General features: G+C 63.1%; 52 protein-coding genes and 1 tRNA gene. 34 read left to right on the top strand and 19 right to left on the bottom strand.

Annotated elements, in window-relative coordinates; genetic code table 11:
* Positions 1-207 precede the first annotated feature (207 nt).
* From VNN55_08535 to VNN55_08525, 3 genes are all read left to right on the top strand, one after another.
* Positions 208-1,272, top strand: coding sequence for an efflux RND transporter periplasmic adaptor subunit (locus VNN55_08535; protein ID HWO57599.1), 1,065 nt, complete (start codon positions 208-210; stop codon positions 1,270-1,272).
* Between the two features lie 6 nt (positions 1,273-1,278).
* Positions 1,279-4,383 (top strand): efflux RND transporter permease subunit, encoded by a 3,105-nt coding sequence (locus tag VNN55_08530; GenBank protein HWO57598.1) that lies wholly within the window; start codon positions 1,279-1,281, stop codon positions 4,381-4,383.
* A gap of 159 nt (positions 4,384-4,542) precedes the next feature.
* Positions 4,543-5,772 carry a multiheme c-type cytochrome gene (locus tag VNN55_08525; GenBank protein ID HWO57597.1) on the top strand — a complete coding sequence of 410 codons (1,230 nt, stop codon included), beginning with the start codon at positions 4,543-4,545 and terminating at the stop codon, positions 5,770-5,772.
* A 228-nt stretch (positions 5,773-6,000) separates the two neighbouring features.
* Here the strand turns inward: VNN55_08525 and VNN55_08520 are convergent.
* Both VNN55_08520 and VNN55_08515 read right to left on the bottom strand, forming a co-directional pair.
* A tRNA-Gln gene (locus VNN55_08520) sits at positions 6,001-6,074 on the bottom strand.
* Between the two features lie 88 nt (positions 6,075-6,162).
* Positions 6,163-6,687: a hypothetical protein gene (locus tag VNN55_08515; GenBank protein HWO57596.1), complete on the bottom strand. Its 525-nt coding sequence runs from the start codon at positions 6,685-6,687 to the stop codon at positions 6,163-6,165.
* 213 nt (positions 6,688-6,900) lie between these two features.
* On the opposite strand from VNN55_08515, the gene VNN55_08510 reads away from it, so the two are divergent.
* The 5 genes from VNN55_08510 to VNN55_08490 all read left to right on the top strand — a co-directional run bounded on the left by VNN55_08510 (position 6,901) and on the right by VNN55_08490 (position 11,358).
* Positions 6,901-7,932, top strand: coding sequence for a thiamine pyrophosphate-dependent dehydrogenase E1 component subunit alpha (locus tag VNN55_08510; protein HWO57595.1), 1,032 nt, complete (start codon positions 6,901-6,903; stop codon positions 7,930-7,932).
* Between the two features lie 6 nt (positions 7,933-7,938).
* The gene (locus VNN55_08505; GenBank protein HWO57594.1) at positions 7,939-8,922 is read left to right on the top strand and encodes an alpha-ketoacid dehydrogenase subunit beta; all 984 of its coding nucleotides are present in this window, start codon (positions 7,939-7,941) and stop codon (positions 8,920-8,922) included.
* A gap of 21 nt (positions 8,923-8,943) precedes the next feature.
* The gene (locus VNN55_08500) at positions 8,944-10,248 is read left to right on the top strand and encodes a dihydrolipoamide acetyltransferase family protein (protein ID HWO57593.1); all 1,305 of its coding nucleotides are present in this window, start codon (positions 8,944-8,946) and stop codon (positions 10,246-10,248) included.
* Between the two features lie 122 nt (positions 10,249-10,370).
* A complete protein-coding gene (gene lipB / locus VNN55_08495; protein HWO57592.1) occupies positions 10,371-11,012 on the top strand; it encodes a lipoyl(octanoyl) transferase LipB in 642 nt (213 codons plus the stop codon).
* 145 nt (positions 11,013-11,157) lie between these two features.
* On the top strand, positions 11,158-11,358 hold the full coding sequence (locus VNN55_08490) for a hypothetical protein (protein ID HWO57591.1): 201 nt from the start codon (positions 11,158-11,160) through the stop codon (positions 11,356-11,358).
* Here VNN55_08490 and VNN55_08485 read toward each other — a convergent pair.
* The 4 genes from VNN55_08485 to VNN55_08470 all read right to left on the bottom strand — a co-directional run bounded on the left by VNN55_08485 (position 11,313) and on the right by VNN55_08470 (position 14,474).
* Positions 11,313-11,948 carry a hypothetical protein gene (locus VNN55_08485; protein HWO57590.1) on the bottom strand — a complete coding sequence of 212 codons (636 nt, stop codon included), beginning with the start codon at positions 11,946-11,948 and terminating at the stop codon, positions 11,313-11,315. The genes VNN55_08490 and VNN55_08485 overlap by 46 nt on opposite strands.
* The gene (locus VNN55_08480) at positions 11,948-12,637 is read right to left on the bottom strand and encodes a L,D-transpeptidase (GenBank protein ID HWO57589.1); all 690 of its coding nucleotides are present in this window, start codon (positions 12,635-12,637) and stop codon (positions 11,948-11,950) included. Before VNN55_08480 ends, VNN55_08485 begins: the two co-directional genes overlap by 1 nt.
* The gene (locus VNN55_08475) at positions 12,625-13,698 is read right to left on the bottom strand and encodes a L,D-transpeptidase (protein ID HWO57588.1); all 1,074 of its coding nucleotides are present in this window, start codon (positions 13,696-13,698) and stop codon (positions 12,625-12,627) included. The genes VNN55_08480 and VNN55_08475 overlap by 13 nt, the downstream gene beginning before the upstream one ends.
* Positions 13,699-13,871: 173 nt before the next feature.
* A complete protein-coding gene (locus VNN55_08470) occupies positions 13,872-14,474 on the bottom strand; it encodes a hypothetical protein (protein ID HWO57587.1) in 603 nt (200 codons plus the stop codon).
* A 510-nt stretch (positions 14,475-14,984) separates the two neighbouring features.
* On the opposite strand from VNN55_08470, the gene VNN55_08465 reads away from it, so the two are divergent.
* The 7 genes from VNN55_08465 to VNN55_08435 all read left to right on the top strand — a co-directional run bounded on the left by VNN55_08465 (position 14,985) and on the right by VNN55_08435 (position 21,533).
* Positions 14,985-15,725: an SDR family oxidoreductase gene (locus tag VNN55_08465; GenBank protein HWO57586.1), complete on the top strand. Its 741-nt coding sequence runs from the start codon at positions 14,985-14,987 to the stop codon at positions 15,723-15,725.
* A gap of 282 nt (positions 15,726-16,007) precedes the next feature.
* Positions 16,008-16,877, top strand: a complete 870-nt coding sequence (locus VNN55_08460) for a DMT family transporter (GenBank protein HWO57585.1) — start codon at positions 16,008-16,010, stop codon at positions 16,875-16,877.
* A gap of 101 nt (positions 16,878-16,978) precedes the next feature.
* Positions 16,979-18,343 (top strand): dipeptidase, encoded by a 1,365-nt coding sequence (locus VNN55_08455; GenBank protein ID HWO57584.1) that lies wholly within the window; start codon positions 16,979-16,981, stop codon positions 18,341-18,343.
* 305 nt (positions 18,344-18,648) lie between these two features.
* Positions 18,649-19,197, top strand: a complete 549-nt coding sequence (locus VNN55_08450; protein HWO57583.1) for an outer membrane beta-barrel protein — start codon at positions 18,649-18,651, stop codon at positions 19,195-19,197.
* A 117-nt stretch (positions 19,198-19,314) separates the two neighbouring features.
* Complete coding sequence (locus tag VNN55_08445) at positions 19,315-20,145, top strand: DUF4382 domain-containing protein (GenBank protein ID HWO57582.1); 831 nt, start codon at positions 19,315-19,317, stop codon at positions 20,143-20,145.
* Between the two features lie 125 nt (positions 20,146-20,270).
* Complete coding sequence (locus tag VNN55_08440; GenBank protein HWO57581.1) at positions 20,271-20,753, top strand: hypothetical protein; 483 nt, start codon at positions 20,271-20,273, stop codon at positions 20,751-20,753.
* Between the two features lie 249 nt (positions 20,754-21,002).
* Complete coding sequence (locus VNN55_08435) at positions 21,003-21,533, top strand: outer membrane beta-barrel protein (protein ID HWO57580.1); 531 nt, start codon at positions 21,003-21,005, stop codon at positions 21,531-21,533.
* On the opposite strand, the gene VNN55_08430 is transcribed toward VNN55_08435, so the two are convergent.
* The 3 genes from VNN55_08430 to VNN55_08420 are packed head-to-tail and all read right to left on the bottom strand — an operon-like array spanning position 21,502 to position 24,457.
* Positions 21,502-22,587, bottom strand: coding sequence for an HNH endonuclease (locus tag VNN55_08430; protein HWO57579.1), 1,086 nt, complete (start codon positions 22,585-22,587; stop codon positions 21,502-21,504). The two genes, VNN55_08435 and VNN55_08430, sit on opposite strands and share 32 nt — an antisense overlap.
* Positions 22,588-22,595: 8 nt before the next feature.
* Entirely contained in the window at positions 22,596-23,927 is a 1,332-nt protein-coding gene (locus tag VNN55_08425) for a nucleotide sugar dehydrogenase (protein ID HWO57578.1), read from the bottom strand.
* A gap of 2 nt (positions 23,928-23,929) precedes the next feature.
* Positions 23,930-24,457 carry an OmpH family outer membrane protein gene (locus tag VNN55_08420; protein HWO57577.1) on the bottom strand — a complete coding sequence of 176 codons (528 nt, stop codon included), beginning with the start codon at positions 24,455-24,457 and terminating at the stop codon, positions 23,930-23,932.
* 260 nt (positions 24,458-24,717) lie between these two features.
* Here VNN55_08420 and VNN55_08415 point away from each other — a divergent pair, with 260 nt between their 5' ends.
* The gene (locus VNN55_08415; GenBank protein ID HWO57576.1) at positions 24,718-26,643 is read left to right on the top strand and encodes a tetratricopeptide repeat protein; all 1,926 of its coding nucleotides are present in this window, start codon (positions 24,718-24,720) and stop codon (positions 26,641-26,643) included.
* A 25-nt stretch (positions 26,644-26,668) separates the two neighbouring features.
* Here VNN55_08415 and VNN55_08410 read toward each other — a convergent pair whose 3' ends face one another.
* Together VNN55_08410 and VNN55_08405 are read right to left on the bottom strand one after the other, a co-directional pair.
* Positions 26,669-27,880 (bottom strand): exo-alpha-sialidase, encoded by a 1,212-nt coding sequence (locus VNN55_08410; protein ID HWO57575.1) that lies wholly within the window; start codon positions 27,878-27,880, stop codon positions 26,669-26,671.
* A gap of 104 nt (positions 27,881-27,984) precedes the next feature.
* On the bottom strand, positions 27,985-28,260 hold the full coding sequence (locus tag VNN55_08405) for a hypothetical protein (GenBank protein ID HWO57574.1): 276 nt from the start codon (positions 28,258-28,260) through the stop codon (positions 27,985-27,987).
* A 241-nt stretch (positions 28,261-28,501) separates the two neighbouring features.
* Here VNN55_08405 and VNN55_08400 point away from each other — a divergent pair, with 241 nt between their 5' ends.
* From VNN55_08400 to VNN55_08385, 4 genes are all read left to right on the top strand, one after another.
* Positions 28,502-31,045 carry a DUF2723 domain-containing protein gene (locus VNN55_08400; protein ID HWO57573.1) on the top strand — a complete coding sequence of 848 codons (2,544 nt, stop codon included), beginning with the start codon at positions 28,502-28,504 and terminating at the stop codon, positions 31,043-31,045.
* Between the two features lie 72 nt (positions 31,046-31,117).
* Positions 31,118-31,846: a glycosyltransferase family 2 protein gene (locus VNN55_08395; GenBank protein HWO57572.1), complete on the top strand. Its 729-nt coding sequence runs from the start codon at positions 31,118-31,120 to the stop codon at positions 31,844-31,846.
* Positions 31,847-32,017: 171 nt separating this feature from the next.
* Positions 32,018-32,224 (top strand): hypothetical protein, encoded by a 207-nt coding sequence (locus VNN55_08390; protein ID HWO57571.1) that lies wholly within the window; start codon positions 32,018-32,020, stop codon positions 32,222-32,224.
* Between the two features lie 29 nt (positions 32,225-32,253).
* Positions 32,254-32,604 carry a four helix bundle suffix domain-containing protein gene (locus tag VNN55_08385; GenBank protein HWO57570.1) on the top strand — a complete coding sequence of 117 codons (351 nt, stop codon included), beginning with the start codon at positions 32,254-32,256 and terminating at the stop codon, positions 32,602-32,604.
* Between the two features lie 21 nt (positions 32,605-32,625).
* Here the strand turns inward: VNN55_08385 and VNN55_08380 are convergent, their stop codons facing one another.
* Positions 32,626-33,075, bottom strand: a complete 450-nt coding sequence (locus tag VNN55_08380) for a hypothetical protein (protein HWO57569.1) — start codon at positions 33,073-33,075, stop codon at positions 32,626-32,628.
* A gap of 148 nt (positions 33,076-33,223) precedes the next feature.
* Here VNN55_08380 and VNN55_08375 point away from each other — a divergent pair, with 148 nt between their 5' ends.
* Genes VNN55_08375 through VNN55_08345 form a run of 7 tightly spaced genes read left to right on the top strand, consistent with a single transcriptional unit; the run spans position 33,224 to position 39,691 of the window.
* A complete protein-coding gene (locus VNN55_08375; GenBank protein HWO57568.1) occupies positions 33,224-33,706 on the top strand; it encodes a metal-dependent transcriptional regulator in 483 nt (160 codons plus the stop codon).
* 50 nt (positions 33,707-33,756) lie between these two features.
* A complete protein-coding gene (locus VNN55_08370) occupies positions 33,757-34,707 on the top strand; it encodes a zinc ABC transporter substrate-binding protein (GenBank protein ID HWO57567.1) in 951 nt (316 codons plus the stop codon).
* Positions 34,704-35,492, top strand: coding sequence for a metal ABC transporter ATP-binding protein (locus VNN55_08365; GenBank protein HWO57566.1), 789 nt, complete (start codon positions 34,704-34,706; stop codon positions 35,490-35,492). The genes VNN55_08370 and VNN55_08365 overlap by 4 nt, the downstream gene beginning before the upstream one ends.
* Positions 35,493-35,494: 2 nt before the next feature.
* Entirely contained in the window at positions 35,495-36,646 is a 1,152-nt protein-coding gene (locus VNN55_08360) for a metal ABC transporter permease (protein ID HWO57565.1), read from the top strand.
* Positions 36,627-37,736, top strand: a complete 1,110-nt coding sequence (locus tag VNN55_08355) for a metal ABC transporter permease (GenBank protein HWO57564.1) — start codon at positions 36,627-36,629, stop codon at positions 37,734-37,736. The genes VNN55_08360 and VNN55_08355 overlap by 20 nt, the downstream gene beginning before the upstream one ends.
* Positions 37,737-37,745: 9 nt before the next feature.
* Positions 37,746-38,603: a hypothetical protein gene (locus VNN55_08350; GenBank protein ID HWO57563.1), complete on the top strand. Its 858-nt coding sequence runs from the start codon at positions 37,746-37,748 to the stop codon at positions 38,601-38,603.
* Positions 38,600-39,691, top strand: a complete 1,092-nt coding sequence (locus VNN55_08345; protein HWO57562.1) for a hypothetical protein — start codon at positions 38,600-38,602, stop codon at positions 39,689-39,691. The genes VNN55_08350 and VNN55_08345 overlap by 4 nt, the downstream gene beginning before the upstream one ends.
* 57 nt (positions 39,692-39,748) lie before the next feature.
* Here VNN55_08345 and VNN55_08340 read toward each other — a convergent pair whose 3' ends face one another.
* The 6 genes from VNN55_08340 to VNN55_08315 form a co-directional block, all read right to left on the bottom strand.
* Positions 39,749-41,065, bottom strand: a complete 1,317-nt coding sequence (locus VNN55_08340; GenBank protein ID HWO57561.1) for a vanadium-dependent haloperoxidase — start codon at positions 41,063-41,065, stop codon at positions 39,749-39,751.
* Between the two features lie 82 nt (positions 41,066-41,147).
* Complete coding sequence (locus tag VNN55_08335; GenBank protein ID HWO57560.1) at positions 41,148-41,504, bottom strand: DUF190 domain-containing protein; 357 nt, start codon at positions 41,502-41,504, stop codon at positions 41,148-41,150.
* Position 41,505: 1 nt separating this feature from the next.
* Positions 41,506-41,892, bottom strand: a complete 387-nt coding sequence (gene crcB, locus VNN55_08330) for a fluoride efflux transporter CrcB (GenBank protein ID HWO57559.1) — start codon at positions 41,890-41,892, stop codon at positions 41,506-41,508.
* Between the two features lie 10 nt (positions 41,893-41,902).
* Positions 41,903-45,496, bottom strand: coding sequence for a hypothetical protein (locus VNN55_08325; GenBank protein HWO57558.1), 3,594 nt, complete (start codon positions 45,494-45,496; stop codon positions 41,903-41,905).
* A 191-nt stretch (positions 45,497-45,687) separates the two neighbouring features.
* A complete protein-coding gene (locus tag VNN55_08320) occupies positions 45,688-47,619 on the bottom strand; it encodes a S8 family serine peptidase (GenBank protein ID HWO57557.1) in 1,932 nt (643 codons plus the stop codon).
* Between the two features lie 59 nt (positions 47,620-47,678).
* A complete protein-coding gene (locus VNN55_08315) occupies positions 47,679-49,769 on the bottom strand; it encodes a S8 family serine peptidase (protein HWO57556.1) in 2,091 nt (696 codons plus the stop codon).
* Positions 49,770-50,164: 395 nt separating this feature from the next.
* On the opposite strand from VNN55_08315, the gene VNN55_08310 reads away from it, so the two are divergent.
* From VNN55_08310 to VNN55_08300, 3 genes are all read left to right on the top strand, one after another.
* Entirely contained in the window at positions 50,165-51,280 is a 1,116-nt protein-coding gene (locus VNN55_08310) for an aminotransferase class I/II-fold pyridoxal phosphate-dependent enzyme (protein ID HWO57555.1), read from the top strand.
* 380 nt (positions 51,281-51,660) lie between these two features.
* Positions 51,661-52,281 carry a superoxide dismutase gene (locus tag VNN55_08305; protein ID HWO57554.1) on the top strand — a complete coding sequence of 207 codons (621 nt, stop codon included), beginning with the start codon at positions 51,661-51,663 and terminating at the stop codon, positions 52,279-52,281.
* A gap of 84 nt (positions 52,282-52,365) precedes the next feature.
* Positions 52,366-52,893, top strand: coding sequence for a hypothetical protein (locus VNN55_08300; GenBank protein ID HWO57553.1), 528 nt, complete (start codon positions 52,366-52,368; stop codon positions 52,891-52,893).
* 154 nt (positions 52,894-53,047) lie between these two features.
* On the opposite strand, the gene VNN55_08295 is transcribed toward VNN55_08300, so the two are convergent.
* Entirely contained in the window at positions 53,048-53,524 is a 477-nt protein-coding gene (locus VNN55_08295) for a DUF488 family protein (protein HWO57552.1), read from the bottom strand.
* A gap of 261 nt (positions 53,525-53,785) precedes the next feature.
* On the opposite strand from VNN55_08295, the gene VNN55_08290 reads away from it, so the two are divergent.
* The 4 genes from VNN55_08290 to VNN55_08275 all read left to right on the top strand — a co-directional run.
* Complete coding sequence (locus tag VNN55_08290) at positions 53,786-54,304, top strand: Rrf2 family transcriptional regulator (GenBank protein ID HWO57551.1); 519 nt, start codon at positions 53,786-53,788, stop codon at positions 54,302-54,304.
* A 49-nt stretch (positions 54,305-54,353) separates the two neighbouring features.
* Positions 54,354-55,130, top strand: coding sequence for a Fe-S cluster assembly ATPase SufC (sufC, locus tag VNN55_08285; GenBank protein ID HWO57550.1), 777 nt, complete (start codon positions 54,354-54,356; stop codon positions 55,128-55,130).
* Between the two features lie 111 nt (positions 55,131-55,241).
* Positions 55,242-56,687 carry a Fe-S cluster assembly protein SufB gene (gene sufB, locus VNN55_08280; protein HWO57549.1) on the top strand — a complete coding sequence of 482 codons (1,446 nt, stop codon included), beginning with the start codon at positions 55,242-55,244 and terminating at the stop codon, positions 56,685-56,687.
* Positions 56,687-57,421, top strand: a 735-nt coding sequence (locus VNN55_08275) for a hypothetical protein (GenBank protein ID HWO57548.1), incomplete at its 3' end; no start/stop codon positions are given. The genes sufB and VNN55_08275, both read left to right, overlap by 1 nt.

Here is a 57,421-nt window from a genome sequence, read left to right as displayed (position 1 = left end):
CCTCCCCGTCGCTCGGGCTCATTCACGGTCTCTGACCGCGATGACGCGCTCCCTCACAACCCCCGTTCCGATTCTCGACTCCCCACCGGCCGAGCTCTGGCGCTTCAGCCAGATTCTCCCCCCAATCCCAATGGCATCCCGCCGCCAATAATCCCATATTTGGCAGGAACTTGGCGGGAGGGGCTCAGGTTAAACCGGGATAGTCTTATGAAGCTTCGCGTTGCATCTTACTCAGGTCTCATTCTTGCCTCGCTGCTGGCCTTTGCTGGCGGCGGTTGCGGCGAAGGCGCTTCGAAGCAGACCGGCGCGGGGGGCGGCGCCGGAACGGCGGTCCCCGTTGAAGTTATGGTGCTCCAGCCCGAGCCGTTGGCCCACACCATCAACACCACCGGCACGCTTTTGGCCAATGAGGAAGTCGAACTCCGACCCGAAATCGCCGGACGCATCATCGGCGTACATTTCCAGGAAGGGGGCCGTGTCGCCAAAGGCGCCCTGCTGCTGAAAATCAACGACAGCGACTACAAGGCCCAGTTGCAGCGCAAGGAATCCGAGGAAAAACTGGCCGCCAGCGACGAGGCCCGTAAACGCGCCCTCTTCGAATCCAAGGCGATCAGCCAGGAAGACTACGACAAGAGTCTCAACGCACTGCGCATCGTCCAGGCCGACAAGGCGGTGATCGAGTCGCAGATCGCCAAGACCGAGATCCGCGCGCCCTTCGACGGCGTCATCGGTCTGCGCCATGTCAGCGAGGGCGGCTATGTCTCGCCCAACATGCTGGCGGCGACGATGCAGGACATCGACCCGATGAAGGTCGAATTCTCCGTGCCGGAAAAGTACGTGCACAAACTGCGCGACGGCCTCGAAATCAGCGTGCGCGTGGGGGAGTCGGACACCGAACATCGCGGCGTGATCTACGCGGTCGAATCGAAGATCGATCCGGGCACGCGCACGATCAAGGCCCGCGCCCGTATCCCCAATCCTGACGGCCAACTGATCCCCGGCTCGTTTGCCCGCATCGATATCACCTTGGAGCAGATTCCCGACGCCATCGTCATCCCGACCGGCGCGGTCATTCCCGAGCTGGCCGGGGCCAAGGTGTATGTCTGCGAGAACGGCGCCGCGCGGTCGGTCCCGGTCCAGACCGGCATCCGCACCGATCGCAGCATCCAGATCACCCAGGGGCTCTCCCCCAACGACACCTTGATCGTCACCGGTCTTCTGCAACTGTCCGAAGGACGCAAAGTCGCCATCCGCCAACGCCAGGCCAGCTAGCCGCCGATGAACCTGTCTGCCATCAGCATCCGCCGTCCGGTGTTGGCGATCGTCATGTCGATCGTGATCGTGCTCTTCGGCGGGATCGGCTACTTCTTCCTCGGCGTGCGCGAGTACCCCAGCGTCGATCCGCCGGTGGTCACGGTCACGACCAATTACACCGGGGCGAACGCCGACGTCATCGAGTCGCAGATCACCGAGCCGTTGGAGGAATCGATCAACGGCATCGCCGGGATCCGTTCGCTCACCTCGACGTCCAGCGACGGCCGCAGCAACATCACCGTCGAATTCGAGCTGGGTGTCGACATGGAAGCGGCGGCCAACGATGTCCGTGACCGCGTCTCGCGCGCCATCCGCAATCTGCCGCCGGATGTCGATGCGCCGGTCATCGCGAAGGCCGACGCCGACGCCTCCAACATCGTCTCGATGACCATCCAGAGCGACCGGCGCTCGCTACTGGAGCTGTCCGCCTTCGCCAACGACATCTTCAAGGAGCGGCTGCAGACCATTCCGGGTGTGAGCGAAATCCGCATCTGGGGCGAGAAGAAGTACGCGATGAAGCTGCTCATCGACCCGGCGCGTCTGGCGGCGCACAACCTGACCCCCCTGGATGTCCGCACCGCGCTCAATCGCGAAAATGTCGAGCTGCCGTCGGGGCGGATCGAAGGATACGGCACCGAGCTTTCCATCCGCACCTTCGGGCGGCTGAGCACGCCGGAAGAGTTCAACGATCTGATCATCAAGGAGACCGCCGGCTCGGTGGTGCGCTTGCGCGATGTCGGCGAGGCGGTGCTGGCGCCGGAGAACGAGCGCACGCTCCTGCGCGGCAACGGCGGCGTCCCGATGGTGGCGGTGGCCATCACCCCCCAGCCCGGCTCGAACCATGTCGCCATCGCCGATGAGTTCTACCGTCGCGTCGAGCAGATCAAAAAGGACATGCCCGAGGACCTGCGCTACCAGATCGCGCTGGACACCACGGTCAACATCCGCAAGGCGATCACCGAGGTGCTGGAGACCATCCTGCTGGCGTTCCTGCTGGTGGTGCTGGTCATCTTCGCCTTCCTGCGCCACTGGCGCACCACCGTGATCCCGATGCTGGCGATCCCGATCTCGCTGATTGGCACCTTCTTCATCATGTACGTCGCCGGCTTCTCACTCAACATCCTGACGCTTCTGGGGATCGTGCTGTCCACCGGGATCGTGGTCGACGACGCCATCGTGGTGCTGGAAAACATCTACAGCAAAATTGAGCGGGGTGTGCCGCCGATGCAGGCGGGATTCGAAGGATCCAAGGAAATCTACTTCGCCATCATTTCGACGACGGTGACGCTGGCCGCGGTCTTCCTGCCGATCATTTTTCTGCAGGGGCTGACCGGCCGACTGTTCCGCGAGTTCGGCGTGGTGGTGGCCGGCGCCGTGCTCATTTCGGCGTTTGTCTCGCTCACGCTGACGGCAATGATGAGCGCGCGCCTCCTGCGCAAGTCGACCCATGAGAACAGGGTCTTCGAGTGGAGCGAGCGCCTGTTCGTCCGCATCAGCGAGGGCTACCGGCGCACGTTGCGCGCCTTCGTCGAACGGCGCTGGCTCGCGCCGGTGATCATGGTCGTCTCGATGGCGCTCATTATCGGCGTCAGTCTGGTCCTTCCCTCGGAGCTCGCCCCGTTGGAAGACAAAAGCCGGCTCGTCATCAACGCCACCGCGCCGGAGGGCACCGCCTACGAGGCCATGGCCGAGTACATGGGGCGGCTGATCGAAATGGTCGACACCATGCCCGAACGCCGGGTGATCGTGTGCGTCACCGCGCCCGGATTCGGAGCGACCGCCTCGGTGAACTCCGGATTCGTGCGCATCGATCTGGTTCCCCCCGATGAACGCGAACGTTCGCAGCAGCAGATCGCCGGCGCGCTATCGGCCCGGCTGCGCGAGTACAGCTTCGCGCGCACGTTCGTCACGCAGGAGCAGACGATCGGCGGCGGACGTGGACGCGGGCTGCCGGTGCAGTTTGTCATCCAGGCCCCGGACTTCGAACGGCTCAAGGCGGCGCTGCCGACGTTCATGGACCGCGCCGAGCAAAGCGACGCGTTCCAGACCGTCGACCTCGATCTCAAATTCAACAAGCCCGAGCTGACCATCGAGATCGACCGCGATCGGGCCCGCGCCATGGGCATCACGGTGCGCGACGTCGCCGAAACCCTGCAACTCTATTTCAGCGGCCAGCGCTACGGCTTTTTCATCATGAACGGCAAGCAGTACCAGGTCATTGCCCAGGCCAACCGCGTCAACCGCGATGAGCCGCTCGATCTCAGCTCCATTTATGTGCGCAACAACGCCGGCGAATTGATCCAACTCGACAACGTCGTCACGATGTCCTACCGCAGTACGCCCCCTCAGTTGTACCGCTATAACCGCTATGTCTCGGCGACCGTGTCGGCGGCCCCGGCCGAGGGATTCACGCTCGGTGACGCCATCGACGAAATGGATCGCATTGCCGACGAGGTCTTGGACGAAAGCTTTTCGACCAGCCTGGCCGGCACATCGAAGGAATACGCCGAAAGTTCCAACACCCTGCTTTTTGCCTTCGCGCTGGCGCTGGTGTTGGTCTACCTGATCCTGGCGGCGCAGTTCGAGAGCTTCCGCGATCCGCTCACGATCATGTTCACCGTGCCGCTGGCCTTGTGTGGAGCGATGCTCTCGCTGTGGCTCTTCGGGCAGACGCTCAACATCTTCAGCCAGATCGGCATCATCGCGCTGGTGGGCATCGTCACGAAAAACGGCATCCTGATTGTCGAGTTCGCCAACCAGCGGCGCGAGCAGGGACTCGCGATCAAGGAAGCGGTGATCGACGCCGCCAGCCAGCGGTTCCGTCCGATCCTGATGACCAGTCTGGCCACCGTCTTCGGCGCTATCCCCATCGCGCTGGCGATCGGCGCGGCCTCAAAGAGCCGTTCCCCGATGGGCATCGTCATCATCGGCGGGCTGATCTTCTCGCTGGGGTTGACGCTCTATGTGATTCCGGCGCTCTACACTTACATCGCCGCCTCGAAGCGCGAGGTCCACTCGGAACCTCAGCCGGCGCCGACCGAGTTCCCCCGCCGGCCGGTGGAGGCCTGAGGCAAGCGCCCCAGCGAAACTCGCAATCACCGGATTCTATTACTCTTTCAGTCCGCTCTGTTTGTATCTGTCAATACATTCCGAAAATCATCCCATACTGGTTGACGTCCGACGGCCCGGCCACTTTGTTATTCGCAGCCGCTTAACACGGAGGGGCGTATGAGATCACTCTTTGCTTCCATCACGTTCGCTGCGCTTGCCGCGCTGACCGCCCACGCGGAAACCTGCGTGGAATGCCACCGTCGCATCACGCCGCAGGTTGTCAGCGATTGGGAACTGAGCCGTCACAGCCAAAACGACGTCGATTGCGCCGTCTGCCACGGCGAGGGGCATGTGACAATGACCGATGTCGGCAACGTGAAGCTGCCCAACCCGGAGACATGCCGCCCTTGCCACGAGACGCAGGTGGATCAGTTCTCAAAGGGGAAGCACGCGCATGCCTGGACCTCCATGAAGGCGATGCCGACCGCGCACTGGCAACCGATGGCGCTGATGGAGGGCATGAAGGGATGCGGTGGTTGCCATAAGATCGGCCTGAAGAACGAGGCCGATATCGAGATCGCCAAAGGTGATGGCTCCGGCTTCGGCATGGCCTCCTGCGACGCCTGTCACACCCGGCATGTTTTCTCGGTCAAGGAAGCGCAGCAGCCGCAGGCCTGCCAGACGTGCCACATGGGCTTCGACCACCCGCAGTGGGAGATGTATTCCACCTCGAAGCACGGCGTCCGCTATCTGCTCAAGCAGAACGGCACCCTGCCGGACAGCGCCGCCGCGCCCACGTGCCAGACCTGCCACATGCAGGAGGGGAATCACGAGGTGCGGACCGCCTGGGGGTTTCTGGCCGTGCGCCTGCCATTGCCCGAAGATTCGGCGTGGGCTGCCAACCGCGTCACCATTCTGCAGGCGCTGGGTGTGCTTGATCCGCAGGGACAGCCGACCGCCCGGCTCGACGCCGTCAAGGCCGTCGACCTGGCACGGCTGACGCAGGAAGATTGGCAGCGCGAGCGCGACAAGATGCTGGCCACTTGCGGCGAGTGCCACTCGGAGAATTTCGCTCGGGCCGAGTTGGAGAAGGGCGACGCGATGATTCGCGCCGCCGACAGTCTGATGGCGGAGGCGATTCGCATTGTGGCGTCGCTCTACCAGGAAGGCACGCTCCCAAAGCCGCCGACCTACCAGCATGCCTTCCCCGATTTGCTCACTTTCCACGATGCGCCGACGGTGGTCGAGCAGATTCTCTTTGACATGTACCTCGAACACCGCATGCGCACGTTCCAGGGGACCTTTCATGCCAACCCCGACTACGCGCTCTGGTACGGCTGGAGCGCGATGGTGCGCGATTTGAGCGAAATCCGTGAGAAGGCGGCCGAGATGCGCGCGGCGCACTGAGGCCACAAAGCCACCGGAACGGATACGGGGCGGCCGAAGTGGGCCGCCCCGTTTGTGTGTGGTCGCATGATACGACTTCGGGGCTGCGGCCCCGGCCAGGCAGAGACGGCCACTCGACACAATCCGACTCAGCGCAGTCGGCTGGTGGATGAAGGCTTCACACGCCAAAAGCATCGCCAGAAGTCAAGCGAGTCAAGGCGCTGTCATTGGTTGTGCGATTCCACGGGTTGGCTGGGGGACAGGGATTCGAACCCCGATTCTACGGTCCAGAGCCGCATGTCCTGCCGTTGGACGATCCCCCAGTGGGCAGAAAGGGGCCGCCATACTGACGGCCCCTGTGCATGAAAATAGGAATTCCAGCGGCGGGAGTCAACCCCGCCCGGACGGCTCTCAGCGTTTGCTCTTCTTCTTTGCCGGTTTGGCAGCAGCCTTCTTCTTGGCGGCTGGCTTCGGCTTGGGTTTGGGCTTGGGTTGCGGTTTGGCCTTTGGTTTGGCTTTGGTCGCGGTCTTCTTCACTGCTTTGGCCGTCTTCTTGGCAACCGGCTTGGCCGCCGGCGAAACCCTGGCGACTGTCTTTTCAGCCAGAGGAACCGCCCCGACCGGCGGCGTCGGAGCCTTGGGACGTGGCTGCGGCTCATCGGCATCGATCCCCAGCGGGAAATCCGGCCCCAGATCCGGGGTCTCCTCGATGCTGCCGATGAACTCGTGCACATCGGGGTGATCCTCACCGTGCTCGTGTTCCTCGAGGTCCACTTCGCCGCTTTGCAGATGGGCCAATTCCTTGCGTTTCTTCTTCAGTTTGTCCTGCAACTGATCGGCGCGCTTGCGATCGAAAAGCCCCTCGAAGGGATGCGAGGCGATCTGCTTTTCCAGTTCTTCGATCTCACGTTTGAGTCGTTCAATGTCGTGTGCCATCCTGACCTCCGTCCTCGGCGCATACCAATTAATCGGCGGCATTCTCCGCAAGCACGAAATCGCAAATCGGGCTCATTTCGCGCAATTTCTGTTTTTGGGACATGGGGCCGGTCCGGCTTGGCACTGGGCGGATGCCCTTGACTTTATCGCGTAAGTCCCCTAAAATCTGAGACTTGGAGCGAATTCCGTGGCCGCGTCCCCCTCTTTTTTGTCATGAACACCAACGCGATTACCAGAGAAAAACTGTCCGCCGCCCCCGCCGCAATCCCGGTCGAGGACCAGAAACGGCTCTACTACTTCCTGATCAAGACGCGGATTTTTGACGAGCGCTGCCGGCGGCTGTTCAAACAGGGACGGTTCCCCGGCACCTACTTCTCCGCCGTGGGCCAGGAAGCCGCGGGGGTCGGCTCGGCCTATGGATTGCGCCCCGAGGACATCATTGCTCCCTCGCATCGCGAGTTGGGCGCCTATGTCACCAAGGGCATCCCCCTGGTGCATTTCCTCAAGCAGATCTTTGCGCGCGCCAATTCCTCCGACAAGGGCAAGTCGCATCCCTGTCACTATGGTTCCACCGAGCATGGGCTCTATACGCCCGCCTCGACGATGGCCGGGCAGCTCCCCGTCGGCGCCGGCATGGCGCTGGCGTTTAAGATCCGTCGTGAGCCGCGGGTGGTGATGGCCTATATCGGCGAAGGGGGCACATCGCGCGGCGCCTTCCACGAAGCGTTGAACTTCGCCGGCGTCCATGACTTGCCGATCGTCTTTGTCTGCATGAACAACCTCTGGGCCGAGTCGGTCCCGGCTAGCCTGCAAAGCCGCTTGGAGCGCTACTCCGATCGCGCCAAGGCCTATGGCTTCCCCGGCGTGACCATCGACGGCAACGATCTGCTGTTGGTCTACACCACCGTCAAGGCGGCCATCGACAAGGCGCGTTCCGGCGGCGGACCGACCCTGATCGAATGCCAGACTTATCGCTGGTATGGCCACTCGGAGATCGATCCGGCCAACTACCGCGACGCGAAGGAAGTCGAAGAGTGGAAACGCCGCGATCCGGTCGCCCTCTACGAGCGCTACCTGGAGGCGAATGGCATCATGGGATCCAAAGAGCGGCTGCGCATCCAGCAGGAGATCGAAGCCGAACTCGAGGCCGCCATCGCCGAGGCCGAGGCCGCGCCGCATCCGCGCGCCGAGGAGGCCTACGATGATGTCTACTCCTTTTCACCCCGGACCAACTTCCCCGGATAGACGGCCATGCGCGTAGTCACCTTCATCGAATCGATCACCGAGGCGCTGGCCGAGGAAATGCGCCGCGACGAACGCGTCTTTGTGCTGGGCGAGGATGTTGCCCTCTACGGCGGCGTCTTCAAGGCCACCAAGGGTCTTCTGGACGAGTTCGGACCGCTGCGGGTCATCGACACGCCGATCGCCGAGGAACTGATTGTCGGGGCAGCGGTGGGCGCGGCGGCGGTGGGCATGCGGCCCATTCCCGAACTGCAATTCTCCGACTTCGCCTCCTGCGGCTTTGATCCAATCGTCCAACAGATGGCGCGTTTGCGCTACCGCTCCGGCGGCGCCTGGACCTGCCCGATGGTCTTGCGCGTCTGCTGCGGCGGTGAAATCGGCGGTGGTCTCTATCATTCGCAGACCAATGAGAACTGGTTTTTCGGCACCCCCGGGCTGGTGGTGCTGGCGCCATCAACGCCCTATGACGCCAAGGGGATGCTCAAGTCCGCCATTCGCGGCGATGATCCGGTCATCTTCCTCGAGCACAAACGGCTCTACCGCTGGATCAAGGGCCAGATCCCCGATGGCGACTACACCGTGCCGCTTGGACGCGCCGACATCAAGCGCCCCGGGTCGCGGCTGACCATCATCGCCTATCAACTCATGGTGCACCGCGCGCTCGAGGCGGCGGAGACCCTGGCGAAGGAGGGCATCGACATCGAAGTTGTCGATCTGCGCACCCTCCTGCCTTGGGACCGCGACAGGGTCCTCGAGTCGGTGCGCAAGACAGGGAAGGCGCTCGTGGTGCATGAATCCCCCAGGACCGGCGGCGTGGGCGGCGAAATTGTGGCCACGATCATGGAAGAGGCGTTCGATGACCTCGACGCTCCGGTGTGGCGGTTGACCGGCCCCGATGTGCCGCCGATGCCGTTTGCGCCGGTGATGGAAAAAGAGTACATGCCCGATGCCGACAAGATTGCAGCCAAGGCCCGCGCCCTGGCCGCGTATTAGCATTCATTAGAGGAGACTCCCATGCCAGTTTCGATTGTTGTGCCGCAGATGGGTGAAAGCGTCGTCGAAGGAACCGTGGGCCGCTGGCTCAAGGCCGAGGGCGACCCGGTCCAAAAGGACGAGACTGTGGTCGAGATTATGACCGACAAGGTCAATGTCGAGATTCCCGCCATCAGTTCCGGCACACTGGGCAAGATCCTCGTGCCCGAAGGAACGGTGGTCGGAATCGGCACCGAGATCGGCATCATCCTGGGCGCGGGAGAGTCGTTGTCCGGTGACGTGGCGGCCAAGTCGGCCGCGCCCGCGGCGGTTCAGGCGACGGCCGTCTCCACACCGCAAGCTTCCCCCATGGCGCCGCCCACGGTGACCATCACCCGCCCGGCCGAGGCCGGTGACGAGACCAAGCGCTCCTCGCCGGTGGTGCGTCGTCTGCTGCGTGAGCACAATCTTACACTCGACGAGATCCCCGGCACCGGCGGCGGCGGACGGGTCACTAAGGAAGATGTTCTCAACTATGTCCGCACCCGCCAGTCACAACCGCCGCGTCCGGCGGTGGCCGCCGCCATGCCCGCCGTTGCCCCCGCCGCGACTCCTTCACCCTTGACCATTCCGGTCGTGCGCGGCGCCGAACCCACCGAGCGGATTCCCCTGGCGGGTGTGCGCAAGCTCATTGCCGACCACATGGTGAAGTCCAAGCAGATTTCGCCGCATGTGATGAGCATGGACGAGGTCGATCTGACCGAATTGGTCCGCGTGCGCAACGCGCACAAAGCGGAATGGGCGCAGATGGCCGGCGTCAATGTCACCTACCTTCCGTTTTTCATTAAGGCGGTGGTGGCGGCGTTGCGGGAGTTCCCCTCGGTCAACGCGTCCATCGAAGGCGACACGATTGTCTTCAAGAAGTTCTACCACATGGGGATCGCCGTCGCCCGCGACGAGGGCTTGATTGTGCCGGTGATCAAGTTCGCCGACCAGAAATCGATTCTCCACCTGGCGCGCGAGGCAGCCGATCTGGCCGACCGCGCCCGCCGGAACCAATTGAAGCCCGATGAGGTGGTGGGGTCGACTTTCACGCTCACCAATGCCGGCATGTATGGCGCGTTGGCCTCCACGCCGGTCATCAATCAGCCGGAGTTGGCTATTCTCGGCATGCATCTGATCCAGAAACGCCCGGTTGTGCGCGAGGATCAGATCGTCATCCGCGACATGATGTATCTGACCCTGTCGTTCGACCATCGTCTCATCGACGGCCACACCGCGGTCAAGTTCTTGCGCAATGTCTGCCGCCGGCTGGAGAACCCGTACGAATTGATGATGACGATCTGACACCCGGTCCGGGTGCGCGGAACAAAACCGGGGCCATCAATCCGGGCCCGGTCGGATCAAGTTGCCTGGGAGGATGGGCCTCCCGGCCAGACGCCGCTGCCGACAGATTGCGACCGGCGCTCATGACCAGTACCAACGCCAAGATCGACCTGACCATTGTCGACTGGGGGCACCTCGCCTACCGCGAGGCGCACCGTCGGCAATTGCAGGCGCTATCCCAGCGGATCGCCGGTGCCATCGGCGACACGGTCTTCCTTGTCGAGCATCCGCATGTCTACACCTATGGACGCGGCTCCAATCTGGCCGAACTGCTGCCCGTCACGCCCGTGGATGCCAAATCCCCGGTCGAATTGGTGCCGGTCGAGCGCGGCGGCGGCGTGACCTATCATGGTCCTGGCCAATTGGTGGCCTACCCGATCCTCGATATCCGCGCCCGCACCGGCGACATGCACAAATTCCTCCGCTGGCTGGAGGACGTGATCATCCGCACAATCGCCCCATGGGGACTGGCCGGCGAACATCACCCCACCCACACCGGCGTCTGGGTCCGCGGACGCAAGATCGCCTCGATCGGCGTGGCGGTGCGCCAATGGATCTCCTACCACGGCATCGCGCTCAATGTCACCACCGACCTGCGTTACTTTGGCGCCATCCATCCCTGCGGTCTGTCTCCGGAAGTCATGACTTCGATGGAGCAACTGACCGGGCGAAGCGTCCCGTTGCCGGAAGTTCAGTCGCGATTTGCTGAAGAGATCACCCACTGAGTCGAAGTCCCTCTCCCCGGGCCCTCTCCCCCTGCGGGGGAGAGGGGGTTTTCTCGCATGAATGCACCGTCGTGCCTCGGATATTCGAGCATGCTCCGATGCAATTGTCTTTGTCCCCTCTCCCCTGAAAGAGGAGAGGGTCAGGGTGAGGGGCCAAGGTTTCCACCTGCCCCACGCCTCCATCGTCTGTCAGGCGACCGACCAACTGGCGCCATCCGGATGCCACGAGTCGACAGAAAAGCAAATCGGCCAGGGCGTCGCCCTGGCCGATGCGAAACTCTGTTGCGCGCAAGCGATCGACTACTCGTCGATTAAGACCACCGGCGTGCCCGGTTCCAGCGCGTAATAGAGTGTCTGCGCGTCCTTTTCGGTGACCACCAGATCCAAGTGGGGCTGCCGTTTGAAGGGGATCCAATTCTGCTGGAAGGATTTCCACTTCTCGCCGAAACTGCGCTCTTCGCCGGCGCCTTCGACCGTCATTATCCGGATGACGAATTCGTCGGTCAAGTCCACGACAAACCGGCGCGGCATGACGCGGCTGATCAGGTCGGGATTGACTTTCGAGACCCGCGCCACCACCTCGACCACCGTGTCGGAGACGGCCGGCCTTCCCGACCAGACCTTGCGCGCAATCACGCTTTGCCATCCGCGATCGCGTTTCGCCCGCCAGGCCTCGCGGTAGTCGCGGACATCGCCCTCGTCGAGGACGGTGAACCGGCATTTCAGCATCGGGTATTGCCCGAGGTGGATATGGATGGTCGAATCGCGCGTGTCGATGCGCACATGGTAGATGGTGTCGGCCTTGAACCGCTGCAGCGTGGCCATCATCACCGAGTCGGTGGGGTTCTGCGCGCGTGCGCCCGCCGTTGCCAGGATCGCCAGAGCGAACCCCAGCGCCAGCCGTGCGCTCCATCCGCGGTATGAACGCCGCCGCATCAAAGTATCACCACCGGTGTGCCCATCTTTACCTTGCGGTAGAAGTAATCCAAGTCGGTGGCGGCCAGCCGCACACAGCCATGTGTCGCGGCCACGCCGATCAACCGTTCATACAGCGTGCCATGGATGAAAAACCCGTCGCCGAAACCGATGGCGTAATCACCCATCACTTCCGGATCGAGCCGCTCGCTGGGATCATCCGGAATCGGCTCGCCCTCTTCGATGAAGGCCCAATCGGGCTTGCGCCACCAGGGTTCGGTCGCCCGTGACTCGACCGCAAAAATCCCGCGCGGCGTGTGGAAGCGCCAGACCCGTCCACCCACGGTGTCGACCAGCTCCGAACCGGTCCCGGTCGAGCAGAGCGCCTCGTAGAGGATCGAGTCCTGCGTCCGCCAGTAGATCCGGTTGGTGTGCGTGTCGATGACAATGTACCCGCCCTTGAAATCGGCGGCGTGCTGTTTGCGCTTTTTGCCCTTCTTGGTCAGCTTGCCCGACTTGTCCACCGGCTCATCCTCGGGCGGCGGATTCAATTTCCGCTGCGCCTGGATCGCCAGGGAGTTGTCCGGAATCGGCGGTTCCTTCCAGGAGTAGGCCGGCGGCGAGGTGATGGCCGAGTAGGCGATCCCGGACGCCAGCACCAGCGGCGGCACCAGCCACAGAAGCAGTTTCTTCCAGTTCAATCGGGCCATCCTGTCACCTCGCGCACAATCGTCACGCGGTCACCCACGGACATCTTCGTCATCAGACGGTCCATGTCCTTGTTCGACAGCGCCACGCAACCTTCGGTCCAATCCTCGCCCTTGCCGCCCTCGCCGTGGATTTCGATCAGTCCCCCGATATGGGCGTTGCGGGGAATCTTGCCCGCTTTCTTGTTGAGGGCAAAGCGTTTCTTGTCCTGCTCGTTCGGGTAGTTGATGTTGAGCGCCTTGTAATACTTGGTGTCGCGGTCGCGCCACTTGGTGACATGGTAAACGCCTTCCGGTGTGGCGCCGTCGCCCGAACGCATCTTCTGGGCCCAGGCGCGGTAGCCGAACTCGACAGGGAACTCATCGACGATCCGGCCGCCCTTCAGCAGGTAGGCGCGCCGGTCCATCTTAACCACCACCAGCGCCGTGGCTCCATTCTCCTTTGACCATCGTACCGTTTCCCGCACCATCTTGTTCCAATTGGGCAATTCGGCCGGGTCCACCCAGTCGTGGTCGAGACGCTCCTCGAAATCGCGCAACGAGGCCTGGGCGACGGGGATGAACTCGATCGCCCGGTCGATCTCGCCGCTTTCGTAGGTCTCGCGCAGGGTCGCCAGTTGCAGCTCGGCCTCGGTCATGGCCTTGCGCAGCGGGATGCGCGCGATGTGGCCATTGATCCCCGCCTTGTGGGCGGAGATTGTCTTGCCCAGCGAGTCGATGGCCCGCTCGATTTCCACGCGCTGCTGTTCGCGATTGACGATGCCCGCCTTGATCGCTTCACGCGCGCTCCGTCCGGACCGGATCAGCAACGATTCGGCCGGCTCAAAATCGCGTTCGAAAAACCAGAGGCGGTTTTGTGTTTCGATGATCAACCAAGCGGAATCGTACTGCGCCTGCGCCTGCGCCCAGACCTCCGGGGCGCTTTGGGCGGCGCCTTGACGCTCGCTGTCCTGCAGGGCCTGCCAGGCCACCTGCGACAGCTGGGTCGGCGGATTGTCGCAACCGGCCGTCCCGATGACCAGAATGATTGCCAGGATGGCGGAAAGCCCCCCGCGCCGCACCATCCCCCTCCTCGCCTTCATGTGTTTGCCAACGGAATCGTACCGCACCATACGTCCATCATTCAACAGCGCCGGACCGGCCGAGTTCAACAGTGGACGGCCGTCCCATCAGCATGTACTGACGGACGGCCGTCGTCGTTGTTTGCCGGGAGCGTAACAATGCTCCCTATAATACGTTAGCGCTTCTTGCCGCGCTTGGCCATCGCCGCTTCCAGCGTGGTCTTCATCGTGTTCATGCGGTCGCGGATGGTCGTTGCCTTGCTCTTGGCGCCGTCAAAGTTGTTGCGGCTCCAATCGGCCTGCGCCTCGGAGAGCATCTGCTGCAACGCGGTCAGATCCTGCTTCATGAGCTCGATCTCAGCCTTGGTGTCCTTGCCGACCGGGGCGTTGGCCACCATAGCCGCGGTCGAATCCAGCTCGGTGCGGACCATGTTGAGCATTTCCTCGGTCTCCTTGCGGACCCTCTCCATCTCGGCCTTGGCGTTGGTCGCCGCGGTGTTCATGAGGGCGGTGGCCTTCTCGAACATGGCCTTGGACTTGCCATACGAGCGGAACAGGGCGAACCGGCCGTCCTGCGCCGCTTTCTCTGCCTTGGCGGCCTGCAGGGTGTCATTGGCCATCTGCCAGTCCGCCGGCGCATACTTCGAAGCCTGCGTCGCCTGGGCCGCCTGCATCGCCTGGTCCGCGGCCGCCATCTCCATCTCCGGCGGCTTCGAACAGCCAGCGATCAGGGCCACCAGAATCGGCAGCACCAAGAGCATGCGGAACGTCTTCTTCATATTTCCTCCTCCATCAGGGCTCCGTCGCAACGGGCCCCCCTTCGGTTTACTCTCTCTCTTTGTTACTTCCTACTTACTTCCTGGATTCCTCGCTGTCGACCGCAATCAGGATTGCTCCTTTTACCATCTCCCGGTCGTTTTCCGTGCCTTCCTCCCCCAAAAAAAGAGACCCGCCGTGCAGCGAGCCTGGGCCAAACCTGGGAGTTAGGGGCGGTAAGGTGCTTAGCCGTTCATCGTTTCGGCGTCTCTTCTGCCGTCGCGAGCCATCCAGCACCGCCAACGGGCGAGAAGAACGCCTTATGGACGGCCTTAGATACACCCCCAAAATCCAATTGCAAGGAAAATCTTTCACAAGCGTCCCATTTATGACTGTCACAACCTGCCGCAGCGTCCGTTGTTCTGGAAGTGATTGTCCGGCAGATGGTTACTGAAAAGCAGTTGTAGGCGCCTCCTGGGAGCGTTTCATTGTCGCCCATGACAACCTTGCCTGAGTCCAAAAGTCCACATGATCTGTCCGGAAAGATCGCCGTGGTCACCGGCGGCACCAAGGGGATCGGCCGGTGTGTGGCTCGCAAACTGGCCCAACGGGGCGCCAATGTCGTCGTGAACTACTTCCGCTCCCGGACCGCTGCTGCCGAAACCGTCTCCGAACTGCAGAGCTATGGAGTCCAGGCCCATGCCGTGCGCGGCAACATCGCCAACAAGGAATTCCACCAGAAGCTCTTCGATGAGGTCGCCGAGCGGTTCGGTCGGGTCGATATTCTGATCTCCAACGCTGCGTTGGGCATCTACGCCAATGTCCTGGATGTCGACGAACGTGCCTGGGATCTGTCGTTGCACACCAACGCCGAGGCGCTCTTGTTCTGCGCTCAGCGGGCGGTGCCGATGATGCCCGACGGCGGTAAGATTGTCTCGCTGTCCTCGCTGGGTTCGCACCGCTATATCCCCGGATACTCGGCCATCGGCATCTCAAAGGCCGCCATCGAGGCGCTCACCCGCTATCTGGCGCATGAACTGGCCTCCCGTCGCATCAACGTCAACTGCGTCTCGGGTGGGTTCATCGACACCGACGCGCTCAAGATCTTTCCCAACTACGATGACATGCTCAAGGAAGTCGTGCGGCGCACGCCCTTCGGCCGCGTCGGTACCCCCGACGAAGTCGCCGAGGTGGTGGTCTTTCTCTGCAGCGACGCTGCCCGCTGGATCACCGGGCAGATTCTGATTGTCGACGGTGGCTATTCGATGTCCTAAGCAGGCATCGCCGCGGAAACAGGGATTGCTTCAACGCCCCGATTCGCCTTCGGCGAATCGGGGCGCTTCGCACTGACGGCCCAGCGATGGGAGGCCACCTCACCGTCATCGCGAAGAAGCGTCTGTCGCGCGAAGCAATCCGCAGAATCTCCCACCAACCCGACTCGTGAGTCTACCATGTCAAGACTGTGACGGCATCTCGTTACTTATCCATCAACGATCGACAAACTCGTTGCGTCACCGCTACTTTGCGCCGATATACTCGCATTCGCCGGGGCTGACATGACGCTGGGCTGGGTTTACTTCATTCTGATTGTCGAGCAGGTCCTGGCCTCCGGCACCTTTCTGGCCGCCAAGTGGGCGCTGGTCGAATTCCCACCGTTAACACTCGCTTTTCTGCGCTTTGTCATCGCGTCGGCCGGTCTCTACCTGATCCATCGCCTCTGGCCCGGACGCCGCCCCATCGACCGCGCCGACTGGAAGATGCTTGTCCTCCTCGGCTTTCTCGCCGTGGTCGCCAATCAGGCGTTCTTCCTCTACGGCCTGAAGTTCACCACTCCCACCCATGCCGCGCTGCTCTATGGCGCCACGCCGGTGCTGGTCTTCCTCTTTGCCATCCCCCTGATCGGGGAGAAGGCGACGACACTGAAAAAGCTGGGGGTGCCGATCACCTTCGTCGGTGTGGCCACCGTGATCGTGCACGCCGGCATGGAGTGGTCCTTCAAGGCGTTGTTTGGCGACCTGCTCATCCTCTTGGCGGTGATCGCCTGGGCGCTTTACACCGTGCTGGGCAAGACGCTGGTCAACAAGTATGGCGCCATCCACTTGACCGCGATTGCCATCATCATTGGCACCGTGCTCTTTGCCCCGATCGGTTTTGTCACCTTTACCCGATTTGATCCGGAAACCATCAGCATTCGCGGCTGGGGATCGCTGGCCTACATCGCGATTGGCACGTCCGTTGTCTGCTACTCCATCTGGTTCTGGGCCCTGGGACGTCTGGAGGCGACAAAAGTGTCAGTTTTTAACAACCTCCAGCCGATCTTCACCGCGATCATGTCCTACATCCTGCTTGGTGAAACCATCGGGCCCCGGTTGATCGTGGGGGGAATCTTGGTTATCGTTGGCGTCGTGCTGACCGAGCGGGGATAGGGCGCTTCCGGGCCCGCCCTTCTGTGGCAGCCGCACCGCGCCGCGGCCGGCGCGCACAATTCGATTCGCATTCACCGTGTCACGCGATAGGAGAGATCCCGATGGAAAAGGTCATTGCCCACATTGACAAGAACCAGAAGCGTTATCAGGACGAGCTGTTCGCCCTCCTGCGGATTCCGTCGGTCTCGGCCGACCCGGAACACAAGGAGGATTGCCGCAAGGCCGCCGAGTGGACCAAAAAGAAACTCGAATCGATGGGCATGACCGCCCGCCTCTATGAGATCCCCGGCCACCCGATCGTCTATGGCGAATGGATGAAGGCGCCCGGCAAGCCGACCGTCCTTTTCTATGGCCACTACGATGTCCAGCCGCCCGATCCGCTCGACCAGTGGAAGACGCCGCCCTTCGAGCCGACCGTGCGCGACGGCAACGTCTACGCCCGCGGCGCGGCCGACGACAAGGGTCAGTTTCTCGCCAATGTGCTGGGTGTCGAGGCCTGGCTGCAGGCCAACGGCTCCGCGCCGGTCAACATCAAATTCCTGATCGAAGGGGAAGAGGAAGTCACCTCGCACAATCTCGAGACCTTCATCAAGGAAAACGCCGCGCTGCTCAAGTGCGACCAGATCGTCGTCTCCGACACCGCGCAGTTCGCCAAGGGGTACCCGGCGATCTGCTACGGTCTGCGCGGCATCTGCTACATGGAAGTGTTTGTGCGCGGGCCGAAGATGGACCTGCATTCGGGCGAGTATGGCGGCGCGGTGACCAACCCCGCCAACGCCCTGGCCGGGATGATCGCCAAACTGCACGACCCAGAGACCGGCAGGGTCGCCATTCCCGGCTTCTATGATGATGTGGTCGAGCTGACCGCCGCCGAGCGCGCCGAGTTTGCCCGTCTGCCGTTCAATGAGGCCGAGTACATGAAACACCTCGACGTCAACGCGCTGTCGGGCGAGAAGGGATTTACCGTCTTGGAGCGGCTCTGGGCGCGCCCGACCTGCGACGTCAACGGCCTCAAGGCCGGCTACCAGGGTGTGGGCGCCAAGACGGTGATCGGCGCCGAGGCCTCCGCCAAGATTTCGATGCGCCTGGTTCCCAATCAGGATCCGGCCAAGATTCGCGCCGCCTTCGAGGCCTATATCAAGTCGATCGCGCCTCCCGGTGTGACCGTGCGCTGCGAAAACTACGGCATGGCCCGTCCGGTGGTCGTGCCGACCGACTCGCCCGCGCTGGCCAAGGTGCGCGGCGCGATGGAAAAGGCCTTTGCCGCCAAGACCGTGCTCATGCGCGCCGGTGGATCGATCCCGGTGGTCGAGACCTTCAAGAATGTCCTCGGTGTCTCGGCGCTTCTGGTCGGCTATGGTCTGCCCGATGATGCGCTGCATTCACCGAACGAGAAGTTCTCGCTGGAAGATTACCAGCGCGGCATCAAGACCGCGGCCTATCTGCTTTCTGAACTGACCGCGTAAGGCCACATGCACGAATCACACAGAGCCGGCGCGACCGCGCCGGCTCTTTTTATTGTCCCGATTGGCCCAATCGGTCCACCCGTCCCTATTTTTCCATGACTCCGCTGCGCTTGTGCAAAAGCAGATCAACGCGTTTATCCCAATGACATTCAAGTCTTTTCCAGTCCGGATTGCGTCTTGGGCCGTTTTGGCATGAACGTTGTTTGGGTTTGGGGCGAACCGTGGGGCGGCGGCGGTGTACCAGTAGTCAAGTTTGGCGCCACGCTTCCGTTGTGATCAGACACGCATTCGAAAGGAGGACGACGATGCCACGTACCAAATACGTCATGTTGGCGGGACTGCTCGCGCTCCTGCTGGTCGATGTGGCGGCGGCGCAACCCGGCGGATTGGGCCTGGGCGCCCACTACAGTTGGGTGCGCAACCAGGAGACCGATGAGGAATCCGGGATGCTCGGTGTCATGGCCCGTCTGCGCGGACGCTACATCGGCGTCGAAGGCGCGGTGGATTACCGCAACGAGGACATGGGGGGCGATGTCGAGTTGAAGACCTGGCCGGTGACCGCCAGTCTCATGGTCTACCCGATTCCGGTCGCTTATGCGATGGCGGGGCTGGGCTGGTACAACTCGACGCTGGACTTTGCCGATGAGTCGCTCTTTGAGGACCAGACCGACACGCAACTGGGCTACCATCTGGGCGCCGGCCTCGAGCTGCCGGTGGCGCCCAGCCTGGCGCTGACCGGCGACTTCCGTTACCACTTTGTGGACTACGAATTCGATGACATCCCGTCGAGCATTGGCAACGTCGATGCCGACGCGTTCTCGCTCAACGGCGGTCTTCTCATTTACCTCAAATAGGGCTTACGACGTGTCATCCGGGCGCGCCGACGCATCGCCGGCGCGCCCCCGGCGAATCCGGGACCGCCGGCACGGGGTGTGTGGACATTGGGCAATCGCGGGGGAAGGAGTGATTGCATGATCAACAATCGTTGGCAGTGGAGCGTTGTTGTGCTCCTGATCGCGGCCTTCGCCGCGGCCGGGTGCGGCGACGACGACAACGGGGTCGGCAACAACGGCGCGCAGGGGAAGATGGTGCTGTTGATGCACGATGCGCCGGTGGATGACTTCAAGGAGGTCTGGCTCACGGTCGAGTCGGTGACAATGATCGGCGCCGACGCCGACAGCGCCGCCGGCGGCGAGGTCGTGCTCGACAACGCAGTGCGGATGGATTTCCTCGCGCTGGATTCGGTCGCGCAGGTCCTCGCGGCCGCCGAGGTGGCGGCGGGGTCGTACTCGAAAATCCGCTTCCAGGTCTCCGATCCGGAATTCGTGCGCGACGATGACAGCGTCTTTGCCGGTGAGGATATTCATCTGGTCGCCAATGGCCATGTGGACATCAACACCCAGGGAAACTTGATCGTCGTCGGCAACGAGGTGACCGTTATCAGTCTCGATCTGGACCTCGACAATTCGATCCAGATCAACCAGACCGGCAACGGCCGCTACATCCTGCGGCCGCAGATCTTCGTCGACGGCGACACGGACGGCGACGCGCAGATCATCATCGATGGCGCGGTGATCTCGTCGGTCGATCTCGGCACCGGGATCGTCACCGTGACCACCTCCGGGGCCGAATCGGATACGACGATCACGGTGCTGACCGATTCCGAAACCGAAATCCTGGCCGTCGGCGGGCTGGCCATCCCGCTGGCGTCGTTGCTGACCGGCTCGACGGTCGACATCGTCGGAACCATTGATCTGGAGACCGGGGTGGTCACCGCGACGTCGATTCAAGTTACGCTCTGAGTTGAGGCATCATCCACGGCCCCGTGCTCTCCCGCTGACCGACGCACGGCCGCAGGTGACGGACGGTGAATCGGCCATCGGGAGGCCGGGCGTGGATGGCACGGACATTAGCGAAGGGAGGCTTTATGCGAAGATGGATCTACCTGATGTTGGCGGCGGTTGTGGCCGGGGTGGCAATCGCGACGCCGGCTGACGCCGCCGGCTGGGGCCCGCGCTTCGGGTTGACGATCGATCCCGATCAGGTGCACTTCGGCGCGCATGTCGACGCCGGTTACCTGGCCGACGCCCTGCGTTTTCAGCCGAACTTCGAACTGGGCATCGGCGACAACCTGACCGTGGCGGCGTTCAACTTCGATTTTCTCTACCTGTTCAGCACCAATCCCGGCGCGTGGCGGCCCTATCTGGGCGGCGGGCCCGGCGCCAATATGGTGGATTGGGACAACGACCGGTTTGGCCGCGACGATTCCGACCTGGACGCCGGCTTGAATCTGGTCGGCGGTATCGAGCGCAACTTGTCGTCGGGAGGACGGTTCCTCACCGAGGTGCGCTTCGGCCTGACCGATTCGCCCGATCTGAAATGGACGGTCGGTTGGACCTTCCGCCATTAATCGCCCCGATTGGGGGGCGGTCCTGGGCGAAGGAGGGTCATCGCACGGGAGACGTGACATGCCAGGCCACGGATCCGCGGCACGGCGCCTTCGCCCCGGGACCTGACATGGGCGGGACTCCCCGCCCTCTGGGAGAGGACGATCCGAATTGCCGCGAGCGTGCTGGATCGAGGGCCGGCTGATGATCGTGCGCTTCAGCCGCACCCGCCCTCTCCCATAGGGAGGGGAGAACCCGCGAAGTGAGGCGCGATGAAACGTGGATGGATTCTGATTGCGATGTCGGCGGTCTGTCTGGCTGCCGCGTCGCCGGCGCAGGGCGGTGTCGGCATCGGCGCCCGCTACAGCTATGTCCACAACAACGGCATCGAGGACAACTCCGACATGTTCGGTGTCATGGTGCGCCTGCGCCAGGCCATGGTCCTGGGCATCGAGGGGGCCATCGACTTCCGCGACGAGGAACTCAACGATGGCTCCCATCTGCGCGCAACGCCGATCACCGCCAGTCTGATGCTCTATCCGATTCCGGTCGCCTACGGGCTGGCCGGCGTCGGGCTCTATCGGACCACGCTGGAGACGGACAGCGACGAATCCACCGACACGCAGCTGGGCTTCCACTTAGGCGGCGGGATCGAGGCGCCGATTGTCCCGCTGCTTAAGTTCACCGCCGACATTCGCTACCAGTTCATTGATTACAACTTCGACGATCTCCCGGAGGCGGTGGGGAAGTTCGATGCGGACGGGTATGCGATCAGCGCGGGGCTGATTGTGTACCTGAAGTAAGGGCTGCCGTTTGCGAATTACGATATCCGTTTCGGTACATTCCTGCCACTTCTTCCATTCTTGCGATTTCAATCGCAAGGAGCGACGGGGGAAGTCTTAGTCTGGTAATCTCAGCGGACGAATCCGTTGATGCAACGGGGAACGCCCAGAACTCGGAGTTCCAGTCACCATTCACGGAATCTAATGTCTTTCCCAATGCGATCGCGTAGTTTAGCACTCCAAACAGACCGATGGAAGCCACTGCAGTTTGTTGCAACACGGCGAAGGCTGCGTAGTGAAACGGGCAGTAGTGCAGGTCATAAACCGACTTCTCTCTGTCTATGGCTGGTGTGACAATGCAGAAGGGCGTTGGGTCATTCATACGAATTGCATCGATCAACTCGCGAGTATCGAATCTGGATACGAAGCCAAATCCAAATGCCAGATAAAGCTCGAGAGCGATTTTCGAAATCAAAGCGAACCGGATAGGGGCGTTCATGTCGTCGTAGTATAACGTAAGTCGCGAACTGTGACGGACGATCGATTCTATCACGTTTCCGTCTGGCTCCATCAATGGTATAGCGATCCCAATGGGTGCAGTTCTGACCTTTTCGACAAAAGCAGTTCTGATGTGCTCCTCAGACCATCCTCTTCCCCGTAATTCCTTCGACTTTTCTTTTATGAAGAATTCTTCATCTGCGATTACCGAGCCGTCTGGCTGTAGCGAAGGAATTATGACAGGTTTAGTATAGCCCCGTGGAACTCCGAGTCTTCCCGAGTGACCCTGTTCTGACTCCCAACTCATTCTTTGCCCTATGAGATGGCGTGAGGCATCTGATAATCCAAGTGCTTGTATTGCTGCGTGGACATATCCATTCTTTCTGAGATCGCTGTCGAAGGAAATCCCAAATGCAGAATTGCAGGTTCTGCAGGTCATGCGAACGGTCAACCTGCCGCCAATAACCTCTGGAAAGACATGGTCCCGCGAGGAGTTCTCAGGAGTTAGTGGAGTGGAACAGAAGATACAGGCGGACGTGCTGTCATAGAATTCGAGCTGGCAATGCTGTATCTCCATGCGTGCTCCTACAACTTCCAGATCTTTCCAACGCCCTTCGGCACATTCTTCGTCGCGTTGCGTGAGTCGAAGACCATCCGCGCCTTGGCGCAGATGCGGGCGTAGTCGAAGGCGGAATGGTCGGTGAGGATGGCGACGCAGTCGGCCTTGGCCAGCGCCGCGTCGGTCGGCTCGATGGCGTGCATGAAGGAGCCGTCCTCCATCTTCACCTTGGCCACATGCGGGTCGGCATAGGCGACCTTCGCGCCGCGCACATGCAACAGACGGATCACATCCAACGACGGACTTTCGCGCACGTCGCTGATATCGCGTTTGTAGGCGACACCCAGCACGAGGATCTCCGATCCCTTCAGCGCCTTGCCTTCCTCATTCAGGGCGCGGGCGATCCGGTCAACCACATACTCCGGCATGTGTGAGTTGATGTCGCCGGCCAGCTCGATGAACCGGGCGTAGTAGTTCAGCGATTTGAGCTTCCACGACCAGTAGTGCGGATCGATCGGGATGCAATGCCCCCCCAGCCCGGGGCCGGGGTAGAAGGGCATGAAGCCAAACGGCTTGGTCGCCGCCGCGTCGATGATCTCCCAGACATCGAGGTTCAGCCGGTCGCACATCTGCGCCACTTCGTTGACCAACCCGATGTTGACCGAGCGGAAGGTGTTTTCCAGCAACTTGACCGTCTCGGCCGCCTGCGTCGAGGAGACCGGCACGACATGGTCCAGAAAGATCGAGTAAAAGGCCTCGGCCACCCGCGTGCACTGCGCGGTCGTGCCGCCCACGATGCGCGGCGTGTTCCTCGTGCCGTATTTCGGATTGCCGGGATCGACCCGCTCCGGCGAGAAAGCGAGGTAGAAGTCGATGCCGCACTTGAGTCCGGTCTCTTCCAGCTTGGGGCGAATCAACTCTTCGGTGGTTCCCGGGTAGGTGGTCGACTCCAGCACAATCAGCATGTCGCGGTGCAGGTGCGGCTTGACCGTCTCGACCGCGGTCACGATAAACGAGACATCGGGGTCCTTGGTCTTTGACAGCGGGGTGGGGACACAGATGGCCACGCAGTCGGCGGCCGCCAACGCCGCCGCATCGAGCGTCGCCTTGATCTTGCCCGCCTTGACCAGCGGCGCGAGCGTCGTATCCTCGATGTCGTCAATGTCGGAGTGCCCGGCGTTGACGTTGGCGACCTTCTTCTCGGAAATCTCGTAGCCGATGACGTCCAGCCCGGACTTGGCAACTTCGACCGCCAGCGGCAGACCGACATATCCCAGTCCGATCACCGCCACCTTGGCGGTGCGGTCGTGCAGTTTTTGCTCCAGCGGCAAACGTGCGGCGGTCTGTGTGGTCGGCATCATTACCTCAGTTTGGCCAGTTCGGCCAACACGGCATCGGTGACATCGAGCGCGTCGCTGACAAAGAGTGGATTGACTTGTTCCAGATCGAGAATCAGATCAAGGCTCCGGGCCTTGGCGACGGTCTTGGCCGCCTCGGCCAGATTGGCGTAGATCGGTTCGAGCAGTTCCGCCGACTTGGTCTCGATGATGCCTTCCTCGCCAAAACTCTCCTCCATGAACTGCTGAAACTCCGTGCTCTTGGTCTGCAGTTCGGCGCGCAACCGGTCGACGGAGGCGGCGAGATTGCGGTCCTGCGCCGATTGCAGTTCGCCCGCCAATTCCTGCAATTCCGCCTGGCGCTGGTCGCGCCGGCGCTCGAACTCGGCGACCATGTCGTCGATCTCCTGCAGCGCCGACTTGAACGCCGGGTTGTCCTTGCGGACCTTTTGCACATCCACCGTCCCGATCTTGGTCTGCGCCGACACCGATCCCGGCCACAACGTCATGGCCGCGAGCATCATAGTCGCGGTGAAAATCGTCTTTTTCATCCTCTGTCCCTCTGGCAACGGGGTGATCGCGTCGCCGACAGTGTCTATACCTGTCTGCCCGGTAACGGTTTATCCAATATATCGGCGCAGAACGCTCCGGTCAAATCCCCCACGAGCGGTTATCGCATGGACCCTTCCGGAAGCGTGAATGTTCCTGTTATCTTGGGAACCGGCCCGCCGGCGGAACCGTCTATACCACAACGGTTATAACTGGCACATAACCGATGGAGCCCGGCGGCCCAGCAGACGATGAACCTGATATGACAAAATCCACTTCACGCATGGCGCACTTCACAGGTCTGGCCCTTCTGTTGGCGGCGCTGTTGCCCGCGACGCGGGCCGCGGCTCAGGCCGTTGAAATCATCCCCGATACCGCCCGCCGCGCCCAGCCGGTCATCCAGATGCCGTCAACCGATTCTCTCAATCCCGCCGAGTTTCCGCCGGGGTCGATTGAGTGGGTGGGACGCAACGGTATCCGTCAGGAACTGCTGGAGGCCGACCGGCTCTCCAGCCAGGGACGCTACCAGGATGTGATCGACTTCCTGTTGCCGATCTGGCGCAAGGAACTGTCCACCCGTCCCGATGAGGCCATCGCCCAGGCGCTCAAGCGCGCCTACCGATCGCTGAAGGACTATCGCGGCATGCGCGCAATCATCCGCCAGCAGATCGAGGTCAATCCGCAGGACCCGATCGCCCAGGCCGATCTGGCCGAGGCCTTTTTTGCCGACAATCTCAACGATTCCGGCCGCGCGGTCATCGAACGGATGCTCGCCGCGGACCCGCAGGACCGTGAGCGGCACCACCTCGCGGCGCAGACCTACCTGCGCGCCTCGCGCACCAACGAGGGGCTGGAAGTCTACCGCCGCGCCCGGCAGGTGCTCCACGATTCCACCGTCTTCGCCGAGGACATGGCCCGCATTTTCGAGGCGCGCCGCGAATACGCCGGCGCGGTCGAGGAGTACTTCCGCTGGCTTAACGCCCGTCCCGAGTCGCAGCGCAGCGTCCAGAAATACATCACCAACCTGATCAAAGTCCCCGAGGCGGGCACCCAGATCACCGAGGCGCTGCAACGCATCATCAAGTCGTATCCGAAGCACGAATACGCCCACCGGCTCTATGGCGATCTGCTGCTGGAGTCGGGACGCATCGATTCGGCCTTCGCCGAGTACCGGCGCGCCGATGCCCTCTCCGAGCAGCCCGGCCAGCACCGCCTGTTCGGCATCGAACGCGCCATCGAGACCCGCAAGTACCCGATCGCGCGCACCGAGGCGCTGGCGTTCATCAAGGACTACCCGGCGCACGCCGACCTGTTCCGCGTGCACCTGGCGCTGGCGCGCGCCGAATTGGCGCTCGGCAACGCCGACGTCGCCGTCGATATGCTCAAGAAGCTGGCGGCGCAGTTCCCGGTGATGCAGGAGCGGCTGCGCATCTACTACGAGATCGCCGAAGTCTATCGCCGCTACACTCCCGACAAGGACTCGGCGGCCGCCTACTTCAATGCGATCATCAGCCAGCCGGAACGCTCGCTGGAACGCACCTCGGCCTGGCTGCGGCTCGGCGAGCTGGCAATCTACCACGGCGACCTGGCCCGGGCCGAGTCGGCGTTTGTGCAGGCGGGAAACTCGCCCGCCCCGGCCCTGCGCGAGGAGATCGCCTTCCGTCAGGCGGAATTGCTTTTTCTGCGGGGCGACTACGACGGCTGCGCCACCAAGATGAAGGAATTCATGAAGCAGTTCCCGCGCGGGCTGTTTGTCAACGACGCCATCAAGTACACCACGCTCATCACCGATGGCCGCGATGAGATGAACTGGTCGCTGAACCGTTTCGCCGCCGGGCTGCTGTTTTTGCGCCGCGAGATGCGCGATTCGGCGTTGGCCGCTTTCGGCCAGCTGGCCGCCGATTCCGCCAACCGCCTGGCCGATGTCGCCCAGTACTCCACCGGCGAAGTCTATGAGTCCGCCGCCGCCTTCGAGCGCGCCATCGATTCCTACCGCGCGCTGATTGCCCGATTTCCCGGGAGTTTCATGGTCCCGCGGGCCTGGGCGCGCATCGGCGAGGTCTACGCCGACTCGCTGGGGAACGCCACCGAGGCGCGCGTCGCCTACCAGGTTATCCTGACTGACTTCAAGTCATCGCCGGTCGTGGAGGAAGCGCGGCGCCGTCTGCAGAACCTGCCGGTGCCCTGAGCCCGGCGACCGGCGCGCCGACGTTTCACTCTAATCGCAATTCCATCGTCCGCACCCGCGGTCCGGCGGCTGGGTCGGTCCACGCCACGATCAGCCGTGACCCATCGTACGCCATTCGCGGAAACCCGCTCTCGCGGTCGGCCGAGGTCTCGGCTACCGTCGTCGGCATCCGCAACTGCCCGTCGGCGGTCACCACCCGCATCATGATTTTGGTCTGCCCGCCGGTCGGCTGCAACCAAAGAACAGCGGCGCGGTCCTTGTCCAGAAGCGCGACATCCACACGTCCCAACGGCTTGCCTTGATCCAGACGCAGCGGCGCGGCAAACGATCCGCCGCCGTCCCGTGAAAACGCCGCATAGACACGGGCGGAGTCATTGGCGCCCATCGTGAACCAGGCCGCGACCACCGTTTGGTCCAAAGCGTCCAGCGCCGGTCCGTTGACCGGACAGCCAGCGATCTTCCAGTTGTCGGCATGCACGCTCATCGGTTCCGACCAGCGTCCTCCCTGACGGCGCACCGATCCGATGTCGCGGATCTCGGCATCGCTGCGATCACGGTAGGCCGCCACCAGCGCGCCATTTGCGCCACGCGCCAGCGCCGTCTGACAGCAGTCGCAGACACGTCCGTCGAGCAACGCCTCGCTTTCGAGCTTGCCGTCGCCGTCGATATGGGCCGCGCGCAGTGTCATCGGCCCATCGGGCTTGACCATCTCGCGCCCGTCGAGCCAGATGGCGTCAAACCCGCCATCCGGATGCGCCACGATCGAGACAAATCCATGCTCGGTCTCGGTCTTGTCCTCGTGGGGGATGAAGGGCGGCGACCAGCGGCGGCCGCCGTCGGAGGAGAAGGCGAGCCGGACACCGTAGGCGTAAGTGTCCCCGCCATTCTTCTGCAGCCAACTGGCCAGCATCCGTCCACCGGGTCCGACCGCCAGCGCCGGGAAATCGGCCCAGTTGACAAACCAGCCCCGGCCAGTGGCCACCGGACGCGCCGGCTCGAAGCCGGCGCTGTCGAACTTGGCGACAAAGAGCGTGTGCGTGGTGTCGGGGTTCTTCTGAATCCAACTCATATAGAGGAATCCATCCAGCCCGCGCGTCAAATTCGGTTCGCCCGTGCCGATCCCGGCCGGCGAAGCCACCTCGCGCACCATGACGCTGAGCGGCAGTTCGGACTGCGCGCCCGCCCGCCCGGCCGTGATCAAGACGACAGCGACGATGAACACAAGATACCGGCTCATTTCAATTCCCTTTCCTGCCCCGGACGATGGTACGACGCGCCGGCGCCAAAAGCAAAGCGGCCGTCCGGTCGGGACGGCCGCCGCGAACTTCTGTCCGGGTGCGATCAGACCGTGGTGCGGACCGGGATGTCTTTACGGTTCCTGCCGGTATCGGTTTTCTGGCGCAGGGCGAAGACTTCCTCCTCCAGGGCCAGGATCCGCGCCGCCTGCTGCTCGAAGGTCCGCAGGCGCATCTTGGTCGTCGTCCGCACCAGCAGGCCGAGCGAGACCAGCATGAATAAGACCGAGTTCACCTGGCGGAAAATCTCGCCGTAATTGAACAGGCTGTCGAGAAATGCCAGGATTCCGAGAGAGAACAGCAGTGCGCACCAGCCGAACATGACGGCCTCCCCGATGGATCGTTGCCTGATTGTGCCCAACGGACCGTCCCTTTTGGGTTGTCGCGGTCCACTTCGGGCATTACCTTAACCGCCTTTGAGTTATCGGCATTTCGCGGTATGGACTTAACCACGGGGAAACGGCGAAGGGGTCAGACGGTAAAACGCGGAAACGATGAGATAGCGACAAGTCGCCGACCCGCTCCCTCCCGAGACCCCAACCCCGTCCGACTGAGGACCTGCAATGGATGAAGCCCGGTTCAAACGCGCGCAGTATGTCCTGTTTGGGGTCATCACGCTCTTCACGCTGATCGTGTATTCGATGACGGTGGCGCCGACTTTGTCCTACTGGGACTGCGGCGAGTTCATTGCCTGCTCTTACATCCTCGGCGTGCCGCATCCGCCCGGCACGCCCCTGTTCGTGGTGTTGGGACGGGTCTTCAGTCTGTTGCCGATTTCTTCCGACATCGCCGTGCGTGTCAATTACATGTCGGTGATCACCGAGGCCTTTGCCGCCGCCTTCGCCTTCCTGATCATCGTGCGGATGATCCGCCAGGGCCTGGGCGCGCTGCCCGGCATGGTGATGGAGAAATGGCAGGCGGTGGTTGCCCTCGGCTGCGGTGTCTCCGGTGCCCTGTTCATGGCGTTTTCCACCACCCACTGGAACAACGCGGTCGAGGCCGAAGTCTATGGCGCCTCAATGTTGCTGATCATGATCCTGGTCTGGCTGGCCATGGTCTGGGCCGACCGCCGCGGCGAACCGCATGATGACCGCTTCCTGGTGGCGATCTCGTACTTCGCCCTGCTGTCGCTGGGCATCCACATGACCACCTACCTGGCGATGCCGGTGATCTTCCTGTTCATTGTTTTCGTCGATGGACGTCTGCGGCGCGATTGGCGGTTCTGGGTCTCGGGCATCGTGCTGTTCCTCGTGGCGGTTGATCTGATGATGTTCCTCATCGCCGCCGGTCTCTGGGCGGCGCTCAGTGTGGTCATGGCCATCAGCACCCGCGGCACCGGCGCCCGATGGGGGCTGATCGCCGCGCTCATGGTCGCCGGATGGGTCGGCTACACCAGCCAACTCTACCTGCCCATCCGTTCGGCGCAGGATCCCTGGATCGATGAGAACAATCCTGAGACCTTCCAGGCCTTCCGGGGATTTCTGGAGCGCAAGCAGTACGGCCAGACCTCGATGGTCGCGCGCATGTTCGACCGCCGCGGCACCTGGGCCAACCAGTTCGGCGACCATCCGCACATGGGCTTCTACCGCTACTGGAAAAACCAGTACGGGTTCGGCGGCTGGGCAATGCTGGGCGTGATTGCGCTGGGCTTTTATGGCGCCTGGTGGCTCTGGCGGCGCTCGCCGGCGTGGGCGTCGATGCTGGTGTTGCTCTTCCTGGTCGGATCGGTCGGCCTCATCCTGTACATGAACTTCGCCGACGGCACCCAGTACCAGCGATTGCAACCCGACGCCTACATGGAAGTGCGCCACCGCGACTACTTCTTTACCCCCGGGTACATCGTCTTCGGGATGATGATGGGGCTCGGCTTCGGCGCGATCGCCGCGCAGCTGGCCAAACGCGGCGCCAATGGCATCCGCATGGCCATGGCCGTGGCTGTGATCGCCGCCGTGTTGCCCTTGCGCGCCATGGCGGCCAACTGGACCGACGCCGACCGTTCGCGCAACTACACCCCCTACGACTACGCCTGGAATCTCCTGCAGTCGTGCAAGCCCAACGCCATTCTCTTCACATCGGGCGACAACGACACCTTCCCGCTGTGGTGCCTGCAGGAGGTCTACAAGGTTCGCAAGGACATCACCATCGTCAATCTCTCGCTGGTGCAGACCGACTGGTACATCTACCAGTTGAAGCACATGTGGAGCCCGAAGGAGTACCCGCCGCTGGTCACGTTCGACGACGACCAGATCCTCTGGACCGTCTTCGATCCCTCGCTGGGCGTCAGGCGGCCAAAGGAACCCTACAAGGACCCTGTCTCCGGCAATCGGCACTTCCTGTTCTTCACGCGCGACGGCGACCGGGCGGTGTCTGTCGCCATGATGATGGTCGAGCATATCATCATGAACAACGCTTGGCGGCGCCCGGTGTACTTCTCCTCCAATCCGGCGGACAAATCCCGCCTCGGGCTGGAGAATCACACCCGCATCGTCGGACAGGTCTTTGAAGTCACACGCGATGACGTGCGTATGGAGTTCGACTGGCCGGTGATGGACAGTCTGATGGCCAATGTCTACCAGTACCGCTCCTACGACGACCCGACCATCGGCCTCGACGACAACGCCGTCGGGCTGGGGGTGGCCTTCCCCGAGCGCATGTTCGCCCTCGGCGAATACTGGCGCCGCGAGGGGGACACCGCCCGCTGGGAGTTCTGGCTGCGCAAGGCGCAGCAGCACTTCCCGTTCTATTCCCGCGCGCATGAGCAACTGGCCACCTTTTATGGCCTCAAGGGCGACAGCGTCACCGCGCGGCAGTTCATCAAGGACGGCCTGGCCATCGTCAGCCGCTATGTCGAGGAGATGCCCGACAACCGGCTCTACTGGTATTTCAAGGGGCAGATGGCGGAGCTGGACGAGAATTTGGACTTGGCGGAGGAATGCCTGGCCAAGGCCTTCTGGATCAACCCGAACGACAACGTTATGTACGGCGAGTATGTGAGTCTGTTGCAACGGCGGGGCAAGGCGGCCGAGGCCGCGCGCGCCGCGCGCAAGTATTTGACCTATTACCCCAACGATCAGCGCGCCCGCCAGGTGGCCGCGATGCGACCGTAGGGGAGACCGACACCGAGATCCTGACGCGGCCCGGTCTCACACCCGTGAGCCGGGCCGCTGTGTGACGATCCGATGACCACGCCGACCGCCCGTCCGAAGATCCTCGCCTGCGTCTTCGTCTACAACGAGGGCGCGAAGCTGGCCGATACGCTGGCGCGTTTCCCCGCCGAACGCGACTACGATGTGCTGGTGGTCGATGACGGCTCCACCGACGGCGCCGGGGAAATTGTGGCGAGATTTCCGTTCGCCTACCTGCGCCACGAAACCAACCGCGGCATCGGCGCCGCCTTCCGCACCGCCTTCCGCTACGCCTTTGAGCACGGCTATGAAATCTTCGTGCCGATGGCCGGCAACGGCAAGATGCATCCCGCCGACATCCCATCGCTGGTCGGGCCGATCCTGTCGGGGAAGTTCGATTACGTGCAGGGCTCGCGTTATCTGGCCGGGGGGCGTCATGAAAACCTGCCGCTGTTTCGCCGGCTCGCCATTCCGGTGGTCTCCTGGCTGATCGGCGTCATGACCGGCTTTCACTCCAGCGATGTCACCTGCGGCTTCCGCGCCTACCGGCTTGAGATCGTGCAACGTCTCGAACTGGATATCGACCAGCCGTGGCTGGACAAGTACGAGATGGAATACTACATCCATTACTACGCCATCAAGCTCGGCTACCGCGTCACCGAGGCCCCGGTCGCCATGACCTACCCCGCCTCGAAGAAGAACTACAGCAAGATTCCCGCGATTTCCGGCTGGTGGTCGATGCTACGCCCGTGGGTATTTCTGTACCTGGGGCTGAAGAAGTAACAGCACTCACAGATCCCGTTCTCGTGGAGGGCGAGGCTCCCGCCGAGCCTGCTCTGCATCTCGGGGCGACAGCTGAGAAGCACTAATCCCGCTCCGAAAGATGATTGGCACGACCGCGCCTCGGAAAAACATAAGACCAGAAGGTCCAATTGGACCTATGAGACCAATCCCATGGCGCGGATTCCATCCCATGGCGGCTACAGAAACCTGAAGTCGTTTCAGCAGGTCGAAGCGGTCTATGATGCCACGGTCCGGTTCTGTGAGCGCTTCATCGACAAACGCTCGCGCCTGCATGATCAGATGGTGCAGACGGCGCGCAGCGGACGGCAAAGAGCGAGATTGCTTCGTCCCTTCGGTCCTCGCAATGACATTGAATAGGCAGCCAGACCTCCGGGACATCAAAGAAGATGGAGCTTAAGCTCATCGGAGTGGCAAGGGCCAGTCTCGAAGAGTTGTTGCTCGACTACCGGGACTTTCTCAGGCAGCGCGACTTGCCACGATGGCCCAAGGATCACCCGACCGCTCAGCAAATCTGCAAGCTGGCCTACGCCGAGAATCGGTCCGATTTGACCTATAGGACCTATGTCGAAGAGCGGCCGCATAAAGTGGCCGCCAATACGCTGATATGTCTCATCCATCAGGCCAACTTCCTCCTCGACTGCCAACTCCGGCAACTCGAAGCGGCCTTTGTCAATGAAGGTGGCTTTACCGAGCGGCTCTACCGCATGCGCAGCGAAAAAAGAAAAAAGCAAGAATAGGTTCTACTGGACCAATAGGGCCTACTTGCAGCGGCAGGCCGCCAGGATGCTTTGCCGCTCTTCGGCCGTGGTGTGCTGATCCAGTAGCGGGTAGAGGAAGTTGCGCTCGCGCATGTCGTGGTGCTCCATGAGGCGCTTGAGTTCGTACTGACGTTCCAGGATGTGCAGGATCGCGCGGCGGTCGGGCGCGGCCGATTCGAGCGCGGCGAGTTTGTCGCCGATCTCGCGCAGAAACAGGCGCATCTTGTTGTGCTCGGCCAGGAATAGCTCAACCGTGCCGCCTTGCGGGATCGGCACACGTTCCGCATAGACGGGCAGCATCTCCCGTTCCTCATCCTCCGCATGCGCCAGCAGTCCCCCGGCAAACGCATGCCAAAGCGGCAACGCCTCCTCCAAGCGCGACTCCATCAGCGCGATCTGGTGATCGATCAGAGTCTCATCCAGATGGTGATGAATTTCGAGAAGGGACATGAAAGAGTCGGGATTGCTCATTGCCTTTCCTCAAAGTCGTGACTTAAGTATAAGTCCTATATGATCTTATATGAAATACAAAAAACAGCAACCACGGCTCGTCTTTTGGTGTATTATTTACCCTCAGGTAATTACTGTGAGGTAATTAATGCCCATTACGCCGATCCAACAGGATTATCTCGAGGTCATCTACCGCCTCTCCCTCGACAATGCCGGCGTGCGCACCACCGATATCGCGGAACGACTCGGGTGCCGTCTGCCGACCGTGACCCGCACCGTGCGTCGTATGGCTGAAGCGGGGTTCATCGAACACCGCGCGCGTGGACTGGTGCGGCTATCTGACCTCGGACGGCGCACCGCCGAGAATCTGACCCACCGCCACGCCGACACCGTCAGCTTCCTAGTCGACATCCTCGGCATGTCACCCGATGACGCCGAACGCGACGCCTGCCAGATCGAGCATGGCCTCTCGCCTCTGGCGGCGCAGCGGCTGCACGAGTTTCTCGAGTATGTCCAAGACCTCACACCGGCGCAGCGCGAGCCGATGGTCCGCTTTGCGCGCACCGCATCGACATCGATCGCCGATTTCGAGCATCTGCCCGCCGGACGGACCGCCGGCTGGCGTGGGTAGAATGAAGGGAAAAACCCGTGAAGGCATGGAAATTGAAATCTCCGCTCCTGATGGTCGCGTCTGTCTTGGTGCTGTCGCATTCGATTGGCTGCGGCGAGCCAAGAGTCGATCGTGGTCGCAACCTGGCCGCGCGTCCGATTCGCGTGCTGGCCACCACCGGGATGATCGCCGATCTCGCGGCGCAGGTGGGGGGGGAGCGGGTCCGGGTCGACGCGCTAATGGGCCCCGGTGTCGACCCGCATCTCTACAAGGCCAGCGAAGGAGATGTCCAGCGCCTGGCCGGCGCAGACATCATCTTCTACAATGGCCTGCACCTGGAAGGGGCGATGGCCGACGTCTTTGAGCGCATGGCCGCGCGTGTGCCTACAGTGGCGGTGACCGACGGGATTGACCGCAGCCGGCTGGCCGCGCCGCCCGAGTTTGCCGGCAACTACGATCCGCATGTCTGGTTCGATGTCAGAATGTGGATGGAGGCGCTGGAGACAGTCCGTGCCGCGTACATCGCGCTCGATTCGGCCCACGCGGCAGTCTACGACGCCAATGCGGCGCGGTACCGCGATTCGCTGGCGGCCCTTCATGAGTTTGTGCTCGCCCAGGCGGCGCGTCTGCCCGCGGCACAACGTGTCCTGATCACCGCGCACGATGCCTTCCACTACTTTGGGCGCGCGTATGGTTTCGACGTCCGCGGGTTGCAGGGAGTATCGACGGTCACCGAAGCGGGGACCGCCGATGTGCAGACGCTGGCGCAGTTCATCGCCGAGCGGCGCATTCCGGCGATCTTCGTCGAATCGTCGGTGCCGACCCGCAGCATCGAGGCCGTGCAGGCGGCGGTCCGGGCGGGCGGTTTCGAGGTCGCCATCGGCGGCCAGCTTTACTCCGATGCCATGGGCAGCCCCGGCACACCCGAAGGCACATACCTCGGGATGGTGCGTTACAACATCATGACAATCGTCGCAGCGCTTGCGCGCGGCGGCGACTCCGCGGCCGGAGAGGCATCATGAAGGCACCGCTGGCCATCGAGGTCAACGATCTCACTGTCGCTTACCGCGACAAACCCGTCCTCTGGGACATCGATCTGGCTGTGCCCGGCGGCGTGCTGATGGCGATTGTCGGCCCCAACGGGGCGGGAAAGACCACCCTGATCAAGGCGATCCTCGGCGTGGTGAAGCCCGCGGCAGGACGGATCCTTGTCTTGGGACAACCGCTGGCGCGGGTGCGCCGTCGTCTGGGGTATGTGCCGCAGCACGGCAGCGTCGATTGGGACTTTCCCACCGATGTGCTCGATGTGGTGATGATGGGGCGCTACGGCGCCTTGGGCTGGCTGCGTCGTCCGGGCGCGCGCGAGCGCGAATGGGCGCTGGCGGCGTTGGAGCAGGTCGGCATGGCCGCCTTCCGCCACCGTCAGATCAGCCAGTTGTCCGGCGGGCAGCGGCAACGTGTCTTCATTGCGCGCGCCTTGGTGCAGGATGCGGACATCTATCTCATGGATGAGCCGTTCCAGGGCGTTGACGCCACCACCGAGCGGGCCATTGTCGACTTACTGCGCGCGCTGCGTGAGCGCGGTAAGACCGTTCTGGTCGTGCATCATGATCTGCAGACCTGTCCGGAGTACTTTGATTGGGTCACACTTCTCAATGTTCGACGAATCGCCTCCGGGCCGATGGCCGAGGCCTTCACCGATGTCAACCTGCGCGCCGCCTATGGCGGCAAGGCGGCATTGACCACCGGCGCGGCAATCTTGTCGGGGCCGGAAACAGCGCCGGCGCCGCGAACCGTGACACGATAGCCATGGAGTGGTGGTCGTCGTCCTGGTTGGGTGATTACACCCTGCGCACTGTCGCGCTGGGCGCGCTGATTCTCGGTGCGACCGCCGGCGCGCTGGGCGCATTGGCGGTCCTGCGTCGCCAGAGTCTGTTGGGCGATGCGGTCTCGCACACCGCGCTGCCCGGCATCGCGCTGGCATTTCTGCTCACGGGCTCGAAGGCGCCCATGGTGCTGCTGATCGGCGCGGCGTTGGCGGGGTGGGCCGCGACGCTGGTGATCATTGGCATCGTGCGGACGACGCGGGTCAAGTATGACACCGCTCTGGGCCTGACGTTGTCGGTTTTCTTCGGGCTGGGATTGGTGCTGCTCTCGCTGATCCAGAAACGTCCCGATGCGCGTCAAGCCGGGCTCGACAAATTCCTCTTCGGTCAGGCCTCGGCCGTACTGGCCGAGGATGTGCGTGTTATGGCGCTGTTCGGCGCGGCGGCCCTGGCGGTGGTGTTGCTATTGTGGAAAGAATTCAAACTGCTGGCCTTCGATCCCGACTACGCTCAGGTACAGGGGTTCCGTGTGACCGCGATCGATGTGGCGCTGACCACAGTGCTGGTAATTGGGATCGTGCTCGGACTGCAGATGGTGGGCGTGGTGTTGATGAGCGCGATGGTGGTGGCGCCGGCGGTGGCGGCGCGGCAGTGGACCGACCGATTCGGGGTCATGATCCTGTTGTCGGGGCTTTTTGGCGCGCTGGCCGGGGTCGGGGGGGCGACGGCCTCCAGTCTCGCCCTGCGAGTGCCGACCGGTCCGGCCATCGTGCTTTGTGTCGGCGTGCTGGTGGCGGTCTCGCTGTTGTGTGCGCCGCGCCGCGGCCTGCTGTGGACCCGCATCGCCCAACGCCGCCGCGACCGACGATTTCAGGAACAGGCGACGTTGCTTGATCTGTACACATTGGCGCGACAGCATCCCGATGCCGTCCACGCGCACGATGTCGGAGTCGTGCGGTCGATGAGCGTCGAGCCGGCCGGGACTCGGCGCGCGCTGCGCGCGCTGCGTGCCGCTGGTCTGGTCGCGCGCGATCCCGCGGGACGGTGGCATCTGACCGCCGCGGGTTATGTCCGGGCCGAACAGGTGCTGCGTGAGCGCGGCCGGGAGGTGGCGGATGACTGCACCGCAGATTGAGATACAACTGGTTGCGATCGCGGTCGCGGTGGCCTGCGCGCTGCCCGGCGTGTTTCTCGTCCTGCGGCGCATGGCGATGATGAGCGACGCCATCAGCCACACCATTCTGTTGGGCATCGTCCTCGCGTTCTTTGTGGTGGAAGACCTGACATCGCCGTTCCTGATTCTGTCCGCGGCCGCCACCGGCGTGGCGACCGTCGCCGCCGTCGAGACGTTGCATCGCAGCGGCCGCGTGCGCGAGGATGCGGCGATCGGGCTGATCTTCCCGATCTTCTTCAGCGCCGCTGTAATCCTGATTGCCCGTTACGCCGGCAGCGTCCACTTGGACACCGACGCGGTTCTCCTGGGGGAACTCGCATTTGTGCCGTTCGACCGTCTGGTGGTGGGCGGACTGGATCTGGGGCCGAAGGCGCTGGCGGTGATTCTGGGAATTGTGCTGCTTAACGCGGCCTTTCTCGGAGTTTTCTATAAGGAACTGAAAGTCGCGACGTTTGATCCCCCGTTGGCGGCGGCACTGGGGCTGTCTCCCGTGCTCTTGCATTACGCGCTCATGAGCGTGGTGTCGATCACCGCGGTAGGAGCGTTTCAGGCCGTTGGTTCGATCCTGGTCGTGGCGCTGATGATCGCGCCGCCGGCGACCGCTTACCTGATCACCGACCGGTTGCCCCGCATGCTGGCTTGGAGTGTCGGGGCGGCAGTTGCGGCGGCGCTGTCGGGGTACTGGGTGGCGCATCTGCTCGATGCATCCATCGCCGGGTCGATGGCATCGATGGCGGGCGTCATCTTCCTGGCGGCCTTCCTGTTCGCGCCGGTGCATGGGGTATTGGCGGCGGTTCGGCGCCGATGGCGCCAACGCCAGGAATTCGCCGCAGCGATGCTGGCCATCCATCTGCTTTCGCACGAAGACTCGCCGGAGGCCGCCACCGAGTGCCACGAAGATCATCTTGGCGAGCATCTGCGCTGGGAGCGCATCTTCGCGTCGCGCGCGGTGGAGGCTGCGATACGCGACGGATTGATTGTCAATCGCGACGGCCACTTGTCGCTCACGCCGCGCGGACGGCAACGGGCGGCCGACTGGATGATCCTATAGGAGGCAAGCATGCGACGAATTAAAACGTTGATCATCGCTGCCATGCTGAGCGGCGGCGGAGCCGAAGCACAGGCAGTGCCGTCGTCAGAGCCGACGGCCATCGGGATCATCGCCGACAATTCGTTTTTCATCGAGGAGGCTTACAATCAGGAGCCCGGCGTGGCACAGCATGTACTTGCCGCTGCCCATTTCCCGGCCCCACGGTCGACCTGGAGTATGGCACTGACGGGGGAATTCCCGCTGCACACGCAACGCCATCAAGGCAGCTGGACGCTCGTCTTTGCGTCGTCCGGCGCGCAGGATAATCTCCGGCCCGCCGACCTGTTGCTGAGTTACCGGCTCCAACTGGATGATGGAGCAGGAGGGGTTGCCATTGCGCCTCGAGTGTCGTTGATCGTGCCGCTCTCCGACGAACGCAGCAGCGTGGGCAATTGGTCGTTCCAGTCAAATCTGCCGGTCAGTATCGATCAATTGCGTCCCCTTGTGGCGCACGTCAATGCCGGCGCGACCTATACCCCGTGCCGCGAAGTGAGAAGTGGGGGCGCGGGCGGATATGTCCCCGGGACGCGGGATCTGATCGATTACAACCTCGGAGCGAGTCTGGCGCTGTTGATCCATCCCCAGGTGAATGTGATGTTCGAGGCTGTGCGCGCGTGGACCGGTTACGTCAACCGCCATGGACGCGCCGCACACGCATCCGAGACGGTAGTCTGCCCCGGCACTAGGGCGGCGATCAACACCGCCGCGGGGCAGATCGTTCCGGGACTCGGTCTGCCTATTCGCTGGTCTGACGAGGGCCGTGATGTTGGGCTCTTCTTGTACTTGTCATTTGAACACGCGAACAACTATCGATTACACGCGCGATGACCCGCGTCGCGATTCTCAACTCGCGGCAGTCGAAGACTCCGGTCGGCGACGATCCCTGGGTGCGGCAAACCTGCCGCGCGGTGCAGCACACCGCCTCCCAGGGTGGGGTCGTTGTTTCGAGCGTCGGGCTGAACACCTGGGAACTGGTGACATGGCTCGGCGGGCATCTGCGCGCGCCGCTGCGGCTGCTCGTCCCCACGACAATGCGCGGAGAGGAACGGACGGGGATTCTCCGACGCTTTGCATTGGATTCGTCGACGGTCGAGTTCGTCGAGGTTCCGGCGGAGAGTTCGCGCTCGGCGAAATCCTGGTGGAATGCGCGAGATCGCGCGATTGTCGCGCAGGCGGACCGGATTGTGCCGGTGTCGGTTCGGCACGATGGCACTTTGGCGCAGTTGCTTGCCGGCGCCACTGACCGCGAAATCGATCCGCAATTTCGTGTGCCGTACAACCTCCGGTCTCACCATGAGCGCGTGCGTCTCGATTCCTCCCGGCTGAATCCGGAGTTGCAAACCTGGTCCGGCGACTGGCTCATCCACTGGACCCGCGCCTGCCATGGTCCCTGGCCCGGCGAGTCCGACGCTGATTACTACGCCGATCTGGTGAATTCGACCGGGGAGTACTGCCGCAGCGCGATCCGCACGCTGGCGCGCATCGTCAGGGAAGGGCGTATCCGGGGTTCCGCGTGGCGGATCGGCGCGCGCGCGACGGTCGTTGCCTTCACGGCGCTGCCGCCGCCCGAATCGCTGTCTCTCGTGCGTTGGCGCCCCCGATGGTCGCGCTGGTCGTTCGAGCCCTATGGGATCGCCATCCGACGCGATGCCCTCATGGCCGCCGGGGCGCGCGCTGTCCAGTACGTCGATGAGCGGCAGTGGCGCGCGCTGCCGGATGATGCGAAGCCACTCGCACATCGCCGCGGCAAGAAAAGCGACATCTGGCCGGCGGAGCGCGAATGGCGCACCGCCGGCGACCTTTCGCTCGACCAGCTTCCGTCCGACGCCGTGCGCCTGCTGGTTCGCAGCGCCGCCGATACCGCTATGCTCCCAGATGGGAACCGCTTCTGTGTGACCGTGCTGGAGCGGGATTAGCCGAAAGAAAAGCCCCCGCGATGGCGGGGGCCTTTCCCCATCAGCTGTTGGAGCAGATTACCGCAGGAAGTCCAATGCGCTGATCTTCTGGCCGATGCAGATCCCCTGCTGCAGGCCGTCCTCGATGGCGGACCGGAAGTGAATGCCGCCATAGAGCCGTGAGATCGCGGCCTCATCGGCCGCGTCGAAAAAGTCATTGAACTGGCGATTGGCCATCGTACCTTCATAGGTGCGGTCCTCAAACGGCATGTGGCCAAACAAATCGGTCAGCACCTGCGCCGCCGCGCCCGACTGCACCGAATGCCCCGAGGTGTACTCGGGGAAAGGCGGGGTGGTAATCGGCGGGTTCCAGCCGGCGTCGAAGACGATGCGGATGCAGGTGATCGGCCGCAGGAGATTGTGCGTGAACTTGGCGCGCCAGCAGGAGAGGAACGATTCGCCGACCGCGATGCCCAGTTTGGCGTAGGCCTCGCAGGCGATATCCAGGCCCCATTCGTTGTCGGTGGTCAGCTGATTGAGGATGGAGAACCAGTGCCCGGGCGGCGTGATCGTCCCGGCGCCGTCGGCCCAGAAGTGGGCAATCACTTCCTGTTCCTCGGTCAGATGGGTTGTGGTGTTGAAGACCTCCGCCATTTCCACGTAGAACGGCGACGCCGGGTTCTCGTCGTAGGGCGGAGGCGGCTCGGGCGCGCACACCGTGGGCAATTCCAGCGCGTAATTGCGCAGTTGCCCCCAGCACGGCTCCAGCGCCGGTGCAAACGCGGGGGGTGTCGGCACCCAGAGCCCGGTGCCCTGCGGCGGCGTGTAGGCGCAGTTGTGATACTGGAAGTAGCCGTCGGTAAAGGCCCAATCGTAGATGGCCACCGCCACCGTCTGGCCGCGCGTCACCGAGCGCTCGAAGGTGGCCTCACCCGCTTCGACTCGAAACTGGTCGGCGAAACTGTCCTCGAGATCGTCGATCAACTGCTTGTTCTCCGCCGAGGCGTCGACGTACAAGCGCCGGGCGATGTCGGCCATCGCGGCGTTGGCCACCGTTGGCCAATGGTAGGCCGCGCTCTGCGCCTTGGGCACCGCGGTCAAGCCATTCAGTTGGCCGACCAGGGATTGATGCGTGCCCAAGCCGGGCACGATCGCTTCATACAGCGTGATGCCCTGGTAGGCGAACGCGCGCGAGGCGATCGGCGGATTCAGTCGTTCGTCGGCGGTGATGTCGAGAAACAAATCAAACCAGGCGGTCACCACTTCCGCGTCATACCGCGCCAGTTCGTTGCGCGGTCCGTCATCGCCATCATCGCTGCAACCTCCGGCCCAACCCACAGCCAGCGCCGCGATGGCGACCAACGCCAACTGACGTGCGTTCCCATATCGTCCCATGCAACCCTCCTGAGATTGTAATCGCGACACACTCTTCGTCGCCACAATAGCGAATCTGGGCGGTCAGGCAAACGGGAGTTTTTTATCTCGATTCACCTTTTTCGGGGACGCGGTGGAGGTAGCGCAGCACATGGGCCTTCTCAATCGTGATCATGCCCTCGCTGACCATGGGGTCGATGGCCGCGACAAACGGATCGATCCTGGCGCGCGAGTCAACGATCTCGACGACGATCGGGAGATCCTCGGAGAGGCGCAGGATGCCGGCGGAATGGATGCGGCTGCTGGCGCCGAAGCCCATGATCCCCCTCAAAACCGTCGCGCCGGCCAGCCCCTGGGCCTTCGCCGCGCGCACGATGGCTTCATAGAGCGGCACGCCCTCCCAACGGTCGCTCTCGCCGATGAAAATCCGCAGCAGACAGCCATCTTCGGGGATGTGCATCTCAGCCTCCCGGCAACAGTCGTGCCATGATGTGGCCGATCCAAACCGCGCCCAGTCCGCAGACGACATTGGCGCCGATATTGAGCAGGGCACGGCCGGCCAGTCCATCGCGCCACAGGGTGAGTGTTTCGTAGCCAAACGAGGAAAAGGTGGTGAACCCACCCAGCACCCCGATGAAGACAAACAGTCGGGCCGATGCCGACAGGACGCCACGATCATCGGCCAAAGTCGACAGAAATCCGATGCCCAGGCACCCGGCCGTATTGATCAACAGCGTGCCGAGGGGGAATCGGCCCTCGAAGAGACGGTGGACCAATCCGCCCGCGCCATAGCGCAGGATGGCGCCCACCATCCCACCCAGACCCACCAGTGCGACCCGCTCGATCAAGGCATCCCTCTCAGTTGGCCACCGGCGCCACGATCCAGAAATCGCGCGGGTAGAGACGGTACAGCCGCACAGTCTCCCCCTCCACCGATTTCAGGTACTTCTCATACGATTCGAACTGCTTCTCCGGTCCGATGACAAAGGGGATGGAGCCGGGCACTTCGTCCTCGGAGACGCCATATCCCGGCAGGATTGCGCCATACACATACGGCATGCGGTCGTGCAACTCACCATAGAGATCGCGCGAATCGCGCAGCGACAGGATGCCCTGCCGGAAGGAACGCACCGCATCGGGGGTAACGCCGTCGGCCAGGTCGGCCGCCATCGCCTCGCCGCGCGTCTCGTAGCGTGAGCCGGAGCGGTACGATCCGAACGCCTGCGCGATCGCATACTCGGCCAGCGACGTGTCGTATGGCGCGTTCTTCAGCTGATCGACGACAAACTGCATCGTCTGCGCCAGATCGGGGCAGCGCTCGGCGTAATAGATGATGCGTCCGGTTGCCTCGTTGGAGCGCAGGCCGTTCGAATAGGCCAGCCCCGCGCCCCAAGTCTTCATGAACATGCTGTGGGCGCCGCCGCCGCCGTAGAGCCGCGCCGAAAGGAAATCGAGCAGACGATCGCGGTCATGGTCGGCGTAACTGGCGCAGGGCGCGGTGTTGATGTGCACACCCGCGCGGGTGTTCTCGTTGACCAAGCCAACGTACACCGGGCGCCCCATACCGGGCGTTCGTTCCTGGAGCCGCTGCACGACGCGCGGGCGGTTGTCGTATGCTTGACGGCGCGACGGCGTCGGGGAAAGCCGGCGCGTGATCTCCTCCAATCGCATCCCCAGCGCCTTCTGATTGGCGGACGAGCCGATGGTGAAGGCGCGGACATTGTCGCCGGCCAGCACCAGCGACATCACGCGGCGCAATTCATCAAGCGCCTGCGCCGGCGGCACTGTCAAATCGGCGACCATCTGTCGGCACAGGTAGTCCCAGTCCGTGCCCAACGTTGCATCGGGAATGTCGGACAGTGACAAGCGCAGGTCCTTGACCGCCTCGTAGGCCAGCGTGCGCGCCGGTTCCGGCAGGTTGGTCAGCGTCTGCGCCGTCTTCTTGCCGCGCGCCGACAACGTCCCCTCGGCTTTTCCCTCCGGCGAAAGCACGCCGACCAGCACCGTCAGATCGTCCCGCGACGCGGTCCGGCCATAGTCGGCCAGCCCATCCATGAATTCGGCGAAGAGCCGCAGCGATGTCTCCGGTCCGGGATCCTTCAGGCGCCAGCGCAGGCGGTGCAACGCATGGGTCTGCGTCAGGAAGGAACCGGTGTGCAGATAGAGCGGATTGGTTTGCCGCCAGTAGGCGTTGGCGGGATCGTCGACCCAGGCTTCCTCGGCGTTGCGCATGGTGTTGCGCGTGTTGGCCAACGCCAGATCGATCGCGTCGCGCAGACGCGGAAGGTTCTCCACCCGCCAATCGGCGGAGAAGATCACCTCGCCGATCCAGCCGATGGCACGCTCCGATTCCGCCAGATCGCTGCCGGCGCCGCGCACGACCAGTTCGGTGCGCTCGGTCCGGGCGTTGGTCGAGTAGTAGGCATACAGTTCAAGGATGTCGCGGCGAATCTGGTCGCGCACCTGGTCGTAGGGAATCGGACGGCCGTCGCGCACGATACCGACATCGGTCAAAAGCGTCGGCAGCGCCGCGGTGTAAAGCAGCAGCTCCTCGGGGACCACATTCATGTTAAAGGCGAGCCCCACGGTGGCGCCCGTCATGTTGTCAAAGGTCGAATTGACCAGCGGTCCGCCGCCGGGGAGACGGTCCACCGCATACCGCAACTGATCGTCCAGCGTCATCGGCGGGTTGTCGATGAACTTCGGCATCGGGATGGTTGCCGCCGCCGCCTCGATGAGCGCGGTCTGCGCGTCGTAGTCGGCGCGGAATTTCTCGATCGCCTCGGCGTCGCTGGCGACGTTGTACTGCCGTTTCAGCTCGGCGATGTAGGCCGCCACCCGCGCTTTTCGTTCCGCTTCGGTCTTCTCCAGCAACGCCGGATCGGGGACCGCCGCCACCGCGTAGGGGAGCGGCGCGTCGATGCGCGCGGTTGCGATCAATGCCCGCCATGGGTTGGCCCCGGAGCTTAACGCCGCCTCGGCGTAGTTCACCTCTTCGTCCAGCGCCAGGGATTTGCGGAATCCCGGCTCCCTCTGCAGACGGCGCAGATGCTCCATCCAGCGCGAACCGGTGCCGCGGTAGCCGAACTGCGGCGGCGAGTTGAGGAATCGACGAATCTCGCGGCGGCGCTCGATGATACGGGCCCTGGCCTGCTCGTTGAAGGCCGCCAGCTCAGTCGAGCCGTCGGGCCAGGAGGCGATCCGCGCGATTTCGCGCATGACCAGGTCGCGCACCCGCAGGATCGTCGAATCGGACAGAGCGTCGCGGCGCACATTGTCGAAGCCGACATACAACGGCTGACCGGGGTCGCTGGAGGTCCAGGCGAAGACCGAACTGGCGCCGATGTCCATCTCGCGCTTCTGCGAATCGATGAATTTCTGATACAAGACCGAGGTCTCATCTCCGGCGAGATTGGCCCAGAGGAGTTCGAGAAGGTATAGGTCATTGTTGGCCAGCGACCGGTTTGGCTGCCAGCCAAAGACCAGCACACCCGGCTCGGCCGGGTTCTGATGCGGGAACCCCACCTGCGTGACCAATCCCGCCGGCGCCGGCTGCGGCGGCGGCACCCGCTCGCGCCCGAAAGCGGGATCCTCGCCGGGCGTCGCGTTCGGCTCCAGTCTGGCGAAGATCGCGCTGGTGCGCGCCAGGCAATCCTCCAGCGAAATGTCATCCGGAATCGCCACGATCATGCACATGTTGTTGAGATGGTGCGTCGCGGAAATGAACCGCCGCATGTCATCCGGCGTCATCGTGCGGATCGAATCCGGATACCCGCCGGCGTCGAGGCACAACGGATGGCGCGGTCCATACTGCAGGATGCCCATCTCACGGAACAGCGGCGACCAGGGGCGCTCGTAGGTCGAGACCATCTCGTTGTAGACCGTTCCCTTTTCCTCCAGCGTATAGGTGCTGTCTTCGGGATTGAACTTCAGCCCCATGTGACAGACCTCGCGGCGAATTTCCTCGTCGCTGAAGGTCGGATAGAGCATCGCTTCGAGTTTCTTCTCCATCAGCTCGAAGAAGACATCGGCGCCCGCCGCGGTGTGGTAGTGGTAGCAGGTCTCCATCTGCATGGTGAAGGCGCTCGAGTTGCCCAACGACATGTCCTCCAGCGAGGCGACATACCGTCCCCGCGTGCCCTTGCCGAGCAGCAGATGCTCGCAGGTGTGCGGCTCGCCCTGGTCGGAGGGCGGCGGCGAATTGACCCACATGAACGCCTGCGGCACCGTCTGAATGCGCAACACATCGAGCACAAAACCCGACGGCACGTGCCGGAAACGCGCTCCCATGGCCGCGCCGGCGCCGTTGTCGTAGACATTGACCACCGCAAAGTCGGCGATCCGTTGATCCTGCCGCAGGCCATCAAAGGCCGGGTCGGCATGGCCGGTGCCGGCCCACGCCAGCGCGGCCAGCGCCGCGGCGGCCGTCAGCGCCACTCCAGACTGGGACATACGCACTCCTCTATTCGTGATGGAACACACATTGATTGCAACGGAACGGCGCGCGTCGGCGCGCGCGCCATCGCCAGAATCCTACGCGGCACTCCGGCGGGAGTTTCAAAGAGTTGTCTGCCACGGGGGGAATCAAGACAAAAGGCCGGGCATCACGCCCGGCCTTTCCAACGTGCCTCGCGGGGCGCGGGTCACAGGTCGCAGGGATTGCAGAAGGTGGGCGCTTGCCCGCGGAAGGCCACATCAATGATTCGCACCACATCGACCACGTCACTGGCCCCGGAGCAGTTCACGTCGGTCCGTCCGCCCGGATTGGGGAAGCAATCGACGTCCAGAATCGGATCGTTTCCGCGGAAAGCCACGCCGATGACCGAGATCACATCGACGACATCGGTCAGGCCATTGCAGGCCGGATCGGCAGAGCAGGGGCATTGACAACCATTGGCCACGGTGACCACGATCGGCAACGAATCGATGAGCGCGCCGTCGGTCACCGTGCAATTCAGCAGGTACTCGCCCGACTGCGTGTAGTCTGGGAGAAAATCCACGGTCGCCGTGCCATCGCCGTGATCAGTCAGCACGGCATTGGCCAAGGGCGAGATGGCAAAGGACAGCGCCGTCAAATTCGAATCGAACGCGGTCAGGCCGAACGCCAGCGGCTCGCCTTCGGTGACCCAGACCGAATCGGGCCCGTCGATGACAGGCGCAAACGACACTGACAGCACACGCAACGCCGCCGCGGCGTTGATCCGTCCCCAGCCGTGGTAAATGTCGAATCCGGGCGTGTCCTCGCCGGGACGCCCCACCTGGTCGTCGGCCGTGCGCGTGAGAATGTGCAGCACGGAATCGGCGGGCCAGCCGGGTCGCAGACCCAGCATCAGCGAGATCAATCCGGAGACATGCGGTGTGGCCATCGATGTTCCGCAGAGGTTGGCGTAGCCACCCCAGGCCACCGGATAGGTGCTCCAGACATTGTCCCCGGGGGCACACACGTCGATCCAGGCGCCATAGTTGGAACCGGAGGACGGCGAGTAGCAGAAGGGATCGGCGCGTAGGTCGTCGGAGTCGGTGGCGCCGACCGAGATGACGCCGTTGAACGCCGCCGGCCAATGCTGGGCCCCGACATCATCGTTGCCCATGGCCGCCACCACGATCACGCCGAGGGATTCAGCGTAAGCGACCGCGGTCGATTCCACCAGCGCCGGCGCGCCGAGATGTCCCAGCGACATGCTGATCACCTGCGCGCCCTCATCGGCGGCATACACGATGCCGTTGGCCACCGAGGAGGCCGTCCCCGAGCCGTCGGCGCCGAGCACACGCACCGCCATGATCCGGCAGTGCCAATTAACGCCCGCGATGCCGATGCCGTTGTTGCCGGTGCCCGCGGCAATGCCCGCGACATGGGTGCCGTGGCCGTTGTCGTCATTGGTGGCGTTGTTGTCGTTGATGAAATTCCAGCCGAAACCGTCGTCGACAAAGCCGTTGCCGTCGTTGTCCTCCTCGTCAAACTCCTCGCCGGGGTTCATCCACAACCGGCCCTGGAACTCCGGATGCGAGGGATCGATCCCCGTGTCGATAATGGCCAGCACGATGCTCGAATCGCCGGTGGTGTACTCCCACGCCGCGTCCATGTCAATGTCGGCGTCCGCGGTGCCGGGATCAAAGGGCGGTTGCGTGCCCGTATTGCGCAGCGCGTACTGGGCGGATGCGAAGTAGGTGTCGTTGGGGACAACCGCCGACCCGACCGCCCGTACCACCGCGTCAAATTCCGCGGCTTCAACATCAGGCGAGCGCTTCAGCTCTGCCAGGATCGCATCGGGATCGGCCCCGGCGGGGACGGTGACGGCCACAAAGTCATGCAGCCCCATGCGGCGCGCCAACGAGCGCTGGGAAGCGGTCGTTCGGGCTGGAGAAATCAACTGCTCGGCCCGTTCGATTTTCAGCGCCGCGACGGCGCGGTCGAAATCGCCGCGGCCGCTGCGCCCTTTGGTAATGGTTTGATCCGCGTTCAGGCTGGGGACCAGGCGGACAATAATTCGCGAACGGTCCACCTCGGCCTGGGCTGTCGGCGACAATCCGAGCAGCAGCCATAACGTGAACACAGCGGCAACAGTCTTCGTCATCAAATCGGCCCTTTATTGATCGGGTTCCCCATCAGTGTTGATCAACGGGGTTTGCACTCTTAGAGCGCGCACGGATCGCACACCGGCGGGCCGCCGCGGAAAACCACGTCCACGGCCCGGACCACGTCGAGGATGTCGATCTGGCCATTACATGTATAATCGGCACGAGTCGCATGCGGACAACCGGGGTCGCTGGCCGCCGGCGCTCCGGCACGGAACGCCACATTGACGACCCCCACTACGTCCGTGATGTCGAGCACTCCGTTCGCGTTCAAATCGCCATGCAGGGTGCAGTCACAGGCCGGCACGGCGGTGACCGTGCCGGGCGCGAAGTAGTCCGGGTATCCGTCGTCGAAGACGCTGACCAGACGCAGCCGGGTCGAACTTCCCAGCCAGGCGGTGTCCAGGACATCGGCCTGATTACCCGGGCCGTCACCGGCACGCACCCACAACCAGGCAACCACGCCCGACCCTGGGGCCAGAGGCGGAGAGCCGCCGCCGTTGTCGGCCCGTAGGGTATACCCCGCGATGCCCGAGGGACGGGCGTCGTAGGCGATCTGCAGATACTCGAAGTAGTCCGTGCGCGGACCACGGGTCAGCGAATCGATGGCGATGGGCGCCGGACCGCTCAACACGAATGGCAGATAGATGTCCCGCACCGGATGGCTGTTGGACAGCGTGATCGGGATCGCCCCCGATTCCCCCGACTGCAGCATCACATCGCCGTACCAGACGGAGTCGACCGGGTCAAACAGTGTCGCCAACGCCGCCCGCAGATTCGGTCGCGGCCCGATGTGGCGCGTGAGAAGGGGGAATTGCTGCGGCGAACCGGTGTTGATGAGCAGATTCCGGATCGTGTCGGCATCCGGCACAATCCCGAGCATCTGCTGGAACACGCCGGACACACACAACACCGCGCCGGTGACGATCGGCGAGGCCGATGACGTCCCGGAGAATCCGGCGGTGTAGTAGTAGTCGATCCCGCCCGCGTTGTAGAGATCGCCATACCCGAGCGTGTACACGAGGATGCCGTACCCCTGCAGGTCGACCCGCTGGCCATAGTTGGAAAAGGTCAGCGGTGACCGGTCATTGTCGGTGGAATTCGGCGGGTTGCCCGCGCCGCAGATGATCGCGTGCGAATACCGGTAGGCCGGGTGGAAGAGACTGTCATACATGGGATCGTCGAAATTCTCCGATCCATTCCCCGCCGCCTCGCAGACAATCACGCCGTTGGCCCAGGCATAGAGCATGGCGTCGAAATTGTCCTGCCAGTACTCCATTGCGACATACCCGGCCTGGTCGTCACGGCCTTGGAAGTTGTAATGGGGGCCGGGGGCATGCAGTTCGATCAGGATGGCGTCGCCGGGATTGGAGGAATCGGTCGCCAGCACAATCGCGCTGGCCGTCGACATGGTCCACACCGACGAGATGCCGATGTCGGTCTCGTACGCGATGCCGGTCATGCCGATGCCGTTGCGGCCGGCGGCCATCTCGCCCAGCACCGCCGTGCCATGGTGGGTGTCATTCTGTGGATTGAATCCGATCACCACCGCCGACGGTCCGCCGGGCAGGTCCTCATGCGTCAGCTGCCAGCCGTACTCGACGTCGATGATCTGCGTCCCGATGCCCGTGCCGCCGGGCAGTGTCCATGCCGCCCGCGCGTCGACGCCGCCGGGCGCGGCGCCGAGATACAACTGGCCCGCTTCAAAGTTCGGGGTCGTGGCCGCGGGCGCGTATTGATGCAACCCCGATGAGTCCGTGCCGCGCAGACGCGCCACTTCGGGACGCGGCGCAAAGTAGGCCAGCTCGACTTCGTCGAGCGAATTCAACTCATCAATCAGCTCCGTGGCCAACAATGGGTCCGCAAGCGGGAGCCGGAAATACAGTGACAAGTCGGGCAGCAACGCGCGGACCCGATCTTCCGCCGTCAGCCGGCGGCCGCGCATGGTCTCCGGATCGCCGGGGACCGAGGGAAGCGGGCTCGGCAGCCCCCGTCGGTTGAAGGCGTTGACCACACGGGCGGCATTGGCGTGACCCAGACGCGCCCGGCCGGAATGCACGGTCAGCCCTTCGCGGAACTTCACCACCACATCGCCGGGCGGAGCCAGCGGACTGATCGTGGCCTTGGCCGGACGCGCGACCCGACGCAACGGCGCGTATCCGCGTGTATCCCGCGCGGCCCGGGCCGCTTCAGTTGTGATCAGGAAAACGACAAGCGCCGCGAACCAGGCCGCACATCGGAGCAAACGCACTTCTACACCTCGCATGTCGATCTCACGCACACAAAGAGCGGAACGTCCGGTTGATTCGATTCAGTTGTCCAATGCCTCAAGGGTCAACGGTCTGAGGTACCTGGCGGATGGGCGGCGGCCGGGTGACAGCCCCCATTCTGTTGTAATATAATCACTTTCGTGGAACTGTCAATCGACCGGCCTGCAAGATCCTGTCCGCGCCAGTGCCTCTTAGGCCATGCGGCCCAATCGAATCGGAGCAAAGCGGGTTAAATCCCTTTTCTTTTTGTCACCCCTGTGGTATTTGAGCGCCGATGTCCGACCAACCCATCGCCTTGGCGCCGCCCTTGTCGCGCCTGATTGCCGCGTTGCCGCCGAGCACGCCCTTTGTCGCGCCCGAGGCGCTGGAACGTGCCCACGGGATTCCCTTGCGGTTGCGGCTGGGCGCCAACGAGAGCGCCTTCGGGATTTCGCCGCGCGCGTGGACGGCGATGCAGGAGGCCATCGCCGCGGTTGGCTGGTATGGCGACCCTGAATCGTATGCTCTGCGCGCCGCGCTGGCAAAGAACCTGGGAATCGGCATCGACCATCTCTTGATCGGCAACGGCATTGATGGGCTGCTCGGCTATGTGGTGCGCGCGCTGGTTGATCCCGGCGATACGGTGGTGGCTACGCGCGGCACCTATCCGACCTTCGCCTATCATGTGCGCGCTTTCGGTGGCCGACTGGTAGCAGTGCCATACCGTGATGACCGCGCCGATCTGCCGGCCCTGCTGGATGCCGCGCGAAAGGAAAGCGCCCGACTGGTCTACCTGGCCAACCCCGACAACCCGTCGGGCAGTTGGCATCATCGCGCGCAGATCGCCGAGTTCATCGAACTGCAGCCCGAGGAGTGCCTGCTGTTGCTCGATGAGGCCTACCACGAATTCGCGGCCGCGGACGCTGTGCCGCTGCCACAGGCCGAGCGTCCGAACCTGATCCGTCTGCGCACTTTTTCAAAAGCCCACGGCATGGCCGGCGCGCGTATCGGTTATGCGATTGGTCCTGTCGAGTTGATCGTCGCCATCGGCCGCTTCCGCAACCAATTCGAAGTCAGCCGCATCGCCCAGGCCGGGGCGGTGGCCTCGCTCGACGACCCCGGGTTTGTGGACGGCGTCATCCGCGCGGTGGAAGAAGGACGGCGCGACTACGGAGACCTCGCCGAGTGTCTCGGAGTGCCCGTCATCCCCTCGGCCACGAACTTCGTCTGTTTCGATCTGGGCAGCCATGCCCGCGCCCGCGCGGCGCTCCAAGCGCTGCTGGCGCGTGGCGTGTTCATCCGCATGCCGGGCGAGGCGCCGCTTGACCGTTGTGTCCGGGTCACCGTTGGCACTCCCGCACAGCGCGCCGACTTCGCCGAGGTCTTTTCGCAGACTTTGCAGGAAGTGTAAAACAAACCGGAGTTGGGAGACGATGGGGAGGCGGTTTAATCAATGTATGACATTGCTGACATCTTCCAGCCAGGCACCGCATATTCACGCATCGTCACGCCGCCGCCCACTCTTGCCGCGAACTGCGAGCGATGACAGATTAGGGATGACTGTGGGTGGACGGGAACTCATTCCCGCCCCGGTGGTTCAAGGGGGCGTTAGCAAAGGCCATCGACCGCGGGCGGGATCGCGGAAGGCGTTGCTGACTGTCGCAGAGATTGACAAGGAGCATATTCATGGACCGTCGTGATTTCGTCCGCGCTGGAGCCCTCGGTGTCGCCGCCATGTTGGCGCCGAAAGCGCTTCTCGGCCAGGACCAAACACAGGAAGGAGTCAAGGTAATGCCGCACGTTCTCCCGCAATTGCCCTATGCCTTTAATGCGCTCGAACCCTACATCGACGCGCAGACGATGGAAATCCATCACGGCAAGCATCATCAGGCCTACGTCAACAATCTCAACAACGCCCTGGCCGGCACCGGCCTGGAGGAGACGCCCCTACACCAGTTGATCGCCGATCTCTCCAAGGTGCCCGAAGCCAAGCGCATGGCGGTCCGCAACAACGGCGGCGGCCACGCCAATCACTCGTTCTTCTGGGAGCTGATGAAGCCGGGCGGCGCCAAGGAACCCGCCGGCGATCTCGCCTCGGCCATCAATGGCGCCTTCGGCTCATTCGCCACGTTCAAGGAGCAGTTTGCCGCGGCCGGTCTGGGACGATTCGGCTCCGGCTGGGCCTGGCTGGTCGTTACCGGCGGCAAGCTGGTCATCACCTCCACGCCCAATCAAGACTCGCCCCTGATGAAGGGTGTCGCCGATGTGACCGGCACGCCGATTCTCGGGCTCGATGTCTGGGAGCATGCCTACTATCTGAAGTACCAGAACCGCCGCCCCGACTACATTGCCGCCTGGTGGAATGTCGTCAACTGGGATGTCGTCGCCGGGCACTTCAAGTCGGCGAAGTAAACCGTCACGCGCACATCAGGCAGCCGCCCGGTTTCGCTGGCGGCTGCCTTTTTGTGGCCGTATGTTGGCGCCAAGGAGGGTCCCATGCGAAAACTGACCATACTTGCAGCGCTGCTGGTGCTGATGCCCGCGATGGCGCACGCCGATCCGATGACGAAGACCGGCTGGCGCGGCTGGGGGCCGCGGGTCGGAGTGACCATCGATCCCGATCAGATTCACTTCGGCGCGCACGTCGACTTCGGCAACTTCGCCGAGCACATCCGCTTTCAACCCAACCTCGAAGTCGGCATCGGCGATGACCTGACCATCTTCGCCATCAATCTCGAGGCCGCCTATCGTTTCCAGTCCCGCTGGGATGTCTGGACTCCCTACCTCGGCGGGGGACTGGGCGTGAATTTCATCAACTACGATTCCCACGAGGACTTCAAGGGGAATATGATGGCGGATGCCGCGTCGCACGCCGATGACTCCGACACCGAACTCGGCGTGAATCTGCTGGGCGGCATCGAGAAGGGGCTGCGCAATGGCCACCGCTTTTTCCTCGAGGCAAAGCTGGGCCTGGCCGATTCACCCGACTTCAAGGTGACCGCCGGGTGGACATTCTTCCATTAGCACGTTGCTGAAGAACCCAGAGTCTCGCTCTGTCTCCCGGACGGAGCGAAGGGTCTGCTTTTTCCGGTTCATAGGTGAAATCAGCAGGTGCGTCGCTTCGCTCGGCATGACATTGGCCGCTTCATGCGTCGGACCTGACTTTTTCAGCAACCTGTCAGGTCGTCGAGTCGGTTGATCGGCGTCGAGGATCGCGGGTCGGCCTCTTGGCCGGCCCGCTTCTCTTTTTGGTTCCGCTGCGGGAGGCGGATCGAGGGACGACTCTACGCGCCGGCGCCGAATTTCCTGTCGATGCCTGCAGGGCTTCCTTCAGGGCGCAGGCGTTGTTGCGGCGCAGTTCCCGCGAGCCGAACAGCAGTGTGACCTGGCGTCGTCGCGCCGTGGCGGCGAGCTCGGCCAGCGCTTCGGCGTGTTCGGCCAGCTCTGTGAAATAGCGGCGCTTGAACTCCGTCCACTTCTCCGGATCGTGCGCATACCACTGCCGCAGCTCATGAGAAGGGGACAGATCTCGAACCCACAGATCAATTCTCGCCGCGGCTTTTGACAGACCGCGCGGCCAAAGCCGGTCCACCAGAACCCGCAAGCCGTCGCCGGCGACAGGCGGGTCATAGACACGTTTCACGCTGATTGCCATGATCACTTCTGCCTTTCTCGTTTGATACGCCGATCACAATCTCATCGCACGGTATTCCATCACCCGATTGTGCTTAGAGGTCACAAATCCGCGAGTATTCCGACCAGCCAGGCCGTATCGACCAAGCAATTAACTGTCTGTCTTGCACTGACTTATGCGTCACTGTCAAATCGGGATCATTTTCCTTGCTCCAAATGTTTACTTTTTCGTATACATAACGCCCCGCCGAGGAGATGGTGGGACGTCAGGATAGTTAAGACGATGAAAATCAGCGCGTTGGAAGAATACGGCCTGCGATGCCTCCTGCGGCTGGGACGTTGCCCGGAAGGCGAGTCGCTCACTATCAGCGAAATCGCCGAAGGTGAGGGGCTCTCGGTCGCCAATGTCCGCAAGCTGATGATGCTTCTGCGTGAGGCCGGATTCGTTCAGAGCGTGCGCGGACGCGCCGGCGGCTATGCGCTCAATGGCCGTCCGGAAGACATCACCATCGGTCAGGTGGTCGAGGCGCTGGGCGGACGGATGTTCGACGACAACTTCTGCGGCAAGCACACCGGCGAACTGATGATCTGTATCAACTCCACCGCCTGCTCGGTCAAATCGCTCTGGGGTGTGCTCGACGGCCTCATCTCCGGTGTCCTGCATCGGATCCGGCTGTCCGACCTCGTCGGCGAGCAGGGGCCGGTGGTGGTCAATCTGCGCGGTCATATCGAAGCGACCGTGGGGCAACTCCTCGGTCCTGCCACGCCGGGGCAGGGCAAGCCGCTGCCCGTGATCCAATAATGAATTGATGATTTGTTGATGCCACCATACGAAGGAGAAAGCAGAGATCATGTCCGACCAGCACCCCGCCTTTCGATGTGAGAATGTCCATGTCGCCATCGGCGAAAAGGAAGTCGTCAAGGGTGTCTCCCTGACGATCCAGCCGGGCGAGATACACGCGCTGATGGGCCCCAACGGCTCCGGCAAGAGCACGTTTGCCAACGCTCTCATGGGCCATCCGGCCTACACGCTCACGCAGGGACGCATCTGGGTCAATGGCGAGGATGTGACGGAGGCCGAGGCCGACGAGAAATCGCGCAAGGGGATGTTCCTCGCCTTCCAGTATCCGGTCGCCGTGCCCGGCGTCACCGTTGCCAACTTCCTGCGCGCCGCGGTCAAGGCGCGCACCGGCGGCGATGAAGCGGCGATGAAGAGTTTCCGCAAGGACCTTATGGCCGAGTTCGAAAAACTGGAGATCGACCCTGCGTTCGCCACGCGCTACGTCAATGACGGGTTCTCCGGCGGCGAAAAGAAGCGCCTGGAGATCCTGCAGATGGCCATGCTCAAGCCGAAGGTCGCGCTGCTCGACGAGACCGATTCCGGCCTCGACATCGACGCCCTCCAGGTCGTGTCACAGGGCATCAATCGCGTGGTCGGGGACAAGGTCGGCGTGCTGTTGGTGACGCATTACCAGCGCATTCTCAATTACGTCAAGCCCCACCACGTCCATGTTTTTATGGAGGGACGGATCGTGCGCTCCGGCGGCCCGGAACTGGCGCACATGCTCGAGGAGAAGGGGTACGAGTGGATCGAAAACGAAGTCCGCGCCGGCGCGGCGGTGGCCTGAACGGCTCGGCGATGTCGACTTGCGCGAAGCACGGCGGCAGGGAGAGCGAGCCTCCTGGCGAGCCGCGCTCCGCTGGTCGCGCAAGCCTAATGAAGGACCCAAGGAGAAGCCATGTCTGATCTGTCAAGGATCCCGGTCCGGGATGAACCGAAGCCGGAACTGAACCTCCGCGAGGACTACGCGACCCGCTACGGGTTTGCCGATCCCGAGGAGTATTTCAAGAAATTTCCCAAGGGCATCAGCCATGAGGTGGTCGAGATGATCTCGCGCCTCAAAAACGAGCCCGACTGGATGCGCGAGTTCCGCCACGCGTCCTACGACGCCTTTCTCGCCAAGCCGATGCCGAAGTGGGGCGACACCGAACTGCTCAACTCGATTCAGTTCGACGACATCCATTACTATGTGAGTTCCGCCGAGAAGCCGGGGCGGTCGTGGGACGATGTGCCCGCCAACGTGAAGCGGACCTTTGACCGGCTCGGCATCCCCGAGGCGGAGCAGAAGTTCCTCGGCGGCGTCTCGGCGCAGTACGAATCGGAGGTCGTCTATCACTCCCTGCGCGAGGATCTGACCAAACTCGGCGTGATCTTTCTGGACATGGATTCGGGACTGCGCGAGCATCCCGAACTGGTGCGCCAGTATTTCGGCACCGTCATTCCATTCGCCGACAATAAATTCGCCGCGCTCAACTCGGCGGTCTGGTCGGGCGGCTCCTTCATCTATGTCCCGCCCGGAGTCGATGTGAAGATCCCGTTGCAGGCCTACTTCCGCATCAATGCCAAGAACATGGGGCAGTTTGAGCGGACGCTCATCATTGCCGACAAGGGCTCGCGCGTGCACTACATCGAAGGATGCACCGCGCCGACCTACTCGTCCGACTCTCTGCACTCGGCGGTGGTGGAGCTGGTCGCGCTCGAGGGGTCGTACATTCGCTACACCACGATCCAGAACTGGTCGAACAACGTCTTCAACCTGGTGACCAAGCGCGGCATGGCTTACGCCGACGCCACCGTTGAGTGGGTCGACGCCAACCTTGGTTCCAAACTGACCATGAAGTTTCCGTGTGTGTACCTGATGGGCGAGCGGGCCAAGGCCGAGATTCTTTCGGTCGCGTTTGCCGGCGACGGCCAGCATCAGGACGCCGGCGCCAAAGTCATTCATGCCGCGCCCAACACCACCTCGCGCATCACCTCCAAGTCGATTTCCAAGGGCGGCGGACGCGCCTCCTACCGCGGGCTGGTCAAGGCCTATCCGAACGCGACCAACTGCAAGGTCTCGGTCGAGTGCGACGCGCTGCTGCTGGATGAGCACTCGCGCTCCGACACCTACCCGACGATGGAAATTGCCGCCGAGGATGTCCGCGTCGAGCACGAAGCACGGGTCTCGAAGATTGCCGAGGAGCAGATCTTTTACCTGCAGAGCCGCGGCCTCTCCGAGGACGAGGCGCGCATGCTGATCGTCAACGGCTTCTTCGAGCCGTTTGTGAAGGAACTGCCGATGGAATACGCCGTCGAGATGAACCGTTTGATCGAACTGGAGATGGAAGGATCGGTTGGCTGATGACCACGACACGCACTCCGATGCAGACCAGCGAGACCACCGTTTCCTTTACGCCGCAGTCGGTGCTGTCCGGCATCGCCGAGCTGTACCGCGAGCCCGAGTGGCTCTCGGAGGCGCGGCGCCGCGCCCTGGACCTCTACCGCGAGATGCCGCGGCCCGATCGGGTGACGCACTTGTGGCGGTATACCGATCCGGCCGACTTCGAGAACAACAACGGCCGGTTTGCACCCGTGCCGCCGCCGGCCGGCACCAAGCGCGCCTTCCCGGCGGTCATCGAACGGGCGCTGGAACGCGAATCGCTGGCCGCGGCCGTGTATATTCGCGACGGCCTGGTCTGGAAGACCGCAGTCGATGACAAGTTGGCGGCGCGCGGCGCGCTTGTGATGGATCTGCATGAAGCCGCTCTGAGCCGCCCTGAGCTGGTTCAGCCGCATCTGGGGCGACTGCTGGGCCCTGAGTTTGGCAAGTATGAAGCGTACGCCAACGCCGCCTGGACCGGCGGCCTCCTGGTCTATATCCCGCGCGGAATCGAAGTCGATCGCCCGATCCATGTCATGACCGCCCAGCCGATCGGCGGCACATTCCGTGCCGGACGTCTCCTGGTCATCGTCGAGTCGCAGGCGTCGGTGACGCTGATCGACGAATATGGCGAGGGATCCGCGGCCGACGGCGCCGACGCCCATAACAGCCATCTGGTCGAGGTCTTTGTCGGCGCGGCGGGCCGCTGCCACTAC

Source organism: bacterium (genome assembly GCA_035559435.1).
Classification (GTDB): Bacteria; Zixibacteria; MSB-5A5; order WJJR01; family WJJR01; genus JACQFV01.
The sequence above is the reverse complement of the archived record's forward strand: the minus strand, read 5'-3'. Positions and strand labels throughout refer to the sequence as shown.

What these genes read in the sequence shown, in the direction of transcription:
- VNN55_08535 (HWO57599.1), top strand. Translation starts at nt 208, where the DNA reads ATGAAGCTTCGCGTTGCATCTTACTCAGGTCTCATTCTTGCCTCGCTG.
- VNN55_08530 (HWO57598.1), top strand. Translation starts at nt 1,279, where the DNA reads ATGAACCTGTCTGCCATCAGCATCCGCCGTCCGGTGTTGGCGATCGTC.
- VNN55_08525 (HWO57597.1), top strand. Translation starts at nt 4,543, where the DNA reads ATGAGATCACTCTTTGCTTCCATCACGTTCGCTGCGCTTGCCGCGCTG.
- VNN55_08515 (HWO57596.1), bottom strand. Translation starts at nt 6,687, where the DNA reads ATGGCACACGACATTGAACGACTCAAACGTGAGATCGAAGAACTGGAA.
- VNN55_08510 (HWO57595.1), top strand. Translation starts at nt 6,901, where the DNA reads ATGAACACCAACGCGATTACCAGAGAAAAACTGTCCGCCGCCCCCGCC.
- VNN55_08505 (HWO57594.1), top strand. Translation starts at nt 7,939, where the DNA reads ATGCGCGTAGTCACCTTCATCGAATCGATCACCGAGGCGCTGGCCGAG.
- VNN55_08500 (HWO57593.1), top strand. Translation starts at nt 8,944, where the DNA reads ATGCCAGTTTCGATTGTTGTGCCGCAGATGGGTGAAAGCGTCGTCGAA.
- lipB (HWO57592.1), top strand. Translation starts at nt 10,371, where the DNA reads ATGACCAGTACCAACGCCAAGATCGACCTGACCATTGTCGACTGGGGG.
- VNN55_08485 (HWO57590.1), bottom strand. Translation starts at nt 11,948, where the DNA reads ATGCGGCGGCGTTCATACCGCGGATGGAGCGCACGGCTGGCGCTGGGG.
- VNN55_08480 (HWO57589.1), bottom strand. Translation starts at nt 12,637, where the DNA reads ATGGCCCGATTGAACTGGAAGAAACTGCTTCTGTGGCTGGTGCCGCCG.
- VNN55_08475 (HWO57588.1), bottom strand. Translation starts at nt 13,698, where the DNA reads ATGGTGCGGCGCGGGGGGCTTTCCGCCATCCTGGCAATCATTCTGGTC.
- VNN55_08470 (HWO57587.1), bottom strand. Translation starts at nt 14,474, where the DNA reads ATGAAGAAGACGTTCCGCATGCTCTTGGTGCTGCCGATTCTGGTGGCC.
- VNN55_08460 (HWO57585.1), top strand. Translation starts at nt 16,008, where the DNA reads ATGACGCTGGGCTGGGTTTACTTCATTCTGATTGTCGAGCAGGTCCTG.
- VNN55_08455 (HWO57584.1), top strand. Translation starts at nt 16,979, where the DNA reads ATGGAAAAGGTCATTGCCCACATTGACAAGAACCAGAAGCGTTATCAG.
- VNN55_08450 (HWO57583.1), top strand. Translation starts at nt 18,649, where the DNA reads ATGCCACGTACCAAATACGTCATGTTGGCGGGACTGCTCGCGCTCCTG.
- VNN55_08445 (HWO57582.1), top strand. Translation starts at nt 19,315, where the DNA reads ATGATCAACAATCGTTGGCAGTGGAGCGTTGTTGTGCTCCTGATCGCG.
- VNN55_08440 (HWO57581.1), top strand. Translation starts at nt 20,271, where the DNA reads ATGCGAAGATGGATCTACCTGATGTTGGCGGCGGTTGTGGCCGGGGTG.
- VNN55_08435 (HWO57580.1), top strand. Translation starts at nt 21,003, where the DNA reads ATGAAACGTGGATGGATTCTGATTGCGATGTCGGCGGTCTGTCTGGCT.
- VNN55_08430 (HWO57579.1), bottom strand. Translation starts at nt 22,587, where the DNA reads ATGGAGATACAGCATTGCCAGCTCGAATTCTATGACAGCACGTCCGCC.
- VNN55_08425 (HWO57578.1), bottom strand. Translation starts at nt 23,927, where the DNA reads ATGCCGACCACACAGACCGCCGCACGTTTGCCGCTGGAGCAAAAACTG.
- VNN55_08420 (HWO57577.1), bottom strand. Translation starts at nt 24,457, where the DNA reads ATGAAAAAGACGATTTTCACCGCGACTATGATGCTCGCGGCCATGACG.
- VNN55_08415 (HWO57576.1), top strand. Translation starts at nt 24,718, where the DNA reads ATGACAAAATCCACTTCACGCATGGCGCACTTCACAGGTCTGGCCCTT.
- VNN55_08410 (HWO57575.1), bottom strand. Translation starts at nt 27,880, where the DNA reads ATGAGCCGGTATCTTGTGTTCATCGTCGCTGTCGTCTTGATCACGGCC.
- VNN55_08405 (HWO57574.1), bottom strand. Translation starts at nt 28,260, where the DNA reads ATGTTCGGCTGGTGCGCACTGCTGTTCTCTCTCGGAATCCTGGCATTT.
- VNN55_08400 (HWO57573.1), top strand. Translation starts at nt 28,502, where the DNA reads ATGGATGAAGCCCGGTTCAAACGCGCGCAGTATGTCCTGTTTGGGGTC.
- VNN55_08395 (HWO57572.1), top strand. Translation starts at nt 31,118, where the DNA reads ATGACCACGCCGACCGCCCGTCCGAAGATCCTCGCCTGCGTCTTCGTC.
- VNN55_08390 (HWO57571.1), top strand. Translation starts at nt 32,018, where the DNA reads ATGGCGCGGATTCCATCCCATGGCGGCTACAGAAACCTGAAGTCGTTT.
- VNN55_08385 (HWO57570.1), top strand. Translation starts at nt 32,254, where the DNA reads ATGGAGCTTAAGCTCATCGGAGTGGCAAGGGCCAGTCTCGAAGAGTTG.
- VNN55_08380 (HWO57569.1), bottom strand. Translation starts at nt 33,075, where the DNA reads ATGTCCCTTCTCGAAATTCATCACCATCTGGATGAGACTCTGATCGAT.
- VNN55_08375 (HWO57568.1), top strand. Translation starts at nt 33,224, where the DNA reads ATGCCCATTACGCCGATCCAACAGGATTATCTCGAGGTCATCTACCGC.
- VNN55_08370 (HWO57567.1), top strand. Translation starts at nt 33,757, where the DNA reads ATGGTCGCGTCTGTCTTGGTGCTGTCGCATTCGATTGGCTGCGGCGAG.
- VNN55_08365 (HWO57566.1), top strand. Translation starts at nt 34,704, where the DNA reads ATGAAGGCACCGCTGGCCATCGAGGTCAACGATCTCACTGTCGCTTAC.
- VNN55_08360 (HWO57565.1), top strand. Translation starts at nt 35,495, where the DNA reads ATGGAGTGGTGGTCGTCGTCCTGGTTGGGTGATTACACCCTGCGCACT.
- VNN55_08355 (HWO57564.1), top strand. Translation starts at nt 36,627, where the DNA reads ATGACTGCACCGCAGATTGAGATACAACTGGTTGCGATCGCGGTCGCG.
- VNN55_08350 (HWO57563.1), top strand. Translation starts at nt 37,746, where the DNA reads ATGCGACGAATTAAAACGTTGATCATCGCTGCCATGCTGAGCGGCGGC.
- VNN55_08345 (HWO57562.1), top strand. Translation starts at nt 38,600, where the DNA reads ATGACCCGCGTCGCGATTCTCAACTCGCGGCAGTCGAAGACTCCGGTC.
- VNN55_08340 (HWO57561.1), bottom strand. Translation starts at nt 41,065, where the DNA reads ATGGGACGATATGGGAACGCACGTCAGTTGGCGTTGGTCGCCATCGCG.
- VNN55_08335 (HWO57560.1), bottom strand. Translation starts at nt 41,504, where the DNA reads ATGCACATCCCCGAAGATGGCTGTCTGCTGCGGATTTTCATCGGCGAG.
- VNN55_08325 (HWO57558.1), bottom strand. Translation starts at nt 45,496, where the DNA reads ATGTCCCAGTCTGGAGTGGCGCTGACGGCCGCCGCGGCGCTGGCCGCG.
- VNN55_08320 (HWO57557.1), bottom strand. Translation starts at nt 47,619, where the DNA reads ATGACGAAGACTGTTGCCGCTGTGTTCACGTTATGGCTGCTGCTCGGA.
- VNN55_08310 (HWO57555.1), top strand. Translation starts at nt 50,165, where the DNA reads ATGTCCGACCAACCCATCGCCTTGGCGCCGCCCTTGTCGCGCCTGATT.
- VNN55_08305 (HWO57554.1), top strand. Translation starts at nt 51,661, where the DNA reads ATGCCGCACGTTCTCCCGCAATTGCCCTATGCCTTTAATGCGCTCGAA.
- VNN55_08300 (HWO57553.1), top strand. Translation starts at nt 52,366, where the DNA reads ATGCGAAAACTGACCATACTTGCAGCGCTGCTGGTGCTGATGCCCGCG.
- VNN55_08295 (HWO57552.1), bottom strand. Translation starts at nt 53,524, where the DNA reads ATGGCAATCAGCGTGAAACGTGTCTATGACCCGCCTGTCGCCGGCGAC.
- VNN55_08290 (HWO57551.1), top strand. Translation starts at nt 53,786, where the DNA reads ATGAAAATCAGCGCGTTGGAAGAATACGGCCTGCGATGCCTCCTGCGG.
- sufC (HWO57550.1), top strand. Translation starts at nt 54,354, where the DNA reads ATGTCCGACCAGCACCCCGCCTTTCGATGTGAGAATGTCCATGTCGCC.
- sufB (HWO57549.1), top strand. Translation starts at nt 55,242, where the DNA reads ATGTCTGATCTGTCAAGGATCCCGGTCCGGGATGAACCGAAGCCGGAA.